The following is a 54,609-nucleotide window of genomic DNA, read 5'->3' on the forward strand; positions in this document are numbered from 1 at the left end:
GGTCGACGAAGCCGCCGCGCGGCAGCGGCTGCAGCGGCTCGCCGAGGATGTCGCCGAGCCCCTTGCCGCGGAGCGTGGCCAGTCGGCGGATCCGCCGCTGGTCGCGCACGATCCGGTCGTAGACCTCCTCGGCGGACAGGCCGCGCAGCGCGGGGTCGTGCAGCAGGCCCTCGGGCATCTCGCCGACGCCCATCTCCAGCAGCCAGCCGTTGATGACGTAGTCGGCGGCCACATTGAAGAGGAAGTGGTCGCGCGCCCCGGCGCGTCCGCCGTGGCGCAGCGCGGCGTGCAGCATCTCGTGGGCCAGGATGAAGCGCCACTCCTCGTCGCTGTGGTGGCGCAGCGGGTTGACGTAGATCTCCCCTGCCTCGGCGTTGACCGCCGCGACCGAGATGCCGTGGGCGCGGGTCAGTTCGGCGTCGGCCACCAGCGTCATCCCGGCGGCGATGCCGCCGAGCAGCGGGTACGAGGAGACGAACCAGCTGAGCGCCCGCTCCCAGGGACGCTGCGGCTTCCGCTCACCGGTGAGCTCCTCGCGTCGGCCGCCGGCCACGTCCATGGCGGCGGACATGGTGCGGGTCAGCGCATGGGCGAAGGCGACGGTCCAGTCCTCCGGGGGCCGGCCGAACTGCGTCCAGGGCCGCAGCACCTGGTCGGAGTGCCTGCCCGCCACCCCGGCGGCGGCGTGGTCGGCGGGGATTCCGTCCCGGCGCCAGCGGGCGGCCAACTGCTCCTCGTCGTCGCCCGGGTAGCTCGCGGGCAGGGTGATCGGCGCGCGGCCGACCGCGAAGGTGGCGAGGAACCGGTTGACCACGGTGCAGCGGGCGGCCTGCTCGCACGGCTCGGGCTGGACCCGCGGCCCCCTGGCAGCCGGCAGGTGGCCGAAGCCCAGGTGCAGCGCGCAGTGGGCGAGCACCCAGGCCCACTCCTCGGGCTCCGCCCGACGGCTCCGGTTGGCGTGGACGGTGCCGTTGGAACTGACCGACGCCCAGCCGTCGGCGGGCCGGTGCTCGCACTCCTGGCCGGTGCAGACCGAGAAGGGGACGGCGGCGAGCGCGGGGTTGCGCTTCAGCAGCGCGATCCCGGCGGCGAAGGCGGCGGCGGCCGCGTTCTCGGGGGTCGCTGCCCCGGCCGCCTTCGCGCCCTTCGCCGGCCGGCCGCCGCTCACCGGCGGGCCTCGACCAGCCGGGGCAGGTCGCGCGCGGCCTCGATCAGGAACCAGGAGGGCAGCACCGGGTTGCCGTCCTCGGCATCCGCGATCACGGTCTGCGCGACCTCGACCGAGATCTCGGCGAGCTGCACCAGCAGCGACTTCGCCCGGTAGGCGGTCTGCCGGACGCCGGCCGAGGCGTGCTCCTTGCTCGCGGGCAGCTCCTTGACCAGTCGGCCGCGGAAGGCGTCGGCGAGGTAGTAGAGCAGGTCGCGGTCCTCGATCCGGTTCGGCCAGGAGGCGTCCCCCTTGAGGATCGCCTCCAGCCCGAAGGAGTGCCGGACGATCTTCGCGTAGCCGCAGAAGGACACCGCGTGCGCCGGGGTGAGCATCGCGTACGCAAGCACCTTCAGCGTCTCCTCCTCCAGCGTCGGGCCGAAGGAGTGCAGCGCGTCGGAGAGCATGTGCCAGGCGCGCGGGGTCGAGAACGGCTCCTCCGACTTCGGCGGGGCGGACCACAGGTGGTCCGGCCGCTCGGCCAGGTAGTCGGTGATCCAGCGGTGGATGCCGTTCCCCGCCGCCCAGACCAGCCAGTCGGCCGAGCTGGCCCGCAGATGGATGTGAGCGAGCCGGTTGACCAGCGCGGACGCCATCGGCCTGGCCAGCGCGCCGTCGGTGGCCCGGTTGCCCGCGCCGATGACGATGCTGCCGGGCGGCAGCTCGTAGCTGCCGATCCGGCGGTCCAGGATCAGCGAGTAGAAGGCCTTCTGGACGTCGGGCGTGGCGGCGTTCAGCTCGTCGAGGAAGAGGCAGTAGGGCTCGTCCCGGGCGATGGTCTCCGGCGGGCAGAAGCGCGAGCGGCCCTCCGGAGTGATCTGCGGGACCCCGATCAGGTCCTCGGGGGCGAGCTGGGTCCCGATCAGGCTCACGCACTCCAGGCCGAGGGAGTCGGCGAACTGCCGCACCAGCGAGGACTTGCCGATGCCGGGCGCACCCCAGAGGAAGACGGGACGGACCGTCGCCAGGCCGAGCAGCAGCTCGGGCACCTGGACGGGCGACACGGTAACGGCTCCCTGCACGAGGGCGGACTCCTTCGAACGGTCGGGGCGGGCGGCAGCCCCAGTGTCCGGGGCGGGATGTCCCGGCGCATCCCAATTTCGGCCCGGCCGACGCCCCCACCGGCGTTTGTACGCAGTCGGTAACGAATCCATCAGATTTGCCACAGAACTGCCCCGTGCGCACGTCCGGGCCGGTCGACCGGACACACTGAGGGACATGAACCAGTGGCCCGAAGACCGGACCGGGGACGGCAGGCAGTACGACGGAGCTCGCCCGACGCCGCAGTACCGGCGTCCCCCCGGCGGCTCCGCCCAGGCAATGAGCGGCCAGTCGGCCGGCGGCCGAGCACCGCAGCAGGGCCCGGCGGCCGAACCGCCGCTGCCGCCGGAGCTCTCGCCGCGCCAGAGCGCGCCCCGGCGCGGCGGCGGCCGGCAGGCCGGCCCCGGCCAGGGCGGACCGGGGCCGGGCGGACCGGGCCGGACCGGCAGCCCCGCCGGCTCGGGCTCGTCCGGACGCTCCTGGAAGTTCCGCCGGCCGCGGAGCTGGAAGCGGCTGATCGGCTGGACCGCGCTCACTGTGGTCGTGCTGCTGATCGCCACCTCGATCGGAACCTACTTCTGGGCCGACAACAAGCTCCACCGCACGGTCAACCTGACCGCGCTGCCGGCCCAGCCGCCGCTCGGCAAGGGCACCAACTACCTGATCGCCGGCTCGGACAACCGGGGCAACCTGACCGCGGCGCAGCAGAAGGCGCTGCACACCGGCAGTGACGACGAGGGCCAGTACGGCAACAGCGACTCGATGATGATCCTGCACATCGGCGCGAACGGGGACACGCTGCTCAGCCTCCCCCGCGACAGCTATGTGACGATCCCGGCGTTCACCGGCGCCTCGGGCACCAAGTACCCGGCCAGCACCCACAAGCTGAACACCGCCTTCTCCTGGGGCGGCGGCGCGCTGCTGGCGCAGACGGTCGAGTACAACACCGGTATCCACATCGACCACTACGCGGAGATCGGCTTCGGCGGCTTCGTCAACCTGGTCGACGCCCTCGGCGGCGTCCAGATGTGCCTGGACAAGCCGATCGTGGACCCGGCCTCCGGTGCGAACTTCAAGGCCGGCTGCCAGACCTTCAACGGCGCGCAGTCGCTGGCCTTCGTCCGGGAGCGGCACCAGGAGGCCCAGCAGGACCTCACCCGGATGGCGAACCAGCAGAAGTTCCTCGCCGCCGTGGCCCACCAGGCGGCCACCCCGTCGACCGTGCTCAACCCGTTCAAGCTGTACCCGGTGCTGAGCGCGGGCATCGACACCCTGAGCGTCGACACCCAGATGAGCCCCTACGACCTGGCCCAGATGTTCCTCGGCATGAAGGACATCACCAGCGGCAGCGGCCACTCGCTGACCGTCCCGATCGCCAACGCCAACTACTACACCCCCACCGACGGCGACGCCCTGCTCTGGAACATGAGTCAGGCCAAGACGCTCTTCGGCGAGCTGCAGAACGACCAGCCGATCACCGTCACCGGCACCGACGCCGGCTCGGACGTCGCCGGCAACTGACCGTCCGCCCGCACGGAAGTGCCCCGGCCCGATCGGGCCGGGGGCACTTCCGTGCTCAGCACACCGGGGTCAGCACACCGGGATCAGGCCAGCGGGGCGTCGGCCGGCAGGACGGTGACGGTGAAGGTCGTGGTGATCACCAGCGAACCCTTGCCGCGGCCGTTGGTCACCGTGCTGGTCGCCTGGTAGACGCCGGGCTTGGTGCCCTGGGCGACCTCGAAGCCGAGGATCTCCTCCTCCACGGCGGTGCGGATCGGCGCGACCTCGGGGGCGTGCAGCGCCCGGTCGGCCTGGGCGCCCCCCTGGAACACGGAGTCGATCTCCTGCGCGTTGACCAGCGTCTGCTGGTCCACCCCGTTCGGCTGGGTGACGCTGCACCCGTTCTGCTGGCCGAAGCTGCCGAAGTTCCCGTAGCAGCCGAGCAGTCGGCCGATGGCCGGGATGTGGGTGCTGTGGTTGAGCGCACCGACGTTGAGGGTGGGGCTGACGAAGTGGTAGACCGGGTCGCCGAACCAGTTGACCGTGTCCTTCATCGGGTTCATGTCCCCCGCCCGCTGCCCGTCCCCGGCACCGGGCTCGGGCAGCCGCACCACCAGGTTCTGCACCGCGGCGATGGCCCGGGGCGAGCTGGCCGCGTCGGCCGGGGCCACCGCGCAGGAGCCGTTCGCGGCCTCGACCGCGTCCTGGCCGGCCTGGTGCGCCGCCTGGGCGTCGGGCAGCGCGGGCGCGCAGGGCTGCAGCACGATCCCCCAGATCCGCTGCACCGAGCCGGCGCCGGTGCCCAGTACCAGCTTGCCGTCATCGGTCTGGCCGATGGCGGCGTTGTTCTGGGCCCAGACCGGGATGGTCACCGCGCGGGCCGTGTTCTTGGCCAGGCCGTGCACCGTGCAGGAGACCGCTCCGGCCCGGTGCGCACACTCCCGGGGCAGGTTGCCGACGGCGAACCCGGACGGCGCGCGGTAGCTGAAGGTCAGCGCGCCGATGTCGTGCCCCGTGCCGTTGCTCAGCACCACCCGCTGCTGCGCCGCTCCGCCCGGCGCGGCCATGGGCTGGTCGGTGAGGATGCGCAGCCCGGCCTCGGGCCCCTGGACCGGACCGGACGGCAGGGGTCCGGCACCGGCGGGAGCCGCCACTGCGAGCAGCAGGGCGCCGGCCAGGGGGACGACGGTGGGAGAGAGACGCACGGGGACCTCCGGGGAAGGGATTGATCTTCACCCGGACAACTCCGCCCCTGGCCACGGGGTGACGGCCCGCGCCGCGAATACCCCCGCTCGGCCGAGCCCCGCCCTTCCCGGACAGGCTCCGTGCGGGTTCTCCACAGCTGTGGAGAACCCTGTGGACAAGTGTTCGATTACCGGCCCGCCCTCGTCACTTCGCCAGGCTGATCACGGCCTCGGAGTTGTTGCTGTTGCCGGTCTGCGTGACCGTCACTGTTCCGTGGACGCCCTGGTAGGCGCCCGTGCCACCGGTCACCGTGAAGACAGTGGTGGGACTGTTGCTCGCGAAGTCCTGGACGGAGTGGTCCGCGAAGAACATCGAGTCGCCGATCGCCACCTCGGCGGAGCAGAGCGCCGTCGCCGGAGCCGCAGTGACGAGGCAGAACAGATGGTCCGTGGCGGTGGGCGTCGCAGCGTGGTCGGCCTGCGTCCCGAGGTAGTCGTTGTCCGCGCTCACCACCCAGTCACCGACCGCCGGTGCGGTGTTGGGGTTGCTGACGACCTGACCGTTCGCGGTGTACAGCTGCGACTCGGTCGAGACGCTGTAGAAGTGGAAGGCCATCGGCACCGCAGGCGTCTGCGCAGGCGCCTGCGGTGGACTGGCCGGGACGGCGGCAGCGGCGAGACCGGTGCCGAACAGCAGCACCCCCGAGGCGCATGCCGCGGCTGCAAATCGTAGGTACCTTCTCATCGGATTCTCCCTGACTCGCAGGTGAATCCCCCGATCCGTCCCATTCTCCCACCGGTCTCCGGGCCGGGCACGGAGCGGAGCACCCCGTCGCCGACGCCGCGTCAGCGCACCGCCGGCCGCCGACACCGGTCACCAATACGCCTGTGGGCAGGCACGGTGAGTGATGATCAGCTCATCGAAACGGAGGACGCCATGGAGTCGACGCCCACAGTGGGAACACCCGCCGGCCCGCTCTCGGAGCTGGGTTCGATGCTGGCCGAGGCCAGGATGCGCTGCGGCTGGCGCGGCCGCGAGGCGGCCCGGCTGCTCGGCATCTCCCGCAGCCAGCTGGTCGGCCTGGAGGCCGGCCTCCGCAGCCCCGACCCCACCCTCGCCGAGCGCCTCGCCGAAGGTCTGGCGCTGACCCCGCACGAGTCCTCCCTGCTGCTCGCCGCCGCCACCGCGAACGGGGCCGCGGCCGAGGCAGCCGCCACAGCGGCGCGGCCCCGCGCCTGAAAGCGCTCGACGCCGCTCCGACGACGTTCCCAGGCAGCGTTCGGCCCCGGCGGAGGGACAATGGTGCGGAAGACACCTCCGCGCCACCGTCCCCGTCAACCCGGCCGGGAACCGGCCCGCCGAGGACCGTGGCGCCGCTGGGCCGGGAGGCCATCATGCGCAAAGTCTCCGACTGCCGCGACCACGCCACCGCGACCGGCTGCACCCTCACCATCTCGGGCGAGGAGGACGCCGTCGTCCGGGCCGCCGCCGAGCACGCCGTGTCGGCGCACGACCAGAAGGACACCCTGGAACTGCGGCAGCGGATCCGCGAATCACTGAAGATCGAACAGGTCCCGCTGCACGCCTGAGCAGCGCGAGCCCCCGGCGCGACCTACGCGGGGACCGGGTCGAAGTACGCGCTCGGGGCGGTGCCCAGGGTGCGGCGGAACATCGCGGTGAACGCACTCGGGGTGGCGTAGCCGAGCCGTGTGGCGACCGAGGTGACCGGCACCGCCGCCGCGAGCAGCGTCACCGCGTGGACGAGCCGGCACTGCTGGACCCAGGCCGCGAGGGTCATCCCGGTGGCGGCCGGGAGCCTGCGTTGGAGGCTGCGCGGACTCAGGTGGGCGTGGGCGGCGGCGGCCGAGGTCGTCCAGTGGGCGCCCGGCTCGGCGTGGATCGCCGCGCAGAGTGCCGCGAGCACCGGGTCGGCCGGGGTCGGCAGGTGCAGGGCCGGGACCGGGTGCGGCGTTAGCTCGTGCAGCAGCAGCTCCACCAGCGTGGCGTCACGGCCGACCGGTTCGTACTCCAGCGGGAGGCGGGTGGCCGCCTCGACCAGTTCGCGCAGCAGCGGGGAGACCGAGACGACGGTCGGGCCGCCCCGCAGGCCCGGCGCGGCCGACGGCTCGACGTACAGGGTCCGCATCCGCACCGCGCCGATGCAGTCCATCGCATGGGTGGCCCCGGCGGGGATCCACACCGCCCGGGTCGCCGGGACCACCCACGTGCCCTGCTCGGTGACGACGGCGATGGCCCCGGTGGTGCCGTAGATCAACTGTGCGCGGCGGTGGCGGTGGGCGGGGATCCGGTGGCCGTCGGGCAGGTCCCGCGCCATCGCCGCCAGCGGTCGCGGGACGTCCTGGTAGTCGTCCCGCTGCTCGCTCTTCCCGTACATTGGCGCGCTCTCGATAGTCCGTGTCGTCCACTCGAAAGCATGCCAGGCCCGGGGTGCCTAACGTCGAATCACGTGACCAGAACCGAACGCACCCGCCGTACCGCCGCGCTGCTGGCCGTGACCAGCGCGGTCACCGCCGCCAACGTCTACCTGAACCAGCCGCTGCTCACCGTCGCCGCCCGCTCCCTGCACACCGCGCCCGACCTGCTGGGCGCGGTGCCGACCGCCACCCAGCTGGGCTACGCGGGAGGCATCGCGCTGCTGGTCCCGGCCGGCGACGGCCGCCACCGGCGACGGTTGATCCTGATCCTCTGCGCCGGCTCGGTCCTGGCGCTGGCCGCCTGCGCGCTCGCCCCCACCGCCGCCTGGCTGATCGCCGCGAGCTTCGCCCTCGGGCTGCTCTCGCCGGTCCCGCAGCTGGTCGCGCCGCTCGCGGTGGCCCTGTCCGACGGCAGGCGCGGGCGCGCGGTGGGAACGGTCCAGGCCGGACTGCTGCTCGGGGTCCTCGCCGCCCGCACCTACTCCGGAGCGCTGGCGCAGCTCTGCGGCTGGCGCGGCGTGTACGCGACCTCGGCCGTGCTCACCCTGCTGCTGACCCTGGTCCTGACCCGCGCCCTGCCGGCCACCGGCCCTTCGGCCGCCCTACCCGCCGCCACGGCCCGCTACCGGGACACCCTCGCCTCCCTCCCGCAGCTGTTCGCCACCCACCCGCAGGTACGGCGGGTGACCCTGTCCGGGGCACTGGTCGGGGTCTCCTTCGGCGCCTTCTGGACTGCCCTGACGTTCCTGCTCCAGCAGCACTACCACTACGACTCCGCGACAGTGGGGCTGTTCGGGATCGTCGCCGCTGCGGGCGCACTCGTCTCCCCCGGTGTCGGCAGGCTCACCGACCGCCTCGGCGGTCGCGGCGCGACGGCGGCGCTGATCGCCGTCGTACTGGTCGGCTGGGCGCTGCTGCTGCCCGGCGACGGCCGGCTCGGCCTGCTGATCGCGGGCGTGATCGTCCTGGACGTCGGCACCTGGGGCAACCAAGTCACGTGCCAGACCAGCCTGTTCGCCTTCGACCAGGCCGCCCACAGCCGGCTGAACGCGCTCTACTTCACCCTGCGCTTCCTCGGTATCGCCATCGGCTCCCTGGCCGGCTCGCTGGCCTGGAGCCACGGCGGCTGGCCGGCCGTGGCCGCCGTGGGCGCCACCGCCGCGACAGCCGGTCTGCTCACCGTCCTGCTCCCGGTCCGGGGCAGCGGTTCGCACGTCCGCCCGGGCGATGCGGCGTCAGTCGCTCACGGCGCCGTCGGAACAGCGTCCGGCTCCGACGTGCTCGCCAGCAGGAGCCGCAGTCTGTCGAGTCCTTCGGTCGAAGTGAGCGCATCGGTCACGGCTGCGTTGACGTCGACGGAGGTTCCGTCCGGGGCGGTCAGGTCTTCGGGGTGCAGCACATCGAGGTACGCGTAGCCACGCGAGCGCAGCGCGAAGCTGAGCGCGGCAGCACCCGCCACCCCCGGCCGCAGCGGCTCCTCGGGCGTGCCTTCGACGCCGACCCCGGCTCCCGACTGCCCGTCCTGCTTGACGAGTTCTTCGGCCAGGGAGGACCTGCCCGGACCTGCCAGCAGCTCCATGACATCGACGGCCGTCGCCGAACGCCCCAGGACCGCAGCGGCGGCCTTGGTGATCGGATCGAACAGGGCGGGAGGGCCGAACACCTGCTCCGGGTCGATCTCCTCCCACGCCAGGCCCTTCACCGTCCTGTTGTTGCCCCCGAGCCTGGACTTGCCGAGGGCGCAGGCGAGCGAGCGCTCGGCCTTGGGGTCGATCGCCGAGAGGAACGGACGCGCACCGAGGTCGCTCAGCAACCCGCTGTCCGGGTCGAAGGCCTCGGCCAGGTCGGGGTGGTCGCCCCTGCTCCGGACCGTGGCCGAGGAGACCAGGGACCGGCGGTCCTCGGGCAGGAAGTACGTGCTGTCACTGCTCGGGCGCCAACCCGAGTACAGCCCGGCGGGAATGCGCCGACTCCTCTCGACGAGGTGGTCGAAGGCCGAGGCGTACTGGGCGAAGGAGATCACCGCCAGGTCCTGCATGAGCAGCGCCCTGGCCGCGAGCTCCCGCGAGCCGGCGCTCCTGACTGCGGCCTTGTCGGCACGGGACTCCAGGTCGCCGGCGAACCCGGCGGTGTACTCGACGAACTTGGCGGCACGCACCAGGAACCCGCCTTGCTTGCCTGCGGCAAGGGCCTCGGGCGCGCCCGAGACCCTGCGCCGGCCGGCGGCGACGGCGACGGCGGGACCGGGGTGGGGCTCCGCCGTCGCCGCCAACTCGTGCGCGATCACCGTGCGCAGCTCGTCGCCGGACAGGGCCAGCAACAGCGGCAGGCCCACCTCCAGCACCACCCGACGACGCGGAAAGGAGTGCACGGTGACCTTCACCACCGGGTGGCTGTGGATGCCCACGGTGGTGGGCGCGCGCACACCGCACTTCTTGGCCGCCGCGGCAGCGATCCCGACCAATTGCGGGCAGTACTTCGACGCTCGGGGGCGGGCCGCACCAGCGCGGCCCAGTCCCCAGGCGAACAAATACAACGCGGCGGTTCCGGAAAGCATGAAGACCAGCGAGGCGGAACTCCAGTGGGCCCGCTGCTCGCCCAACGCAATACGCAGGACGCCAAGCAGGACTACGGCGGCGAGGCAGCCGATCATCCTGATGTTCCAGAGACTGAGTCGCGCCTTCACAAGATCGAAACGGGACAGGCCGCCCGCAGGCCGGGATATCTGCACGCCGCCTGTCTACACCACGTCTCCGCTGGTCAGAACGCCGGGTCGGCGGTAGGCCGCAGAACTCGACCCGCTTCGATCCATTTCTCACTCCGGGCGAAATATCCCGACCTGCACCTCGGGCACACGGAACGGCGCATGACCCTCTGCGTGAACCAACTTCCGGGGAACCGGAGTTGTCCTTCGACTCCGGGACATGGCTCCGATTTTCCCGCCATCGGCACCGGCACGACAGAACAGGGCAATTCGATCCGCCTGAAAGTCGGCTCACGCCGGTCGGCGCGTTTGCCCGTTGCGGGATTCCACTCTCCGCAGAGCAGGCACAGCAGCGTGAGCCGGGGGCCGCCCAGCCCGAGGCCGGCCAGGAACAGCAGGGTCAGCACCGTACGAAGGGTGCCCCGGCCCGCTTCGACGAGGACCGCTCGCACCGGGTTGGCGGGAAGGTAGCGCAGTTGCACCCGAGCGCCCATGGGCCGTCGAAGGTCGGCTTCGGTGTCGAGCCGGTACGCGCGCCCGTCGGCCGCGCGGAAACCCACGATGGCGTGCTGCAGACCCGCTCGGCCCTGGTCCCCCGGTAGCACGTAGGTGGCCAGCACTCTGCCCTCGACCGGCAGCCCTTCGTCGAACGTCTCCCCGATGAGCAACCAGCGGCTGCAGGTCCGCACCGCGAGTGCGACGGCGGCCGAGACGACGAGGAGCCCGGCAGATCCCGGGCGGCACTTCAACGCCGGGCACTCCAACATCGTCGGATCGGGCGACGAGGGCGCCGCCGTGCCCAGCCTGGGTGCGGTCGCCCCGGCGGCCGGTTGGGCGGCTCGGATCCAGACCAGGTTCGACGAGGTCACGCTGGTCTCGCACACCGGAGACGCCGGCTTCCCCGAGCGCCTGCCGTTCAGCTGGTCCGCGATCGTTCGGTACTCCGACAACTCGACCGCCGAATACCGAGGCCGGGACTCGGACTACCTCGTGCGCCTGTCCGACAACGGCTACGAAGCGTCGTGCACCCACGGCCCCCCAGGGGCACTGCGAGGTGGAGCACAACGGACCCACCCCTGTGGTGACCATGGGGTAGATGCAACCGAAGGTCGACCGGCGCCGAACGGTTCGCGATCCGGGTGTGGTCGGTGTGCTCTCCACTACGATGCCGCTCCTGTGATCAACACCGTCTTGGGGGCATCTTGCTGTCACGTATCCGCCGCACCGCTGTTCTGGCCACAGCGGCCGGACTCCTCGCGCTGGTGCCGGGGGCTTCCACCGCAGCCGCGGCGAGCAGCTCGCGGTCGCAGGCCCCCGCGATCACCCTCTCGGTCGGCGCGCACGGAGTGCCCCGTTCACTGAAGCAGGGCCAGACCATCGCCATGGTGGTGTGGTACCGCCAGAACTCCGGACTTCCCATGCTGGCCGACGACTTCGCTGTCTCGATGTGGAACTCCGCCGCACCTGGCAACAAGCCGAACAAGGGGGTCACGGTCTCCTGGCAGAGCCCGGTGACCGGCGCGTGGCAGAAGCCGACGTCGGTGGACGACAACGGCACGTGGAACTGGTACCCGCCCCTGGGGGGCCGTCAGGTGGTGGTCCCCTCCAATTACTGGGCGCACATCAATGTCCGCATCACCTTCAGCGGCTCCGCCTACAAGGGCAGGTGGTACATCAATCCGGAGCCTGCCTGCGCCTATGCCTTGATCGCCAAGGACGGCTCGCAGATCGCCCCGCCCATTCACGTCTCCTGGCCGCTGTACACCTTCACGCTCAATCGCTGACCCTCCGCGCACCCGGCCGCCACCACCTCGGGCGGCCGGACCGGCATCGTCCCGCGGCACGTCAACGGGAACGGGAACGGCAGGCGGGGCGGGCATCACAGCCGTTCTGGTGTGGTGCAGCAGTCGGGGGTCCTGCTCGACCTCGGCCAGGACCCCCGGGGTTAGCTTACGGGGACGGGCGTGGTCGAGTCGACGCCTTCGGTGGCCGGCTCGGCGGTCTCGACCGCCCTCGCCAGGGCCCTGGCTGCCGACTGCGAGCGGGGCTCGAACCCGGTCCGTGCCCGCTAGGCTGCCCTCCCAATGATCGACGCCCAGGGCGGAACCTTGAGAACACGCATACACCGCAGTACCGTTCTGGCCACTGCGGCCACGCTCATGGCACTGCTCCCATTGGCCAGCGCCAGCGCTGGACCCGCTCACCAACCGCTGGCGGCCGAGCAACTGGGGATACGACCACGGCGCCTACCAGTCCCTCATGCTGCCGGAAAGCCCCCACCTCGAATACGGCTCGGGCTACTGGGCACACATCGACGTTCGGATCACCTTCAGCTCCACCGTTGCCTTGGGAACATGGCATATCCAACCGGATGCCCCTGAGGGCTATACGTTGCTGACTCCTCAGGGGCATGGTGTGTTCGGTTTCCTGGCGTTCAGCAAGCAGCCAACCGACTTCGCGGTGAGTGTCCGCCACTGAGCGGCTGCGCTACAAGTGCCTCCACATCCAGTCGGCGCCATGGCAGCGCCCCGTCGACCCGCACGCCCCGCCCGTCCAGCCGCCGCGAAGCCCCAGGCCGCGCCGACTGCTGCACCGCGCCCGGCGACGGACGAGGAGTTCCAGCGCCTGCTGGCCACCATCGCCGAGAACACGGCCCGCTACCAGCACGTCATCACCGAGGCCGGGCCGGAGCAGCTCGTGAAGCCGCTGCACGAGATGAGCAACACCGAGTTCCGGGCCCACGCCGCCGAGACGTGGAACCAGGTCGCCGCAGCGCACGAGTCGCCGGCGCGGGTCCGGCGCCCGCCGATGACGACCAGCGACTACATCGCGGGCGGCGCCGCCCGCTGACTCCAAATCTCCGGCCGGCAGCCCCCATTCTCCCAGGTCTCGGGGTCGCCGACCGGACCGGCGCCCGACCCGAACGTCGCCAGGCCGGGCACCCCACCACCAGCACGAGTAGCAGAAACGGAGCGGCTCGTGATGTCACATCCGATGGGCGACCGGCAGGCGCTGGCCGGGGAGACACGAGAGCTTGGCAATGACTTGGAGCTGCCGGGGTGTGTAGTGGATCAGCACGGTGGCGTTGGTGGTCATGGAGGTGGCTGTCATGTCTGTCGACGGTCCGGAGACCGTTCCGGTCCAGGGGCCGAACGTCAAGCCGTCGGCCTTGAGGACAGTTTCAACCTGCGGCGCCGGATTCGTGTGCTTAAGGTCGGTGGCCGCGTAGAGGTACGTCTGCACGACGTAGTCGCGCACCTGTCCCGCTGGGCAGGGGAGCGGGGTCGTTCCGCCCACTGTGGCCTGGTAGCCCGTGTTTTGAAGGACAGGTACCGCCTCGACGGCCCCCTTGACCAGCTTCACGAACTGCGGGAGAAGGACGTCCGCGACGCCTGGGGCGGCCGTGCTGGCCGTTGGGGCCAAGGCGCTGTGCGTCGCGGATGGATCGTGGGTCGCCGGTGCGCCGCTGCAGCCGGCGAGTACAGCGAACGCGGCTATGCACACCAGCGACGCGGAGCGAGCAGACACAGGATTCTCCCAGGAAAGATCGACAAGCGGCACAGCGTAGCGACACAGCCGCTGCTTGGTGGCATGAAAGCAAGGAGCATCGAATGGAGCAGCACACGACAGTGAGGCAGCGGCGGACGATGCCGGCCGAGGTCGGCCGGATGCCGGCCGAGGCGAGGATACGGACCGGGCTTCGGGGGAACGAGGCCGCGCGTCTGCTGGGGATCTCGGCCGGCTACCTCGTCGATCTGCAGACCGGCCGCCGCTGCCCGTCGGTGACGATCGCCGAGCGGCTCGCCGAGGTCCTCGCCCTGGAGCCGGAGGAGCGCGAGCAGCTGCTCGCCGCAGCAGTCGACGACACCGGGCGCGACAACCCGCTTCGCAAGTCCGCGTAAAGCACTCGCTGTTGCCACGGTCGGCAAGGCAGGATGACCGGGTTCCGCGCACGGGCGGGCATGAGTGAGGAGCGCGGCAAGTCGATGGCGATGACGTTGGTGTTCGGGACCCTGCAGGGCTTGGCGCAAGCGGAGCGGTTCTCCGAGGAGCACTTCGGGACCTCGGGAGGGCTTCGGGTGGCGCGGCGAGCGAAGATCAAGGACTCCGCCAGAGGTACCAGCGGCAGGCTCTACCCCCGCTATCTGGCCGGAGAGCTGGAGCCGAAGGTCTTCGACGGCCATGCCGTCGCCATCGACTATCGCTCCGAGTACGACGGTGAGGACGTGGATCTCGACCTCGCGCGCGACGGCCTGGTCGACTCCTTCGGGGTCGGGGAATACCTGGGTTACTACGCGCTCGGGGCGCGGGTTGCCGTCCGATGGCTGCAGGAGCCGGGCAACCTGGAGAGGCATTACATCGAGGTGTGGGCGGATCTCAATGAGCACGAGTTTCCGATGGTGACCAACCCGAGCCCGCGCCAGGAGAGGCACGTGCAGCTTCCGAACTGGCGGCCCGGAACCTGACGCTCCGGACCTTCGCCTAGGCGAACCCCCTGACCATCGATAAGCCAACTTATCGCTGGTCAGAACGACTATCCTGAAAGGATGGCATCAGCGTTAGTTCCCGTCGCTGAACCCGCCGACTATGTACCGGCCAACCCCGACACGGTCCTGTCCGAAGGCACCCGGGAGCGTCTGGAGCGCTCGGTGCCGGCGAACACGAAACGTGCCTACGGACGGCAGTGGAGCCAGTTCACCGACTGGTGCGACGAGACCGGGCGCTCACCGCTCCCGGCGACACCGCAGACCCTCGCCGAGTACGTCTCCCATCTCGCCGACCTCGACCGGGCGCCGTCCACGATCGAGCAGGCAACCGCCGCGATCCGCACCGCCCACCGGGTAGCCGGACACCGCGGCCAGCCCGAGACGGATGGCGCCCTGGCCGTCCTCAAGGTCCACCGCCGGGACCGAGCCGAGGCCGGTAAGCGCAAGCGCAAGGCGCCTCCAGTCACTCTGACGCCGCTGCGCGCAATGATCGACGCCACGGACCCGGAGGCACTGGCCGGGAAGCGCAACCGGGCGCTACTCGTCCTCGGCTTCGCCCTGATGGCGCGCCGCTCCGAGCTGGCGGCTCTGCGTGTCGGCGACGTCCGGTTCACCGACGACGGGCTGACGGTCCTGATCCGCAGCAGCAAGACCGATCAGGACGCCATCGGCGCCAAGGTCAACATCCCCGTCGGTGTCCACCCCGCCACCGACCCCATCCGCGTCGTCCGGGCCTGGCTGGACGCCCTCGCCCAGCGGCAGGTGACGACAGGTCCGCTGCTGCGCAGGATCAACCGGTGGGGCCATCTACAGGAAGGCGGCATGTCCGGCGCTGCCGTCAACGAAGCCGTGCAGCGGCTCGCCGCCGCCGCGGGCCTGGACGGCGCCGAGGACTTCACCGCGCACGGCCTGCGCGCCGGCGGACCGACCGAGGCTGCGAAGGCCGGGCACCCGACGAGCTTCATCGCCGAGCACGGCCGCTGGTCCAAGAGCAGCCCGCAGGTTCTGGAGTACATCCGGCCGGTCGAGAAGTGGCGGGACAACCCGATGCGGGGCATCGGGCTCTGAAGGGCCCTTGGGCGGACCTGAGCCGCGTCAGGACGCGGCTCCCCTGGCGCGGGTCACCTGTCATCGGTGACGCGGGCCCAGTATGCGTGCACGGTCTCCAAGTTCTGGTCGAACTTCTTGCTGCCGAACGGGCCCGCGGTGAACCCGGGGATGCTGACCGGACGCCCCTTCATCCGGATGATGCGGGCAGTAAACCTGGACCCGCCTCGGCCGATACGTTCTTTCTCCTCAATCCCGGCGACCTGGTCCCAGGGGATCGAGCGGCGTGTGACCAGGGTACGGAGTTCGATACGGTCTTCCGTGAGCAGCGTCTCCGCGAAGGCAACATCGACCACAGAGAACGTGCAGGCCAACCAGAATGCGGCGTAGCCGCCGATCCAAAACCACCGATCCGTTGCCGACGGTCCGTGTGGTTGCGATGGGACCATGTAGGTGTACACGGCGCCGGCCACGACCAGCAGGGTGACGAACAGCAGCCACCCGTAGCTCTGCCACCGTCTGCGGTCGAAGGGAACGATCCGTGTCTCTTCCACCGGGTGATCGTAGGGCGACCTCTTGGCGGGAGGTAGCCGTCCGCGTCACCAGTCGGCCCGGGACCGGGCCCGCCGCAAGGAGGAGACGAAGCGCACCCGGGCACAGAAGGTACTCGGGAGCATCGGATGAGCTCGGCGTGTGGAGACGCTCGCCCATTGCGCCGGTCCAAGGTGGGCCGTCATCCTCCGCTGCTCGCCTGCCATAGATCCAATATCACGTTGTCCAATGCCTTGGTCCGCTGCCGATACTTCTTCGCTGCAGGCTCCGGGTCACGGCCGCAGCGTACGGCCCATAGCCGGTCCAATGCCGTGATGGCATCCAACTCAAGCAAGGCAGCAGCGCCGAGTTCGAACCGGTTGGGGGCGATGGCGGGGGTGCCGTCCTCGGCTTCGCCGACCATGGCGCCGGCCAGCGCCCACGGCCTGCTGTGCGAGATGCTCGACAGCGAGTTGTAGTAGGCAGGCCGGTTGGGAAGGAGACGCTTGGCCATGTCGGTCAGGGCAGGCCGGATCGTCTCGCGGTCACCAGCCTTGGACTCCACGACATCCTTCGTCACGGTGAAGCCACAGTCGCGCAGGCGCTGTGCGAAGTGGTCGCAATCGGATTCCAGGCTGGCCAGGAATCCGGCCCGGCCCATGGCGGATCCTGCCGGGAATTCCTTTGCGGCTCTGGCGCGATCCTTGTGGTCGTTGAGGATGGTCACCCCGTACCGAAGGAGCCGCCGCTCAATGCTGAGCTCGGGTTCCATCAGGTAATTGGCCAGGGCAGCAGCCTCACAGGCGGCGCGGGACAAGAGGGATGCCGCGTAGAGGGGGATCCGTGAGCCTTCGAGCAGGGTGATGGTGCTGAGGATGTAGTCGCGAGCGCCAGCGGCCGTGTATCCGGCAACACTGTTCCCGGCGCGCCATAGGAAGCGGCGCGCCTTGGCTCGGTCGTCGCTACCGCGGTTGATGGCCGTCTGCTCGGTCTTCTGCGGGCTGGTGGCCCCGGGCTTCTGCCCGTAGTCGTCGGCGTTGGCGTCGAACTCCGCGATGGAGTCGTCGAGGACCTTGCGGGAGAGAGTAATGATGCGGGAGGAGGCGATGGCATCGGTGGTCATGCGAGGGACTGTAAAGACTCTGTGGCGCCATCTGCCATGGGTTTCCGTGCGGGTCGTCCAGGATGCAGGTCCTTCTGGCGCTGGGGTCCTGCTCGACCTCGGCCAGGACCCAATGCCGCGAAGCTTAAGTTGATCAAGGAGTGGTTCGCCGGGGAGCTGCCCGGTGCGCTGCTCAACGTCCCGTCAGTCGTGCGGCTAGGGTTGCCGCATGGTTCAGGGGTCCGTCGAATCGGATGGTCCGGTCGCGCGACCGGACCAGGTGTCGTTGGGAGTCTTGGTTGCGGCGGTGCCGCGATTCAAGGTCGATGAGGCCGCAGCGGTGTGCGGGGTGGCCGAGCAGCGTCGAGGGGGCAAACTCCCTCCGCACGTGACCGCCTATCTGACGATGGCGCTGTGCCTGTTCTCTGACGACGCGGCCGAGGAGGTCGCGCAGAAGGTCACCGGATCGCTGTCGCAGTTCGGCGTGTGGGACGCCGCGTGGGAACCGCCGACGTCGTCGGGGATCACCCAGGCGCGCAAGCGGCTGGGCCGGGATGTGCTGCGCGAGACGTTCTACCGGGTGGCAGAGCCGGTGGCCACCAGTGAGACCCGGGGCGCGTGGCTGCGCGGATGGCGCCTGATGGCCATCGACGGTTTCGACCTCGACCTTCCCGACTCGGCCGAGAACGCAGCCGAGTTCGGTTACGCCGGCAACGACCAGTCCCGCTCCGCGTTCCCCAAGGCCCGGGTGGTGGCCGTCGTCGAGTGTGGTTCGCACGCCTTCGTCGACGCCGAGGTCGGCCCGTGGAACCGCAGCGAGAAGGCGATGGCGGCGTCGCTACTGCCCTCGATCTCCACTGACTGGCTGCTGCTGGCCGATCGGGGCTTCTACAGCTTCGCCGCGTTCAGCGCCGCTGCCCAGACCGGGGCGGCGCTGTGCTGGCGGGCACCGACGCAGCTGTCGCTGCCGGTCCTGAAGGTCCTGTCCGATGGTACGTATCTGTCGGCCCTGGTTGATCCGCGCCTGCGCGGCCGGCAGCGGGAGGAACTGCTGCAGGAGGCGAAATCCGGTGCGAAGCCGGACCCGGCCGCCGCCCACGTGGTGCGGATCGTGGAGTACGACGTCCCCGACCGCGACGGCGGGGAGCTGATCTGTCTGATCACTACGGTCACCGAGCCGGAGGACGCGACCGCCGCTGAACTGGCGGCTGCCTATCACCAGCGGTGGGAGGAGGAAGCCGCGAACGGCCAGCTGAAGACGGTTCTGCGCGGCCCTGGGAAGGTACTTCGGTCCAAGAGCCCGGACCTGGTCCACCAGGAGATCTGGGCCTACCTGCTGGTCCACTACGCGATCAACTCCCTGATCTGCCAAGCCGCGACCGGTGCCGACATCGACCCGGACCGGATCAGCTTCCTCAGGACCCTCAACATCGTCCGCCGCACCGCCACCGGGACGGCGGCCTTTCCCCCCTGAACGCTGGGAAGCGGTCAAGGCGGATGTTCTCGCCACGCTTGCCGCGCGCCGAAACTGCAACCCAGCGCGCCGCCACCGCTCCTACCCACGTGTGGTCAAGCGCGCCCGCCACAACTCCTACCGGGTGAAGAGGACTTCGGATGCAGGCACCCGACACGCGGGGCCACCGAGCCTGAAGTTCGCCTCACTCGGGACCGCACCGCCCGCCACTCCAAGATCAACTTAAGCTTCGTGGCATTGGGCCAGGACCCCCGGGAGCAGTCACCCGAAACCACACTGGCGCGCTCACCGATCACGGGCACCGGGGCCGTTCTCTGTCCGGGCCTACTGCTGAGGCGGTACGCCCCAGGTGGCCGCGCCGACCGCGCCGGAGGGCTGCTGCGGCATGGCGGGCGGTGTGGCCATCTGCTGCTGCGCTGACGTCATCGCGACCTGCGGCACCGCGCGCCGGAACAGGCCTGTAATAGTCATGTTGTCCTTCCACGGTACCGAGGTGAACTGGTCCAGATGCCAGCCCTCCCTTTCGACGGCCTCGATCATCTCGGCAATGTCAGCGATCGGCCGGGACAGAACCGGCGAGTGGGAGACGGCGCCACGGAACTGGGCGATGAAGATGGAGCGGCCTTCTGCGGCTGCTCGGCGGGCGTGGTCGGACATTTTGTCGGCCTTGGCGGCCTTGATGAATCCCACGTTGTGCTCCGCTTCGCCTGGGTTGGTGAGAGGAGGCCAGGTTTCCACCGTTGTGCGGGTTCCGTGACGGCGGTTGCCATTTCGTGACTCGCTGTCTGCTCCGTGCTGTCGGTGCTCGGCGTTACGTGATCTTCGTGGATCGCGGTCCTCCGTTCCGCTTCACCCGCAATGGAGGAGACGAAGCACACCCGGGCGGAGAAGGCCCCGGGAGCACGCCGAGTTGCGTAACTTGTTCAGGGCGACCTCGCGGCTGCCCGCTCGGGCCGCGGAATCCAACGCGAGACTGGGGGATCCATGAGCGTCAGCATTCAGATATCGGCCCTCGCTGGCGTCATCGTAGGTTCCGCCGCCTCGTACGTGACTAGCTCTCTGGCCGAGCGTGCCCGCTGGCGCCGCCAACAGGACGTGCGCTGGGACGAGAGAAGGCTTGCTGCTTACGCGGACTACATCAGCGCCGTCAAGGACATCATCGCCATTGCACAGAGGATGGCCTCTCAGCGCGGTCTCTCGGAAGACCGCGCCACACCAGTGGAGCCGACGGCCGCAGAACTTGAGCGACTCCATGAGGCTGAGGTGCGTCGCGCCGCTCTGATCGAGACCGTCAGGCTGTTGACGGACACGGACACGATCACCGCAACCCGGGAGCTGAACCACACCGTGTGGCATCTTGCGGAGCTTGCACGCGGTCAGGTCCCCGGAGATCAGCAGACATGGAATACGGCCTTCGCGGAGTACAGGCAGGCTCGTGATGCGTACCACCGTTGTGCCCGGGCGACCCTCGGAATCTCGGGCGTAGCCATTTCACGAGACCAGACATGGCCACCTCGATGGAAGCCTGTCGCAGGGGAAGGCCCCGATGGCGGAAGTGGTCTACCGCCTGCCTGAACATCACCGTTGTCTGACGCCGAGTTGACGCCCTCTTCTGATTCTCGGCGTGCCGGCGCTACGGTGCGCAGCATCCCGGTACGGTCCGGGGGAGCGAAAGGTGATCGCCATGAAGCTCAAGTTCATCGGCACCACGTCTGACGGCGGCCAGTGCCCAACGCTGTACGAGATCGAGGGCGACCCCGAGCGGGTGGTCGTCCAGGGCGACATCCTCGACGACCCCGAAGCCCTCTCGCAGCTCCGGGACGTCCTGCCCAAGGAGACTTTCGTCATCGTGCCGAAGGCGCTGCTGGCCCGTTTCGGCCCCAAGGAGTAGCCGCGTGGCTGAGCGCATCCCCGGCGACAAGATCCTTGAGTTCTTCCACGACGGGTTCCGCCACACCGCCTGGCGACTGGAGACGCGCCGTTCCTACGCCGCCGACCAGCGCAGCGAGGCGTACCAGCGCTTCCTGAGAGGCGAGCCGCGCCAAGCGGCTCCCGACAACCCGTGGTCGGCCATGGTGCGGGAGCAGACCGGCAAGGGGAAGCGAATCGAGCGGGTACGTCTCCTCGACGACCCGCTCACACAGAACCAGCAGTACAGCCTGACGAGCGTCTCCGAGAACCTGGAGGCGGGCGAAGACGTCCGCTACCTGCGGCGCGCCGACGCCGCCGAGCAGCACCTCCCTGATGAGGACTTCTGGCTGTTCGACGCCCAGCGTGCGGCCCGGTTCCACTGGGACGAGTCAGGATGGGCGACGCATCTGGAACTGGTCGACGACCCGGCGGTGGTACTGACGTACTGCCAGGCCCGCGATGCGGCCTGGCACTACGCGATCCGCTACGAGGAGCTCACGGCGCAGGTACCTTCGGCTGTGTGAGCACCGATTTTCAGCAGGCCCGAGGTGCCCTCGGTGCGCGGTTGCACGAACTGCGCGCCGAGGCCGGCCTCACCGGCCGCGGACTCGCGGAGCGCCTGGGCTGGCCGCAGTCGAAGATCTCGAAGCTGGAGAACGGCAAGCAGACTCCGACGTCGACCGATCTGACGGCGTGGGCGCAGGCCGTCGGAAAGCCCGAGGCAGCCGGGGAGCTCGTCGGCCGCCTGCGCGGGCTGGAGACCCGATTCAGGTCGTGGAAGCGGCAGCTCGCCGCCGGCCACAAAGTCCGACAGGAAGCGTCCGGAACGGAGGAGAGCAACGCGGAAACGGTCCGCGCCTTCGAGCCCTCGATCATTCCCGGGATCTTCCAGACGGCCGCCTACGCCCGGCACGTGCTGACCAACTTCAGCGAGCTGCAGCAGACGGCCTTCGACGTCGAGGACGGTGTCCGCGCGCGCTTGAAGCGCCAGGCCACCCTGTACGAGCCAGGCCATCTGTTCCGCGTCGTGGTCTGGGAGGCGGCACTCCAGACGCCCTACTGCCCAGCGAACGTGATGGTGGAGCAGCTCGACCGACTCAATGGCCTCATCGGTCTGGACACCGTCCAGCTTGGTGTTCTACCGCTGCGAGTGCCTCTCAAGGCGTCGCCCAAGCACGGGTTCTGGATCTTCGATGAACGGCTAGTGATCGCTGAAACGGTGAGTGCCGAGATGTGGCTCGACGATGCCGCCGACGTGGCGCTGTACAGCAGACTCTGGGAGGAGTTCCACGCTGCCGCGGTCTACAACCGGCAGGCGCGACGCCTGATCAGTCTGGCGCAGGCTGCTTTTGAGACTTCGTGAGAATCTCTGCGAAGCGCTCGGAGCGGCGATCGAATACTTGAGAATCATCGGCTGTTTCGTGAATCACGGGGCCTTACCGTCGATGGCATGGCAGATCCCGCAGTCTCCACGCTGCAGCCGCTGGCCTCACCTGTGCCCGTACGCCAGCCCCTGTCGCCGTCGCAAGAGTTCCGTGTCCGAGTCGCCCGCAACGACCTTGATCGTGTGCGCGGCCGTGACCTGTCCGCCGTCCCGGCATCCGAGCTGCAGTTGGAGATCGGGGCAATCGTGTCCTCGCTCTACAACGTCCTGCAGGTCGTCGAGGACCTCGCCGTGACCAGCGGGGAGGAGACGTGATCCCCTTCGCCGAGCACCGGCCCGAGACGGTCCCCGTGGACGTCTGGACCGAGTACGTGCAGTTGATGTCCGCCGCCACCTACGGGAAGGTCCGGCCGTCCGGGTGCGCGCGGATCAACGAGATATACGCCCTGGTGCCCGAGATCCGCGACGCCGGACGCGACCTGGAATTCGGGCAGAGGTGCATCGCATGACCGAGCACCCGGTGGTGGCCGCCGACGCCCTGCCGTCGATGAGCACGCCGGAGATAGCGCCGGGCTTGTGCTGCGAGTGCGGTGACCACACCGACCACAGCCGGATCCTCGGCAGCGTCGACCAGGCCTCCGGGCCCGGCTGGACCGTGCTGATCTGCCCGTCCTGCGACTTGAAGCCGAGGCCGCGGCCCGGCCGGGGGCAGAACCGGTCGCTCTGAAGACTGCCGTCCGGGCAGACCAAGCCCCCACGGCGGCTGCTCGGACGGCACTTGGCCGGCCCTCCCGTCTCCTGCGTGGAGGCAGCGACGGGACGGCCATCGACGGCCCCGGCCGGCGTCCAAGCATCCGCTGGCCCGGGCCGGCACCGACAAGGGAGAACAGATGGTGATCGACTATCTCGGGCGACCCTGTCCGGCCTGGTGCTCGGGGCGACACGAGAGTGAGCGTCCCTGGCACGGAGTGACATACCACGAGTCCGAGCCGGTGAAGCTGGAGGTGCTGGCGGATCCGGTCGAGGTCCAGTGCATCGCGGGCATGGTCCAGCACCCGGACGACGCCGACCCGCGCAAGCGCAACGTCTTCGCCTGGTCCTGGGCGGCGATCTCGGTGACGATGCACCAGCCGGCGGACGTGATCGCGTACGCGGACATGCTCAGCGACTTCGCGGACCAGCCCGGGAGCTCGCCGGCGTACTGGCCACCGCCCAGGCCGAGGACCACGCCGCCCGCTCCGACCGGACGTGAAACCTTGGGCAACTTGCCCACGGGTTTCCCCGATCCGATTCGGAGGTGGCACTTGAGGCTGGCCTCAGCAATGCAGGTGGGGACAGGTGAGCTCTCGGTGCTTGTTGCGATAGCTACTGGGGTGATTCACCCCAGTTGTTGGAGGTCACGCGTCGGCTGGGTCTGCATCGCGGTTCGGTGCAGCTGGAGAAGTCCGCAGCTGCCCGCGGTTAGCACGAGCCCGAAGAGGGTGAAGAAGCCGTCTTCCCGGACGAACCTCGCCTGCCAGTGGTTGTACTGGCTGGCTGAGATCGGCGTCCATGCGGCTTGGTTGAGGTCGAGCGTCGAGATCTCGTAGCGCGGGCCCGGCAGGACCTGGGTTGAGCCCTTGGCTATTCCCATGGCGATGCCGCCGATCACGACGGCGGCGCACAGGAGGGCGAGAAGACCGAGCGCCAGGCGTACGCGCAGACCAGGGAACATGGCCCTCCGGAGCATCCGATCGACGGCACGGTCGGTGGCCTTCTGCTGGGCGTCGGGGCGTGAGCGCCGTCCCGGCGTTATCAGCATGAAGGCTAGGGGCAGCCAGAGCCAGCCGGGGATGAGGACGACTGCTGCGACCTGGGACAGGTCGTTGTGGTCCAGGAGAACCCGGTCGGAGGGCCACGATGTGATGCTGTCGACTGCCGCCAGGATGAGCAGTGCCGCGCCGGCGGTGGCGGCGACGGCGTCCGCCACGGCGCAGGCGCGTGACCGTATGCGCCACTGCGCTAGTCGCGTCCGCGAACCCAGGTAGGCGACGAAGTCCTCGCCTGATGTGGCCTGATGCGAGAGTCCAAGATCGTCCGATGTCGACACGCCGCGAGGGTACTCGGCCCTGGGGACCGGGGGGACCGGTTTCCGGGGGGTTGCTGCGCCCGTTTGACAAGCTGCCGAACCAATTCGGCGCGGCTGCCCCTGGGGCGCGGGCGCTGTCCCGCTTGGTTGGCTACCAGATCTTGCGGGTGACCAGCTCGACCCATTCGCGGTCGCGGTCGCCGGGCACCATGCGGCCGAACGCCGCCCAATCGGCAGCGAGGGCCTCGTACATGGGCGTCTCGCACCGGCGCCGTCGGCGAGATGGGTGCGGAGCGGCAGGGCGGGCGAGGTCGACGGGCGGGGCGATAGTGGTCACGCCTGGTTCAACGGGGCAGCCGTTCGGCCGGGCACGGCGGACGGGGTCAACCGATCCGGTGAACGAGGCGGCCAGTCCTGTCGGCTCCGGGTTACTGTGCGCCGGCCTGGATGGCGAGGAAGAGGGTTCCTACGGCCGCCAGCTGCGTGGTTCCGGCGATGATGTCGGCGATGCCCTTGCCGGCCTCAGTAGCGTTCAGCTTCGCGGCGCCGTCGTAGCACAGTGAGGTACCAGTGGTGTAGTCGGCGAGGGTCTTCGCCCAGTGCGACTGTGCCTGCGGGTCGGGGATGGGGCCGTAGTCCACAGCACTGGTCGTGGCGCTGGCGAGGATGGCGCAGTCGCCGCCCACGGCCGAGACGTTCTCGGCGCTGGCGTCCGATTGGAGCCGGGTGAAGTCGGTTCCAAACGTGCTGATGTCGGCCTTGCCGCCACCGTTGAACCAGGCGGCGACCTTCTGCGCCATGGAGTCGCCGGTGCCGCTGTCGGGCGTGGCCGACGCCGCGGTGGCTGCTGGCCCGGTGGCGGTTGCCGTAGCGGTCGGCTTGGCGGTGCCGCTGCTGCAGGCGCCCGCTCCCAATGTCACGACGCCAAGCAGTACTGCCGCACCCAGAGCCCTGGACGTGGTCATGTTGCTGTTCCCCCAGTGATCCGCGAGGGCACAGACGGCCCTCTCCTGTTCCCCGTGCGCTTGAGCGCTGCGCGGAACATGATCGCACGCAGGTACGACGAGATCCGGTTGGGAGCGTCAACTGAGCTTCGGTCCTGGAGTTCGAGCGCGATTGATTGTCGCAGCGCGGCCGGCGACCGTTGCCGGGGGCGGCTTGCCCTCTCGCATACGCGACAGCACGAAGATCATGGTTCGCGACTCCGGCGGGCGGAGTCGCAAATTTGTGGTGGCCACGACGGCCAGCGCAACCACGGTCGTGATGAACGTGGTTGCCGCCTGCGAGCGGGCCTCGGGCCTGGCCCGGGCCCGCTAGGCTGCCCTCCCAGTGATCAACACCCATGGGGGGAACCTTGCGGACACGCATACGCCGCACCGCCGTTCTGGCTGCTGCGGCCGGACTTCTTGCCGTGCTGCCGGGCAGCGTCGGCACCGCACAGGCAAGCGGTACGGCCTACGTCGGCAGCTTCGACGTCGTCACCTACGGCATCCCTGCCACCATCCACCCAGGCCAGGTGGTGTACGCCCACACCTTCTTCATAGACCGGTCCAAGTACCGGCTGAAGAGCGACGGCTACGGACTGCTGATCGTCCCGCCGAAGGGGTACGCGACCCCGACCGTGCAGGTGGAGTGGCGCGACCCGTCTACGGGCGTGTGGCACGACGGCAACGGGACCGAGGACATGGGCTCCTATCAGCTCGACGAGCCCATGGACTTGTGGCGGACCTACGCACCCAACAAGTGGTATCGAGTCGACTTCGAGATCAAGTTTGGAACGAAGACCCCTGTCGGGAAGTGGCAGGTCTACGGCGAGGGCCTGGACACTACATACCTGATCGATTCGTCAGGCCATGGGGCCGGCTTCCTGGACGAGGAACTCCCAGTCAATCCGATCCGGGTAGTGCACTGACGCGGCGTGATTTTGCGAGCGTACGGGCAGTCGCCGACAGAGCGCTTCGCATCGGTTGTCCCCACTGTGGATAAACCTTGTCGGCGCATGTTCGAATAGCTGTCGAATGGCGACCGGGCAGTGCCGGGCGGGTCAGCCGAAGACGTGGGTGTACAGCAGGTAGGCCGGGCCGGCGAGCATGGACAGCGCCCAGGTCGGTGGGCTCGGCGGCGGGGGCCGGGACACGGAACTCGGCGAAGGCTATGGTCCCGTGTACACAGCGAGCGACCAGCAGGAGAGCGCCCGTGGCCCGGCCGCGAACAGGCGAGATGCCCATCCAGCACGTCCGCGCCGCCGACGACGACTGGGCGGACCTGGACACCGCTTCAGACGGTCGGCGCCCCGAGGTCGTCCGTGAGCTCATCCGCTGGTATCTACGCCGGCCTGGCTCCCGGCTTCCGGACCGGCCGCCGGCTGCCGACTGGTCGGCAGAACGAGTGACCGCAGCTCTGGAGTGGTTCGCATCGCTCGGCCACGAGGTCGATCCGGGGGCGTCGGAACTCGGCGAGGACGGCCGTCCGCTGTGGCGCTGCCAGAGGTGTGGCAGTCACGTCTCTATGAGCACCAAGGGCAAGGCACAGTCACCGAGCGGGAATGCCCGGTGCGTCCACGAGTTGGCTCGCGATGATCCGTCAGCAGGGCAGCAGACCTAGATCTTTAGCCATTCGAGCGAGCAGGGAACGAGCAGCGTCCCTTGAACCCCTCGCCGGGATTGCATGTCCACCGGCGGGATGCGCGGGAAGTCCATCCCCGTGCAGCGCGCCGCCCGCCCCCCGGGGTTGGCGGCGCGTCGTGCCTAGTGCTGTGACCGCGAAGGTTCGCCGGGTTCGTGGTCCATGCCAGGTCGGCGAGGGGGCATCCGCTGAAGCGAACGACTGTTGGCAGCCGCCGAAGGTTTCCCGCCACACTCGGCCATCTCCTCGGGAGAGAAGCGAGTGATCTTCCTTCCCGCTTCGGTCTCCACCAGGGTCAACGCGCCAATCCAGTCCCCGTCTTCGGGATACTCCCAGTTGGCCGCCTCCTCAAGAATCGCCGGAAGCTGTTCACGAGGCACCAGCTCGCCGGGCTGGAGTCCGTTCCCCCCGGAGGGGGACGTCCACGGCGCGATTCGGTGGACCTCGATCCACCCACGATCGATGAGAGAGAGCAGGATCCCCGCCAGCTCGCTGACCGGTCGGGACTGGTCGACCTCGTCGAGGTCGCCCCAGACCCCAGGCAGGATATCGATCTCATAGGAATTGACCATGAAGGCATCCTCAGCCTTGGTCAACGCGTCCCGCTCTTGCTTGCTCACTCAGCAATCGTCGCAGAGGCCGCGGACACGACAGGCCTCGGGAGCACTGACCAGGACATCCCAACTCGGAGCCACCCCGGCGGTCCGGGCCCGGCGAACCCTCCCGGTCATAGCACTAGCGAGAAGGAGCAGCGCCGTGGAGCAGCAGGCGACAGTGAGGCAGCGGCGGACGATGCCGGCCGAGGTCGGGCGGATGCTGGCCGAGGCGAGGATGCGGGCCGGGCTGCGAGGGAACGAGGCCGCGCGTCTGCTGGGGCTCTCGGCCGGCTACCTCGTCGATCTGCACGACTTGGGGAATGGCCCCCATCTCTCAGTAGCGACGACGATCGGCTTTGTCCCAACTGCGTAGGCAACATCGGGCTGAGCTGATCAGACTGCGGATCCAGCAAGCCTTGTCCCTGAGCGCCACCGTCGAACCGTTCTGGTGCGGTGCGGTGCGGTGGTCGGGGGTCCTGCTCGACCTCGGCCAGGATCACCGGGAGCAGCCTACGGGCCGGGTGAGGCCGAGTTGACGCCCGGACTGCCCGGCGCTTGGTGCATGCGAGCCCGATTCCTCAGGTTGGCGCCGCAAGTTCCGCATACTCGTAGCGCAGTCGACAGCGGAGCGTGCAAGCTCAGTCACACCGCACTTCCGACTGAGAGGTGACCGTCATGGCACTGCACAAGCTCGGCCAGGACCCCGACTCGCCCGAGGGCAAGTCCCCGACCGTGTACTACGACGACGAGACCGACAACTACCTGCTGCAGGGCTGGAAGGTCCCCGACGCCGAGCGGCTCGCCCAGATGGACATCCCCGACCACGAGACCGTGATCGAATTCCCCCGGCGGATGATGCAGTTCTTCCCGGAGGTCAACGGTGGCGGCACCGACGCTTGAGTACCTGCTGAGTACCTGCGAGCACTCAGCAGTTCACCTGGAAATGCGTGACGGCTACATGCTCGACGATCCGCTCTACGCCGCCTGGAAGGCCGGGCACCGGAACGATCCGGCGGACCGGGCGTCATGGTGGCGGCCCTGGCAGCAGACCATCACGGACACCGTGTCGCGCGGGGTTGCGGTGCGCCGCGCGCGTATCGTCTCCGAGCCCGTCAGCGAATACATCCGCTTCGAGTACGACGTCACGTTCACCAACCTCGCCGCCGGCGAGGACGTCCGATGGCTTCCCCGAGCCAGAGCCACCGACATCGCTCTGCCGGGAAACGACTTCTGGCTGATCGACGGCAGCGTGGCCATGGTCCATCACTTCAGCGGCAACGGTGACTTCGTCACTGAAGAGGTCACAGCCGACGCCGCCGTGGTGAAGCTCTGCGCCTCGGCTTTCGAAGCGGTCTGGGAACGAGCGATCCCGCACGGCGACTACCGGCCCGCCTAAGCCGACAGTTGGGGGACTGTGTCACCGACATCAGCAGCGTCCACAGTTGAACAGGCCAGGCAGGCCCTGGGCCAGCGCCTCCGCGAGATCCGGCTCGATGCCGGTCTGACCGCGCGGGCGCTGGCCGCGTTGTGCGGATGGCACGAGGCGAAGTGCTCCCGGATCGAGCACGGCAAGGTGACGCCGTCCGACGTCGCACTGCGTGCATGGACGCTCCACTGCGGCGTACCCGAGCATCTTCCCGACCTCGTCGCCACAGCCCGGGGCATCGACGGCATGTACGTCGAGTGGAGACGGATGGAGCGGGCCGGCCTCAAGCAGGCGCAGGAGAGCGTGAAACCGCTGTTCGACCGCACCCGCCGGTTCCGCATGTACCAGTCGTGGGTTGTCCCCGGCCTTCTGCAGACCGAGGCGTACAGCACGGCTGTTCTGAACACGATTGTCTCACTGCGGGGTGTTCACGACGATGTCGCCGAGGCGGTGGCCGTGCGTATGGCGCGGCAGGCCATCCTGCGCTCACCCGACCACCGCTTCGCTGTCCTGGTCGAGGAATGGGTTCTGCGTACGGTGATCGGCGACGTGGACACGATGGCTGCCCAGCTCGGCCATCTGATCCAGGTGGCGTTGTTGCCGTCGGTGAGCCTGGGCATCATTCCCATGGGGACGCGCCGCGGCGCAGGATGGCCGGTCGAGTCGTTCACGCTGTACGACGACGAGCAGGTGAACGTGGAGCTGGTATCCGCGCACCTGACGGTGACGCAGCCGCACGAGGTGTCGATGTACGCGCAGGCATTCTCGGATCTGTCGGCCCTGGCCATGTACGGCGGGCAGGCTCGGCGACTGATCGGTGCGGCGATTCAGTCCCTCGGGTGACCTCCTGCAAGTAGTCGCATGTTCATTGTGGCCGGTTTCCGGCTGTCCCTAACGTCGAGTCATGGCAGATCCCGCAGTCTCCACGCTGCAGCCGCTGGCCTCGCCTGTGCCCGTACGCCAGCCCCTGTCGCCGTCGCAAGAGTTCCGTGTCCGAGTCGCCCGCAACGACCTTGATCGTGTGCGCAGCCGTGACCTGTCCGCCATCCCCGCATCCGAGCTGCAATTGGAGATCGGGGCGCTCGTGTCCTCGCTCTACAACGTTCTCCAAGTTGTCGAGGACCTGGCCACCGAGGGGGAGACATGATCCCCTACGCAGAGCACCGGCCGGAGACGGTCCTCGTGGCCGTCTGGGTCGAGTACGTGAAGCTGATGACCGCCGCCGGCTACGGCAAACTGACCCCGCCCGGGGTGGCACGCCTGGACGCGATCTACGCGGCCTCGCCGGAGATCCTCGTCGCCGGCCGGGATCTGGAGTTCGGGCCGAGGTGCATCGGATGACCGAGCACCCGGTGGTGGCCGCCGACGCCCTGCCGGCGATGAGCACACCGGAGATAGCGCCGGGCTTGTGCTGCGAGTGCGGTGACCACACCGATCACGGCCGGATCCTCGGCAGCGTCGACCAAGCTTCCGGGCCCGGCTGGACCGTGCTGATCTGCCCGTCCTGCGACTTGAAGCCGAGGCCGCGTCCCGGCCGGGGACAGAACCGGTCGCTCTGAAGACTGCCGTCCGGGCAGACCAAGCCCCCCACGGCGGCTGCCCGGACGGCACTTGGCCGGCCGTCCCGTCTCCCTGCGTGGAGGCAGTGACGGGACGCCCCCCATGGCCCGGCGCCGACTGGAGGAGAGACGAGCATGGCGGACCACCTCGGTCGACCGTGCCCCCGGTGGTGCACGGTCTACCACTCCGGCCAGGAGGGCTGGAAGGGCGACCAGTTCCACGTCTCGGCACCGGTCGAGCTGGACCTGACGGACTCGGTCGGCGTGCGCATTGCGATCGACATGTACCAGTACCCGCTGGCGACCCGGCACACCCGGCGCCAGGTGTACGCGTCGCTGGTGACTGAACACGGCGGCGACGAACTGACCGCGCCGGACATCCTCACGCTCGCCGACGGCCTGGTCGTCTACACGGAGCGGCTGCGGCGGTTCGCCGCAGACCTCGTCCAGGCCCAGGCCGAGGACCACGCCGCCCGCTCCGACCGGACGTGATCGTCAGCCGTTCAAGCGAGCAGCGCCCGACATGTCCGGTTCCCTGACGCACGAAAAGCCCAGGTCATGGGCTCTGACCTGGGCTCAAGGATGTGGGCCGCGTGGGGCTCGAACCCACAACCTACGGATTAAAAGTCCGCAGCTCTGCCAATTGAGCTAGCGGCCCGGCGGCCGACGGACGCGTCCTGGAGGGACAGTTCACCAGCCGTTGTGATCCTACCCGGAGAAGCCCGGCGCTTGGCCACCGGCATTCCGATTGCGGCTATGCGGACTTGAACACCTGGCGGTCGTGCCAGGCGATGTGCGGCGTGGCCACCGCCTTCCCGCGGTGGCGCGGGAGGGACAGCCGGACACCGTCCAGGGCGGCCACCGCCGCGCCGGCCGGTCCGGCCGAGGCGTAGAGGCCGGAGACCCGGATGGTCCGGTCCTCCGTCAGGCCCAGGGCCCCCAGGTCGAACAGGCGGTGGTGGAGCGCGCACAGGGCGAGCGCGTTCGAGACCTCGTCCGGGCCGTTCTGGCTGTGCCAGCGGACGTGGGCGGCCTCGATGCCGGCCGGGTAGCCGCGCAGCGCGCCGTCGTAGCCGCACATGGAGCAGGCGTGGCCGTAGGCGGCCAGCACCTCCTCGGCGAAGCCCGAGCGCCGGGTCCTCGGCCGGAGGCGGTAGCCGCGCGGGTCGGCCAGGGCGCCGCTGAGCGCCGACTCCAGCAGCGACACCTCCAGCCCCCGCAGGTCCAGGCCCGCCTGCTCGCAGATCGCCGCCTCCAGCGAGCCGGTGAAGTGCTGCTCCAGCAGCAGCCGGACGGCCACCGCCATCGTCCCCGCGTCGCTCAGCAACCGCTCCGCCTCGGGACGCAACCGACCGACCGCCCCCAACTGCCGCAGCAGCGGCCCGCTCTCCCGGAGGTCGGGGGTGATCGGCCTGCCGTCCGCGTCGGTGATGTCCCAGAGTTCGCGCTCCAGGTGGACGAACGGCATGGCCGCCCGGTCCCGTGCGGAGCCCTTCCGGGGCGGGCCGTACTCGTTGATGAGCCGGCTCACCGGCTCCTCGGCGTCGAGGTACGCCGCGTGGCTGCTGCCGTGCGCGGCCAGGCGTCCCAGCAGCCACAGCAGGAGCAGGGGCTTGTGCGGGGCCCGGCGTCCGCCGATGTTGGCCTTGCGCAGTCCGGCGAGCGCGCTCAGCAGTTCGTCCCTGGTCACGGGGAACAGCCTGCCACCGACGCCGAAGGGCCGTTGCCCGCTCCCGGAGATCCGGGAGCGGGCAACGGCCCTCAGCTCAGTTCTTCAGACCTGCAAGGAGGTCAGCTCTTCCAGCGGGGCTTGCGGTCGGCCGAGGCCGAGCCGCCGTTGTAGCTGCCGCTGCCGCGGTCGTCACGGCGCTGGAAGCCACCGGTCGGACGGCTGCCGCCGGCAGCCGGACGGTGGTCGTCGCGACGGCCGAAGGCCGGACGGCTGCCACCGGACGAGGGGCGGTCGCTGAAGGAGCGGCTGCCGCCGCTGCGGTCGTCACGGCTCTGGTACGGGCTGGACGGGCGGCCACTGCGCTCGCCGTAGCTGCCGCCACCGCCACTGCTGCTGCGGCCCTGGTAGCCACCGGAGGAGCGGCTCTCGCCGCCGCCGAAGGAACGGCCGCCGGCGCTGCCGCCGCGGTCGTCACGACGCTGGAAGCCACCGGTCCGGCTGTCCCGGTCGCCGAACGACGGACGGCTGCTGCCGCGGTCGTCACGACGCTCGAAGCCGCCGCGCTCGCTGCCGCGGTCGTCACGGCGCTGGAAACCGCCGCGCTCGCCACCGCGGTCGTCACGACGCTGGAAGCCACCGGAGGAGCGGCCGTCCCGGTCCCGGTCACCGAACGACGGACGGCTGCTGCCGCGGTCGTCACGGCGCTGGAAACCGCCACGGTCGCCACCGCGGTCGTCACGGCGCTCGCCGCCACGGTCGTCACGGCGCTGGAAGCCACCACGGTCGCCACCGCGGTCGTCACGACGCTCGAAGTTGCCGCGCTCGTCCCGCACCGACGAGGTGCGCGCCGGGCGGGCCGGCTCCTCCTCGACGATCGCGCCGGCCTGGGCCGGGACGACCACCTCGGGCGTGCCCTCGGCCGCCTCGGCCGCGTCCGCCACCGGCTCGTCCTCGATGCCGAGGGCGACCCGCTCGCGGGCGGCGCGGGCCGCCAGGCGGTCGGCGTCCTGACGCAGGTCGGCAGCGTGCTTGGTGGCGCGCTCCAGCTCGCGGGTCAGCTCCTGGACGTCGCGCTCGGCCTGCTTGGCCTGGGTCGCGACGGACTCGGCCTGGACCTCGCTGAGCGAACGGGCACCGGTGATCTTCACCATGTCGGCGTCGAAGGAGCCGTCCACGATGTGGCGGGTGGCCTCGACCCCGGCGTCCTCCAGCAGGCGGAAGACCGAACGGCGCTGGTGCGGCAGGATCAGCGTGACGACCGTGCCGGAGCGGCCGGCCCGCGCGGTGCGGCCGGAGCGGTGCAGGTAGTCCTTGTGGTCACCGGCCGGGTCGACGTTCAGGACCAGGTCGACGTCGTCGACGTGGATGCCGCGGGCCGCGACGTCCGTGGCGACGAGGACGTTGACGTAGCCCTCCTTGAAGTCGGCCAGCGTCCGGGTGCGGGCGCCCTGGGTCATGCCGCCGTGCAGGGCGTCGGCCAGCACGCCGGCGTCGCGCAGCTGCTCGGCGACGCGGTCGCAGCCCATCTGGGTGCGGACGAAGATGATCGTCTTGCCCTTGCGGGCCGAGATGGCGTTGGTGACCGGGGCCTTGTCCTTGGGCTTCACGACCAGGACGTGGTGGGTCATGGTGGTGACCGCGCCGGCCGAGGGGTCGACCTCGTGCGTGACCGGGTTCTTCAGGTAGCGCTTGACCAGGGTGTCGATCTCGTTCTCCAGCGTGGCGGAGAACAGCATCCGCTGGCCGCCGGCCGGGACCTGGTCGAGGATCTCGGTGACCTCGGGCATGAAGCCCATGTCGGCCATCTGGTCGGCCTCGTCCAGGACGATGACCTCGGTCTCGTTCAGCGAGCAGGCGCCGCGGTCGAGCAGGTCGCGCAGTCGGCCGGGGGTGGCGACGAGGATGTCGACGCCGCGCTCCAGCGCGTAGATCTGGTTGGACATCGAGGTACCGCCGCACACGACCTTGAGCCGCAGGCCGAGCACCGAGCCGTAGGGCTCCAGGGCGTCGGCGACCTGCATGGCCAGCTCGCGGGTCGGGACCAGGATCAGACCGCGGGGGCGCTTGGCCTGGCTGCGGCTGCCGCCGAGGCGGGTGAGCAGCGGCAGGCCGAAGCTCAGGGTCTTGCCGGAGCCGGTGCGGCCACGGCCGAGGACGTCCTTGCCGGCCAGCGCGTCCGGGATGGTCGCGGCCTGGATCGGGAACGGCTCGGTGACGCCCTTCTTCGCGAGGGTGCGGACCAGGTCCTGGTGGAGGCCGAGGTCACCGAAGGTCACCTTGGGCTCGGTCGGCTCGGCGGCGGTGTCCGCGTCGGACTCGACAGCAGCGTCGAGGACGTCGGTGGTGGTGTCTGCAGGGGTGGAGTCGGTGGTGCTGACCGTGGCGGCGGCAGAGGCTTCGGAGCCGTTTTCGGGCATGACGAAGCGGTCGTCGTCAACGAGAGACATGAAGAACCTTCCGGGTGTCGGCACGCGCCTAGTCCGCGGGGTTCACCTACAACCGCCTCAATGCGGTCAGCCACGGAGTGCACGGTACGCGCCAGGGCGCCTGATGGGAGTAACGGCGGCGCCGGGCAAATGAAACAAACAACGATCTACCAAGATAGCCTAGGGGGGACCTGGTGCGCAAATCACCCGTTCGGGGCATTGCACGTCACAAGAGGTCCTGACCATCGACAGACACACGCAGCTGCGCCCGGCAGTGCCTTGCCCTCGTGACAACAGCGCTGTGGCAGCGGGCATTCCCGCTGCCACAGAACTTTCTCACGCCGGGCGGGCGCGGACCGGCGGGCCTTCGCCGCCGTCACCGGCCACCACGCACCGCCACCCGCCGCCGTCACCGGCCACCACCCGCCGTCGGCTCAACTCACCGGGGCGGCCGGGGCGGACTCGCTGGGTCGCGCGGATGCGGACGCAACGGGCGTGGCACTGGCGGATACTGAGGGCGCCACGGTCGCACTCGGGCTGGGGGTGCTCCCCCCGGGCCCACCACCGGCGGCGCCACCGGCCGGGGCCGAGGGCGTCGCCGAACTCCCGCCCGCCGTACCGCCCTTGCCGCCCTGCGTGCCGCCGTCGCCGCCGTCGCCCGGCGCCCCGCCCGGGGTGGGGGTGACCGTGGACCCGGGGGTGGGTCTGGCGCCCGGCGAGCCGGCCGCTCCCCCGGCCGTCCCGGGGCCGGCCGTGGACCCGCCGAGTGCCAAGCCGTCGTCGCCGTGGTGCCGGCCGCCGCCACGCCCCTGGACGATGCCCTCCTGCGACCGGTTCAGCAGCGACCCGTCGCCCGAAGCCGACGCACCCGGCGCGGCCGGCTTGTCGGCGCCCGCGACATCCGCGCATCCGCAGAGCGAGAGCAGGGCCAAGGCCCCGAGCGCGACGCCCCCGACTACCCGGCCGAACCGGAAATCTCCTGTGTCCACCCCTGCGACCCCGCCTTCCTTCGCCCGGGACCGCCACCGGCCGGCCCCGCTCGTTCAACGGCGGCGCCGTCGCAAAGGACACGGCAGGCGGCGGACCGGGGCTCAGCCGTAGCCCAGCTCGTGCAGCCGGGCGTCGTCGATCCCGAAGTGATGGCCGATCTCGTGCGCCACCGTCACCCCCACCTGCCGGACGACCTGTTCGGCGGTGCCGCAGATCCGCAGGGTCGGCAACCGGTAGACGGTGATCCGGTCCGGCAGCACCCCGGCGTACCACTCGCCGCGCTCGGTGAGCGGTGTGCCCTCGTAGAGGCCGAGCAGTTCCGAGCCGACCGCGACACCTCCGGCGACACGCCCGGACACGTCCGGCTCGGGTTCGTCCTCGACCAGGATCACCACGTTGTCCATCAGCCTTGTCAGTTCGGACGGCACCCGGTCCAGCGCCTCGCCGACCAGTTCCTCGAAACGCTCCCGGTCCATCTCCAGCACGTCGCTCCTCGGGGTCGATCGACCCCGGGCTCCGGGGCCGGTGGAAACCATTTTGGCGATACCCGGCTCCATCCCATATGCTTCTGAACGTCCCCGACGGCCGCAAGGAAGCCGGGAGGGCCACCCGCCCTCATCGTCTAGTGGCCCAGGACGCCGCCCTTTCAAGGCGGTAGCACGGGTTCGAATCCCGTTGGGGGTACGCATTAAACCGCGTGCAGGTTCGCCTGTACGAGGCCTCGTGGAGCAGTTGGTTAGCTCGCCACCCTGTCAAGGTGGAGGTCGCGGGTTCAAGTCCCGTCGAGGTCGCAGTGCTCTCCCTTTCGAGGGTGATCACGGCCAGGTAGCTCAGTTGGTACGAGCGACCGCCTGAAAAGCGGTAGGTCGGCGGTTCGACCCCGCCCCTGGCCACAGTGCAGTGGAGAAGGCCCCGGCGAGGAGACTCGCCGGGGCCTTTCTGTTGGGACGGGCGGAATTCCCGTGCCGTTCGACTTCGCACCGGCCGTCCCCTCCCTGGCCGTCCCGGCCCTGAGCGGCTACGCCTGACCGGTGGCCGCACCCGGGCCGGCCCGGGCCCGGCGGATCCAGCGGAGGACGAAGACGCTGCTCACCGCCGCCAGCGCGCACCAGGTGGAGACGAAGGCGGCGTCCCAGAGGGTCAGGCAGACCGCAGCACCCAGGCCGCAGACCGCGCCGAGCGCAATGATGTCCCGCTGCCCGGCGGCGAGCAACGCGCCCACCGTGGCGAGCAGGTAGCCGGCCGCGACCAGCCGGGAGGCGGGGACGCCGACGCCGTAGCGGACGGTGTGGCCCACCGCGTCGGCGGTGACCGGGCCGGAGGCGACCGCCAGGGCCAGCACCGCCGAGGTGGCCAGCCCCACCGCGACCAGGCCGAGCAGCAGCAGCCGACGGGCGGGGGCTGCCACCAGCAGCACCGCGATCGGGACCAGGGCCGGGAGCAGCGGGTAGGCGATGACCGCCCAGAGCGTACGGGCGAGCGCGGCCTCACCCGGGCCGACCCGGCCCTGCTGTCCCAGCCAGACCACCGACTCGATCAGCTGGTGCGTGCCGAGCACCAGCGGCAGCGCGGCCAGCGGCAGCTGCCGGAGCCGGCGGACGTGCACCAGGCAGACGACGCCCACGGCAGCGACCGCGCTGCCGGCGACCAGGTCGGCGGTCGGGCTCCAGCACACAGCTTCCCGCCTCCTCGACTCCCGCGAGGGCGCCCCCTCGCGGGCTCCGCCCACCGCGTCCGCTCACCGCGTCCGCTCACAGCGTCCACTCGCGGGCTCCGCTCACAGGTCCTCTCGCAGGATAGGGGGCGGCGCCGACGGATCACGGAGACACGGCCCGGCCGCCTCTGGACGCCCGCCGACCGGGCCGGGTGGTCACCTCGGCCGCTCCGGCAGCCGGAGGGTGACCTCCAGGCCGCCGTCCGGGCGGGCCCGGGCGAGCACCTGGCCGCCGTGGGCGAGGGCGACCGCCCTGACGATGGACAGCCCGAGGCCGACTCCGTCGTGGGTCTGGTCCCGTCCGCTGCGGCGAGTGTTGCGGCCCCGGTGGAACGGTTCGAAGAGCTCGTCCAACTGCTCCGGCGGGACCGGAGCGCCGTCGTTGGCGACGGCCAGCTCCACCCAGCCGGGCTCGGACGGCCGGGTGACCACCCGCAGCAGCCCGCCCTCGCGGTTGTACGCCACCGCGTTCTCCAGCAGGTTGGTCACCGCGATGCCCAGCAGCGCGACATTGCCCGCCAGCGGGACGGGGTCGAGCTGCGCCTCCAGCCGCAGGGCGCGCGCGCCGCTGCGGGCGGCGACCCGGTCCAGGGCCTCCGCCGCGACGTCCGCCAGGTCGTCCTGGACGATGTCGCCGACGCCCTGCTCGGAGCGGGCCAGCACCAGCAGGGCCTCGATCAGGCGCTGGGCGTTGCGGGTGGACTCGGCGACGTCCTGGGCCATGGTCCGCCACTGCTCGTCGGTGGCCGCCGGCTTGGCCAGGGTGACCTCGACCGCCGCCCGGGTCACCGACAGCGGGGTGCGCAGTTCGTGGCTGGCATTGGCGACGAAGCGGCGCTGGGCGGCGAAGGCGGCGTCCAGGCGTTCCAGCATCTCGTCGAAGGTGTCGCCGAGTTCCTTGAGCTCGTCGTGCGGTCCGGGCAGGTTGAGCCGCTCGTGCAGGGTGGTGTCGGTGGCGCGCCGGGCCGCCGCGGTGATGGCCGCGATCGGCCGCAGCATCCGGCCGGCGATCCACCAGCCGACCAGCGCGGACATCGCCACCACGACGAGCAGCAGCAGCAGCGCGACCCGCAGCAGGTGCGAGGCGGCGGCGTCGCGGATCTGGTCGCTGAGGCCGACGATGTGGTCGTGGTCGGGGTCGAGCCGGCTGGGGATCGCGTCGGCGGGCAGCGGCCGGAAGATGAACCGGTAGAACGCCGTGGTCAGGGCCAGCACCAGGATGCTGCCGCCGACGGTGAACAGGGCGGTGTAGGTGAGGGTGAGCCTGGCCCGGACGGTCATCGCCGGAAGCCGGAGCCGGCTGCCGCTCACAGGGCGATCCGGTAGCCGGCCCCGACCAGGGTCTCGACCAGGTCGGGCGGGCCCAGCTTGCGCCGCAGCCGGTTGACGGTGACTCGGACGGTGTTGGTGAACGGGTCCGCGTGCTCGTCCCAGGCGCGTTCGAGCAGCTGCTCGTGGCTGAGCACCGCGCCGTCCGCACTGAGCAGCACCTGCAGGACGGTGAACTCCTTGGCGGTCAGCGGGACCGGTCGTCCGGCCCGGTGGACGGTGCGCCGCAGGGTGTCCATGGTGAGGTCGCCCCTGGTCAGCAGCGCCGCATGGGAGCGGCCCCGGCGTCCCAGCGACTGGACCCGCAGGGTCAGCTCGGCGAAGGAGAAGGGCTTGCCGAGGTAGTCGTCGGCGCCCAGGGTCAGCCCGTCCACCCGGTCGTCGGTGCCGGAGAGCGCGGTGAGCATCAGGATCATCGGGGCGTCGGCCTGGCCGGCCAGCGCCTGGCAGACCTCGTCGCCGGATAGCCCGGGCAGGTCCCGGTCGAGCACGAGGACGTCGTAGACGTCGCCGTTCACCTCGGTCTTCTCCAGCGCCTCGGTGCCGTCGTGGCAGACGTCCACGGCCATCCCCTGGTCGCGCAGGCCCTCGGCAATGCGTGCGGCCAGGCGTTCTTCGTCCTCGACGACCAGGATGCGCATCCCGTCATTCTCCCTCGGACGGTCGGACTCCGGCCGGAGCAGCGGCCCGGGCCGAGGGTCGCGGGGCGGCCGACCGGGAGGCGGACGGCGCGGTGCGGGCGGCCTGGGCCGCCTTGTCGAGGGCGGCCTGGAGCGACTGGGCGTAGCCGTCGGAGGTGTAGGTCGCACCGGAGACCACGTCGATGTCCGCGCCCTGGGCCTTCAGCGCCTCGGCGGTGAGGAGCGGCAGCGCATAGGAGTCGATCTCGCTGCTGCGCCCGCCGGAGGTCTGCTGCAGGACGGCCACACCGGTCAGCTTCCCGGCCTTCAGCACTGCCTGGACCTGCATGGTCCCGTAGCGGGTGGGGACGGAGCTGCCGGTGTAGCTGCCGCTCGCGGTGGCGGGCGGCGCGGCGGCGGCGCCGGTGGAGCTGTTCACCGCCGGGGCGGACCCGCCCAGCGCCGGCCGGAGGGCGCCCCCGGTCCCGGCCTTCACCCCGATGATCAGAGCGACGCCGGTCGTGGTCGCGGCCAGCGCCATGGTGGTCCTGCGCATGCAGCCTCTCCCTTCCTGGTCAGAACTGGAACGCCTCGATGTGGATCCGGTGGCGGGGGACGCCCGAGCGGCGCAGCTCGGCCCGCACCGACTCGGTCATCCCGACCGGTCCGCAGAGGTAGACCTCGCGCTGGGCGAGGTCGGGGACCATCCGCCGGAGCTCGGCGCCGCGCAGCGGGTCGTCGTGGGCGCCGCCGCGCGGGCCGGTCCGGGCGAAGAGGCCGAAGCCCCGCCTGCGGGCGATGGACTCCAGTTCCCCGTAGAGCGCCAGGTCCTCCGGCTGCGAGGCCCGGTAGACCAGGACGACATCGGCGCCCTGCCCCGGCAGGGTCTCGTAGAGGGCCCGGAGCGGGGTGATCCCCGCGCCGCCGCCGATCAGCAGCGTCCGTCGGCGCCGCCTGCCCCAGCGTGCGCTCCGGCGCGCGGTGAAGGCTCCGTAGGGGCCCTCGAACCACACCCGGGTGCCGGGCCGCAGCCGGCCGAGGCCGGCGCTGGAGTCCCCGAGGTCCTTGACCGTGATCCGCAGGCCGTCGGCCCGGGGCGCGGCCGAGAGCGAGTAGGGGTGGGACTGCCACCACTGGCCCCGGGCCAGGAAGCGCCAGCGCAGGAACTGCCCGGCCTCGGCCCCGAGCCGGTCGAGCCGGCGGCCGCGGAGGTGGACGGAGACCACGCCGGGGCCTTCGACGACCACCCGCTCGACCCGTACCCGGTGCCGCAGCGAGCGGGCGAGCGGCAGCGCCACCCGGAAGAGCAGTACCGCGGCGGCCACGGCGATGTGGGCGGCGGACCAGAGCACCCGGTTGCGCAGCGAGGCGGAGAACTCGGTGCCGACCGCGAACTCGTGGGCGAAGGCCAGCCCGATGGCCAGGTACACCAGCAGGTGGACGTGGTACCAGGACTCGTAGGAGAGCTTGCGCCGCACGGCGCGGGCGGAGACCACGCCGACCAGGACCAGCAGTCCGAGCGAGATCGCGGAGAGCCAGACGTCCGGGTAGTCGAAGATCACGCTGACGCCCTCGGCCACCGGGTTCCGCCCGGACTGCCAGGCGTAGCCGAGCACGATCAGCACCGCGTGGGCGCAGGCCAGGCCGACGGTGTACTCGCCGAGCGCGCGGTGGTGGCGGGCGACGGTGTCCGAGCCGACCCGGTTCTCCAGCCAGGGCACCCGCGCCATCAGCGCGACCAGGACCAGCAGCAGGTAGGCGGCCAGCAGCCCGGCGATCCGGCCGGCCGCGGTGAGGCAGGCCGCGCCGTTGTCGAGCGAGCCGGGGATGGTGTTCTGCCACCAGACGAAGAGGACCGGCGGCACTCCGGCCGCGATGGCCAGCAGCAGCGCCCAGGAGCGGAGCCGGTGCGGTGCGACCAGTCCGTCGATACCGCCCGGAGTGCCCGCGCGGCCCCGGTGTCGGGCCTGCTGCGAGGGGGGTGTGCCCACGGCGGTCATGAGCGGCTCCGGTCGGTGCGGCTGCGGGTGCTGTTCGGTGCGTCGCGGCACCGGCTCCGGTCGGCCGGTGCGACAGGGTGTCGCCCGGCACCTCCGCCAGGTACCACCAGCACTCTCGCCGCAGCGGCCTAACACTGCGGTAACAGCCGCCGCCCGGGCTACCGCAGGGCCGGGGCCACCGCCGGGGCGGCCGAGGAGGCGTTCGAGTCGTGGTCGGAACTCCCGCCGGACTCCCCGCCGGTGGTGCCGCCGGCGACCAGCCCCACCACCAGGAACAGCACCAGCAGCGCCTTCGCCGCACCGCTGAGCACCAGCGGCCGGGTGGCCGAGACCACCGGCCCGGTCGGCCGGTCGCCGTCGCCGAACAGCCGCTTGGGGTAGGCGGAGGAGAGCAGCAGGCTGTACGCGCCGAACCGCATGGAGAAGCGGAGGACCGCCGCCGTGGCCTCGAACAGCGGCCTCGGCATCCGGCCGAGGACCAGCACGACCAGCCAGACGAAGAAGGAGAGCACGGTCCAGCCGCCGACGGCCAGCGCCTGGACGATCGCGGCCGGGATCATCAGCAGCAGCCGGAAGAAGACCGCGAGCCGGTTCAGCGTCCCGGGCCGCACCTCCACCTGGACCAGGTGGTCGACCGGCAGGAACAGCGCGAACGGCGGGTAGCTGTCGACCAGCAGCATCGAACTGGAGGCCACCCGGGTCTCGTAGGCGAGGTAGCCCGCGAGGTAGCGGGCGGTCGGGGCCGGCATCCGGCCCAGCACCAGCGCGCCGAACCAGGCCGCGACCACCACGAAGAAGGCGACGACGGACAGCGCCCAGACCACCACGTACTGCGGGATCAGCAGCAGGTGGCGCAGCAGCACGGTGAGCCGGCGCTGGCGGCCGGGCTCCGGGACGTCCAGGGCCGGCAGCCATTCACCGGCCCCGTGCTCCCGGGGTGGTTCCGGTGCTGCCCAGGTGGCGTTCGCCATGTCCGCGCTCCTTCGGCCGGGCCGCCCGTCGCCCCGGTGCGTCCACGCTCGCAGCTGGGGCGTGGCCGGGCACCCCGGCGGACCCGTCCGGTCGACCCGCGCCGGCCGCGGACCGCGGGCCTGCACCGCTCGCCGCTCGCGGATCGCGGTTCGCGGTTCGCGGTCCGCACTGCCGTCCTCCCGGCGAACTCCCGGTGTCGGCCGGGTGAATGCTTGGACCGGCGGACCAAGGGAGCCCGGGCGCGGAGGGCCCCGGGCGGGCCGGGGCCGCGGCGCCGGTGGGTAGGGTGCCGCCAACCCCCCTTCCCCCGAACGAACGGAAGAACAGCTGTGTCCAGTACCTGGCCCGCCGGCCCCCGCCGCGTCCTGGTCGTCGGCATCGACGGCGTCCGACTCGACCTGCTCCCGGAGCTGGACACCCCGCACCTGGACTCCGTGGCCGCGGCCGGCTTCCTGGCGCCGGTCGAGGTCGACGAGGCCACGCCGACCATGTCCGGGCCGTGCTGGGCCACCATCGCCACCGGTGTCGGCGTCGCCAAGCACGGCGTCTTCGGCAACCACTTCGGCGGCAACCGGCTGGACGTCTTCCCGGACTTCACCACCCGGCTGGCCTCGGCCCACCGGCGGCGCACCTTCGCGGCCGGCGGCTGGGAGCCGCTGTTCCTGGCCCGTGAGGGCGGCCCGCTGTTCGCCGCCCCCGGCCGGCTCTCCTACGTGGCACCGCTGGAGGACTCCCCGGAGGCCTGGGAGGTCTGCGACGAGCGGGTGACCGCCGAGGCCGTGTACGTGCTGGGCGGCGCGGACGACCCGCAGGCGTCCTTCGTCTACCTGGGCGCGGTCGACGAGACCGCCCACTTCCTGGGCTGCGGGGCGGAGTACCGCCGCTCGATCGCCCTGGCCGACCAGCGGCTGGGCCGGCTGCTGGCGGCGGTCCGCGGCCGCTCGACCCATGCCGAGGAGGAGTGGACGGTGATCGTGGTGACCGACCACGGCCATGTCGACGCGGGCGGCCACGGCGGGCGCAGCACCGTGGAGCGGACGGCCTGGGTGGCCGCCTCCGGCCCCGGCATCGCGGCCGGCGGGCCGGTCCTGCCGGTCCGCCACGTCGACGTCGCGGCGCAGGTCTACGCCGCCCTGGAGATAGCCCCCGACCCGCACTGGACCCTGGAGGGCCGCCCGTTCACTCCGGCCGCCGAACCGGCGCCGGTCGGCTGAGCCCCCGGCGTACTCCTGGCAGCGGCGCGCGCCCGCCCCGGTCCCGACGACCGGCGGCGGGCGCGCCGTTGGGTACCGGGGGTCTGTGTACGCAGAGGGCCTGTTGCCGTGCACCCGTTCGGCGCTATGTTGACACAAAGTCTCATAAGCGGCCCGCACCTCGCCTCCGGCGGCAGACCTCCACCGAAGGCCGGTACGGACCGCATTCGCCGTACTACGCTCTGCCAGGGCCGAGCCGGAGCCGCAGGAGGACGTCATGCCCGCCGTTTCCACCGAACACGCGCAGCTGCGCCCGCGCCGGGTCGCCTTCGACTGGAGCGACACCCCGCTGCACTGGGTGCCGGGCGACCCCTTCTCCACTCACATGATCAATGTGCTGCACCTGCTGCTGCCGGCCGGTGAGCGCTGGTTCGTCCACGTCTACAAGCAGATCCTGCCGCTGGTCCGCGACCCCGCCCTGCGCGAGGACGTGATCGGCTTCATCGGCCAGGAGGCGATGCACGCCCAGGCCCACTCCACCGTGCTGGACCACCTGCGGGCCCAGGGGCTCGACCCCACCCCGTACACCGAGCAGATGGACTGGTTCTTCGAGCACCTGCTCGGCGACACCACCGCGCCGCCGCTGGGCCGGCGCTGGTGGCTGATGGAGCGGGTCGCGATCATCGCCGCGATCGAGCACTACACCGCCGTCCTCGGCAAGTGGGTGCTGGACGCGGAGGGCTTCGAGCGGTACGGCGCCGACCCGATGATGCTGGACCTGCTGCGCTGGCACGGCGCGGAGGAGGTCGAGCACCGCTCCGTCGCCTTCGACGTCTTCCAGCACCTGGACGGCGGCTACGGGCGGCGGCAGCGGACCATGGCCATCGTCTTCCCGACCATGGCCTGGCTGTGGGTGCGCGGGGTGAAGTTCTTCCTGGCGAACGACCCCGAACTCACCCCCGCCCAGCGGCGGGCGGCCGAACCGCACCTGCGCGACTGGGTCAGGGCCGGACGGGCCGACCTGGTCCCCGCGCCGAAGATGCTCCTCGCCGCCGTGCCGCGCTACCTGCGCCGCCGCTACCACCCCTCACAGGAGGGCTCGACCGCGAAGGCCCTGGCCTATCTGGCGAGCTCCCCGGCCGCGCGGGCGGCCGAGGCAGCCGCCGCGCCGCCCGTGCTGGAACTGGTCGTGGCCGGGCGCGGCCGTCCGGCCGAGGACGTCGCCGAGCTGCGGCTCGCGGCGGCCGACGGGGGCGAGCTGCCGGCCTGGGAGCCCGGCGCCCACCTGGACCTGCTGCTGCCCTCCGGCCTGGTCCGGCAGTACTCCCTCTGCGGCGACCCGGCCGACCGCTCGGCCTACCGGATCGCGGTCCGGCTCACCGAGGACAGCCGGGGCGGCTCCCGCGAGGTCCACCAGGCACTCACGCCCGGCGCGCGGATCGACGCGCACCCGCCGCGCAACCGCTTCGCCTCCGGCGACGACCCCGAGCGCCCGCAGTTCTTCGTCGCCGGCGGCATCGGCATCACCCCGATCCTGCCGAAGGTCCGCGCGGCCGCCGCCCGGGGCGCCGACTGGCAGCTGCTCTACCTCGGCCGTTCGCGCCCGACCATGCCCTACCTCGACGAAGTCGAGGCTCTGGACGGGCTCGGGGCCGTCGAGGGGTCGGTCGGACGGGTCCGCGTCGTCGCCACCGGGACCGAGGGCCGGCCCGACCTCGCCGCCGCGCTGGCCGGGGCCCCGGCCGACGCCGAGGTCCAGGTCTGCGGCCCGGAAGGGCTGACCGACGCCGTGGTCGCCGCCCTGGCCGAGCTGCGCCCCGGAGCCGAGGCCCGGCTGGAGCGCTTCCACCCCGCCGGGGGCGCGGCGGACCAGGCCGACGCCGAGGTCGAGGTCGAGCTCGCCCGCAGCGGCCGGACGGTCACCGTCCCGGCCGCGCGCAGTGTGCTCGGCGCCCTCCGCGAGGAACTGCCCGACCTGCCCTACTCCTGCGAGCAGGGCTTCTGCGGCACCTGCCGGGCCACCGTGCTGGCCGGGACGCCGGACCACCGCGGCGAGGCGCTGACCGAGGCGGAGCAGGAGGACTCGATGCTGCTCTGCGTCTCCCGCAGCCGGGACGGCCGACTGGTGCTGGACCTCTGACCGCACCCCTCTCCATGGCCACCGCCTCTCCATGGCCACCGGCCACGGCCGCGACCCCGGGCCGCCAGGGTCGCGGCCGGACCGGTGCCCGGGGAGACTGATGCCGTGACAGCTGACGAGGCGGACGCCGCGCGCCCCCCGGACGGGCCGGACGGCCAGGCGCACGAGGGCGAGGCGCACCAGAACGGCATCGGCGGCCGGCTGAACTGGCTCCGGGCCGCCGTGCTCGGCGCGAACGACGGGGTGGTGTCCACGGCCGGCCTGGTGGTCGGCGTGGCCGGGGCGACCAGTTCCGCGGACGCCCTGCTCACCGCCGGCCTGGCCGGACTGCTGGCCGGCTCGCTGTCGATGGCGGCCGGCGAGTACGTGTCGGTCAGCACCCAGCGGGACTCCGAGCAGGCCGCCCTGGACCAGGAGCGCCAGGAGCTCCGGACCACGCCCGAGGCCGAGCTGGCCGAACTGGCCGGGCTCTACCGGGCCAAGGGCCTGGACGCGGAGCTGGCCCAGGCAGTGGCGGTCCAGCTGACCCGCCACGACGCGCTGGCCGCGCACGCCGAGACCGAGCTGGGCATCGACCCCGACGGGCTGGCCAACCCCTGGCACGCCGCCTTCGCCAGCTTCCTGGCCTTCACCGTGGGGGCGCTGCTGCCGCTGCTGGCGATGGTGCTGCCGCCCGCGTCGGTCCGGCTGCCGATCACCGTGGTGTCGGTGCTGGCGGCGCTCACCGGCTGCGGCTGGATCAGCGCCCTGCTGGGGAGGGCCCCGGTCCGCCCGGCGGTGCTGCGCAACGTGGCCGGCGGCGCCCTCGCCATGGCGATCACCTACGGCGTCGGCGAGCTGCTGGGCGCCTCCGGCGCCTGAGCCCGGGCCTGCGGGCCCGGTGCCCACCTGCGGTTCGACCAGGGGGCTGCGGATGGAGTACAGTTCCGTTGTCGCACAGCAAGCGGGTGCGTCGCTCAAGGCCTCGTGGAGCAGTTGGTTAGCTCGCCACCCTGTCAAGGTGGAGGTCGCGGGTTCAAGTCCCGTCGAGGTCGCATGATGCAGAAGGCCCGGATCCGAATGGATCCGGGCCTTCTGCATTTCCGCAGGCCATCCAGGGAATGTGACCTGGATCACTTAAGTATTCTTTACCTTCTCATACCTTTTCCCGCGCCACCAGGAACAACAGCAGCAGAGGTAATTTAATATATACAATTGCACACAAAAACCAGTGGCCCCGCAGGTCCCGAACGGAACGCAGGACTGGCCGAAAACATACTTGACGGGTCCCCCGGCCGGAGAAAAACAAAGCCGTACCGAACCCGGCGGAGTTCGGTACGGCTCTGCTTTTCAAGATCCTCGGCCTACTGCGTGCCGAACGGATGCGCCCGTCGCTGGGACATCCGACGCGGAAGGACGAGGGCAAGACTCGGGTCCGCCCGGCCTCAGACTTCGCCACGCTGCTGCGGGATACCCGCAAGCAGCGCACGAACCTCGGCCTCACGGTAACGACGATGCCCACCGAGCGTACGGATCGACGTGAGCTTGCCGGCCTTGGCCCAGCGAGTGACCGTCTTAGGGTCAACGCGGAACATGGTGGCAACCTCAGCCGGCGTCAGCAGCGGTTCGGCATCAGGGGTGCGAGCGGTCATGAGCGGCCTCCTCGGGAGAACCGAACCAACACGGTTCTTTCCTTCAAATTCTGCACCTTGGACCGGGATGCCCGAAATGGCGCACACCGACCAAGTCGGTAATAGGACGAACGGCTTGTCCTCGGCACTACAACTACACCATCCGTCCAGTTCCATCGGCCAAACCGTCGGAATTGACCCCTGCGGGGCCAAGTCTCGACGGATGCAGATGGACCATCCCATAGCGGACAGTCACGAGATGGTGACGATCGGTCATGGTCTGGACCAGTCCCCCCGCTCCCCCGCGAAGACGTTCAGATCCCCCGTGGTGCGGGCCGCCGTTTCCGCGTCTTTGCGGAAGAAGGTCGGCACAGTCCACAGTGAGGCTGGTTGTCCTATTTTGGCACGGTGAGAGTACTTCGAGTCAACGGTGAGTCACATCACGTTTGTAACACCTTGACCCGATCCAGGACGTTGGTCCTATGTGGGTGGGGGATAAGTGACTCTGTGATGCATGAGGGAAGGATGCCACGCGTGTCCGACAGCTCCCGTGTTCGAACGTGGCGCGATCCGTCGTGGCGGAACCCCGCCAGGGCCTGCCAGGACTGCTCCGTGAACGATGACCCCAGGTCAGCGGCGTTCAGTTCGCGTACTGCAGTTCCTGGATGCGCCGCCAGCGCTCGGTGATCGCCCGGTAGGACAGGCCCGCCAGCACCCCGTCCCCGGCCCGCAGCGCGGCCACTCCGGCCGCGACCTGGCGGGCCGTGTGATCGTCCGCCAGCGAGGCCTCGGGGACGGCGTGGACCAGGCCGCCGTAGTCCAGCTCCACCAGCGAGCGGGGGTGGAACTCCTCCAGCCAGCGGCCGACCTCCTCCACCGCGTCCACCAGCGGCCCGTCGTCCAGGTTCTCCCGCAGCACCCGGAAGCCCCGGGCGAACCGGCGCCGGGCCTGGGCCATCGGCGTCCGGTAGCGCAGCACCGGCGCGGGGGGCTCCTCCGCGCCGCCGGACGTCTCGCCCGCCGCGGTCCCGCCGGTGCCACCGGTCCCGGCCGCGTCCTCCTCCGGCTCCGCCGACTCGGCCGGGCCGCCCGGCCCGGTCGGCCGGGCCGGCAGCGAGGGCAGGGCCGGCCGCGAGGGCACGAACTCCCGCTCGCCGTCGTCGAACAGCAGGAACCACGAGACCGGGACGTTCCAGGTGCTGGTCAGGATCCACGGACGGCCGTCCGGGTGCTCCTCGCGCCAGCGCTCCCAGTCCGCCTCGGCCTGCTCCCGGACGACCGGCGGCAGCAGCGCGTCCAGCAGCGGTTCGGGCAGTGCGCCCTGCAGCTCCTCCAGCGCGATCCAGCTGCGCAGCCGGGTCCACCAGGGGCAGAGGTAGACCACGCCGTCCAGCTCCTGGACGAAGGCGTCCCGGCTCTCCCGCTCGGGCACCGCCACCGGCGGGACGGCGATCAGGTCGGCCAGCCGGCGGCGGCCCTCCTCCAGGGCCGTGGCGGGGGCGCTGCCCGGGTCGCGGCGCTCGTCGGCGTAGACCTGCCAGTACGACCGCTCCGGCTCGGGAAAGGCCGTCAGCGGCTCGTAGACGCGCAAGTAGGCGGCGTAGGGGGGCCGCACCGAGGTCCGCAACGTAGGCACGTCTCGCATCGTCGCACGGCGGCGGGCTCCTGTGGCCCGGAAGCGCGTGCTCCGGCACGAACACCGGGAAACCGGCGGCCTGCGGCGAGGAGAACGGATCCAGTACCCGGACCGGTCCCCACAGCCCGCCCCGGGGGATCTACGCTGCTGCCATCCCACCGGTGCCGCCCCACCGGTGCCGCCCAACCTGCGGCAGCGACGGCGGTACTCACCGCGTCCGCACCACCGTCGCGGACGCCGTCCGACATGGAGTCACCACCGTGACCGACCAACAGCACCGCTCCGGAGTCCTGCACCGGATCTTCGCATCCGAGTCCGCCGCCGCCCCCGGCGACAGCCACGAGCAGGTCGTCCTCTGCCACGACCGCGACAGCGGCCTCAAGGCCGTCATCGCGATCCACTCCACCGCCCTGGGCCCGGCCCTCGGCGGCACCCGCTTCCACGCGTACGCCAGCGAGGAGGAGGCCGTGCAGGACGCGCTGAACCTGGCGCGCGGCATGTCCTACAAGAACGCCCTGGCCGGGCTCGACCTCGGCGGCGGCAAGGCTGTGATCATCGGCGACCCGACGAAGGTCAAGACCGAGGCGCTGCTCCGCGCCTACGGCCGCTTCGTCCAGTCCCTGGGCGGGCGCTACGTCACCGCCTGCGACGTCGGCACCTACGTGGCCGACATGGACGTGATCGCTCGCGAGTGCGACTACGTGACCGGCCGCTCGCCCGAGTACGGCGGCGCCGGGGACTCCTCGGTGCTGACCGCCTTCGGCGTGTTCCAGGCCATGCGGGCCTGCGCCCAGCGGCGCTGGGGCGCCCCCACACTGGCCGGACGCCGGGTCGGCGTGGCCGGTGTCGGCAAGGTCGGCCACTACCTGGTCGAGCACCTGCTGGAGGACGGCGCCACGGTCGTGGTCACCGACGTGAACCAGGCCGCGCTGGACCGGGTCAGGACCGCCCACCCGGGCATCGAGGTGGCGGCGGACGCCGCGGCGCTGATCCGGGCCGACCTGGACGTCTACGCCCCCTGCGCGCTCGGCGGCGCCCTGGACGACGCCACCGTGGCCGCGCTGACCGCCTCCGTGGTCTGCGGGGCGGCCAACAACCAGCTGGCCCACCCCGGCGTCGAGAAGGACCTCGCCGACCGCGGGGTGCTGTACGCCCCGGACTACCTGGTGAACGCCGGCGGGGTGATCCAGGTCGCGGACGAGATCGAGGGCTTCGTCTTCGAGCGGGCCAAGGCCAAGGCCGCCAAGATCTTCGACACCACCCTGGAGATCTTCGCCCGGGCCGAGGCCGACGGCGTGCCCCCGGCCGTCGCCGCCGACCGGCTCGCCGAGAAGCGGATGGCCGACATCGGCCGGCTCCGCTCGATCCTGCTCCCGGGCGACCGTCGGCGCTGACCCGGCCGCCGCCGCTCGCTCGGCCGCCCGGCCGGCCGAGCGGCGGTCCGGACAGGAACGCCGTTCTCACCTGATGCCCCCGAACGGGGGATGCCGACTGCTCGTACGGGGGATAATCGTCCCGGAGCGGTCACGCCGACCGCCCCGGGAAGTGTCCGGCAAAACCCGCCCGCTACGCTTGTGACCTGCACCGACACGGTCACTTGGAGGGGCAGCGTGCGCAACGTCGCACGGGCGGCGTACCGTACGGCGCTGTAAGCAGGTACCGTTATTGCTCAAAGGACCGACCCTCTCACTCCGCGAGGGGTCGTTTCTCATCATGAACGCGTGTCAAGACTCGGGGCCATGAGCCCCGTCGTTGAGGGGGTCGAGCCATGGGGCGCGGCCGGGCCAAGGCCAAGCAGACAAAGGTCGCCCGCCAGCTGAAGTACGGCGACGTGGGTTTCGACCCGTCACGCCTGGCCAACGAGCTGGGTGCATCGCCTTCGAACGTGTCGGTCAATCCGGAACCGTTCGAGGATGACGACGAGGACGATGATCCGTACGCCTCGTACGCACAGCTGTACAACGGCGAGGACGACGACGAGGACGACGAGGGCGCGGGCCCGTACCGCAAACAGGCCTGAGCTCGTCCAGCCAGTCGAACAGCCGATCCGGTGGCAACCGGGTCGGCCATTCGGCGTTCCCGGGGCGGTTGCGCGCCGGTCCTGTGCCGAGCGGCGGCGGCCGGACGGCCGGGCCGGGCCCCGGAACGGCTGGAGGGGGCGCAGCCGACGGCCGCGCCCCCTCCAGGTGTTCCGGGTGCCCAGGGGCGCCGATCAGGCCTCGTACGCCCCGTAGAGGGCCGCGCCGCCGTTGTCCCACTCGCCGCCGCGGTCGACGACGTCGCCGAGCAGCCAGGCCTCGACGTCCCGGTCCGCCAGCACGGCCAGCACGGTGTCCACGGACTCCGGCGGGACGACCGCGACCATGCCGACGCCCATGTTCAGGGTCTTCTCGATCTCCAGCGTCTCCATCCGGCCGACCTCGGCCACGGTGTGGAAGACCGGCAGCGGGTTCCAGGTGCCCCGGTCGAGCCGCGCGTGCAGCCCCTCGGGGATGACCCGGGCCAGGTTGGCGGCCAGGCCGCCACCGGTGACGTGGGAGAAGGCGTGGATCTCGGTGGACCGGGCCAGGGCCAGGCAGTCCAGCGAGTAGATCCGGGTCGGCTCCAGCAGCTCCTCGCCGAGGGTCCGGCCGAACTCCTCGACCTGCCGGTCGAGCTTCCAGCCGGCCTCGTTCAGCAGCACGTGCCGGACCAGCGAGTAGCCGTTGGAGTGCAGTCCGGAGGCGGCCATGGCGATCACCACGTCCCCGGCGCGCACCCGGTGCGCGCCGAGCAGGGCGTCCGCCTCGACCACGCCGGTGCCGGCGCCCGCGACGTCGTACTCGTCCGGGCCGAGCAGCCCGGGGTGCTCGGCGGTCTCGCCGCCGACCAGGGCGCAGCCGGCCAGCACGCAGCCCTCGGCGATGCCCTTGACGATCTGCGCGACCCGCTCCGGGTGGACCTTGCCGACGCAGATGTAGTCGGTCATGAACAGCGGCTCGGCGCCGCAGACGACCAGGTCGTCCACGACCATGCCGACCAGGTCGTGGCCGATGGTGTCGTGCTTGTCCAGGGCGGCGGCCAGGGCGACCTTGGTGCCGACGCCGTCGGTGGCCGAGGCCAGCAGCGGGCGCTGGTAGCGCTTGAGGGCGCTGGCGTCGAACAGCCCGGCGAAGCCGCCGATGCCGCCGACGACCTCGGGCCGGGTGGCCTTGCCGACCCACTGCTTCATCAGTTCGACGGCGAGGTCGCCGGCCTCGATGGAGACGCCGGCGGCGGCGTAGGTCGCGCCGGTGCTGGTGGTCTGGTCGCTCACGGGAACGGCCCTTCCGGGTCGGGGTGGATCGGGGAACCGCAGCGGCGGGACTGCGAACGGCGCAGCGATTTTCCGAGTCGGGGGTGGGTCTGAGGAACGCTGGGCCGGGCTAGGGGCGGCGCAGCGCGTCGGCGCCGCCGATTCCGCCGAGCATGGACTGCACGCCGTCGGCGTCCGAGCGGAGCTTGCCGCCGCCGCGCACGCCCGGGGCCTTGGCCGCCGAGGCGATCTCGGCCTCCAGCAGGTGCTTGCCGAGCAGCTGCGGGTCGGGCAGCTCCATCGGGTACTCGCCGTCGAAGCAGGCCCGGCAGAGCCGGTCCTTGGGCTGGTCCGTGGCCTCGACCATGCCCTCGATGGAGATGAAGGAGAGCGAGTCCGCGCCCAGCGAGGAGCGGATCTCGTCGACCGTGAGGCCGTTGGCGATCAGCTCGGCCCGGGTCGCGAAGTCGATGCCGAAGAAGCAGGGCCACTTGATCGGCGGGGAGGAGATCCGGATGTGGACCTCGGCCGCGCCGGCCTCGCGGAGCATCCGGACCAGCGCGCGCTGGGTGTTGCCGCGGACGATCGAGTCGTCCACGACGACCAGGCGCTTGCCCCGGATGACGTCCTTGAGCGGGTTCAGCTTCAGCCGGATGCCGAGCTGCCGGATGGTCTGGTTGGGCTGGATGAAGGTCCGCCCGACATAGGCGTTCTTGACCAGGCCCGAGCCGTAGGGGATGCCGCTCTCCTCGGCGTAGCCGATGGCGGCGGGCGTCCCCGACTCCGGGGTCGCTATCACCAGGTCGGCCTCGGCCGGGGCCTCCCGGGCCAGCCGGCGCCCCATCTCGACGCGCGAGAGGTGGACGTTGCGCCCGGCGATGGTGGTGTCGGGACGGGCCAGGTAGACGTACTCGAAGACGCAGCCCTTGGGCTTGGCCTCGGCGAACCGGGAGGTCCGCAGCCCGTTCTCGTCCACGGCGATCAGCTCGCCCGGCTCGACCTCGCGGACGAAGGTCGCGCCGACGATGTCGAGTGCGGCGGTCTCCGAGGCGACCACCCAGCCGCGCTCCAGCCGGCCCAGCACCAGCGGGCGGATGCCCTGCGGGTCACGGGCGGCGTAGAGGGTCTGCTCGTCCATGAAGACCAGCGAGAAGGCGCCCTTGACCTTCGGGAGCACCTGCTGCGCGGTCTCCTCGATGGTCAGCTCGGGGTGGCCCGCCAGCAGCGCGGTGACCAGGTCGGTGTCGTTGGTGACGGCCGACCGGCCGGAGCGGGAGGTGTGCTGCTCACCGGGGAGCTCGGCGACCATCGTCGCCAGCTCCGCGGTGTTCACCAGGTTGCCGTTGTGGCCGAGCGCCAGCGAGCCCTGGGCGGTGGCCCGGAAGGTCGGCTGGGCGTTCTCCCACACGGAGGAGCCGGTGGTGGAGTAGCGGGCGTGGCCGACGGCGATATGGCCGAGCAGCGCGCCCAGGGAGGTCTCGTCGAAGACCTGCGAGACCAGACCCATGTCCTTGTAGACGAGGATCTGGGAGCCGTTGCTCACTGCGATACCGGCGGACTCCTGTCCGCGGTGTTGCAGGGCGTACAGCCCGAAGTAGGTGAGTTTGGCGACCTCTTCACCGGGGGCCCAGACACCGAAGACGCCGCAGGCGTCCTGGGGGCCCTTCTCGCCGGGAAGGAGGTCATGGCTGAGTCGTCCGTCACCGCGTGGCACGTGACCGAGTCTAGGGCAGTACCGGACCACCGGCCGAACGGGGATGAAGCCCAGGTCACCGGCGATCGCGGGAACACGCGTAGATCCGAGCCCAGGGAGCTCAGCCCATCACAGGGAGTAGCGCCGAGAGGTCGCTGCGTTCCCCGCCCGCCGTGAGTTGCGCCACTCCGCCCTCGGCTCCGGTGAGCTGCGCCCAGGTCGTCCGGCCGGTGGCGAGGCGGATCCACGGCAGCGGCGCGGTCTCGACCACATTGGGCGGCGTGCCGCGGGTGTGCCGGGGGCCGGCCACGCACTGGACCACCGCGAACGGGGGGATCCGCAGCTCCACGGAGCCGCCGGGGGCCTGGGCGGCGAGGGAGTCGGCGAGCAGCCGGGTGGCCGAGGCCAGGGCGTGCCGGTCGTGCGGGAAGGCCTCGGGCGCGGGGTAGCGGTCCGGCAGGGCGGCGGCGAGGTCGTCGGCGTGGACGACGGTCTCGACCAACCGGGTGACCAGGTAGTCGTCCAGCAGCATCGGGCCGAAGCGGATCGGCAGCCGGAGCGCGGGCGAGAGGTCCTCGGCGAGCAGCTTCAGCGCCCGGTCGACGGCGTGGTCGAGGGCGGCGGCGACCTCGGCCGGGCTGCCGCCGAACTCCGCCGCCCCGCGCTCCCGGGCGTGGTCGGCGATGGCCGGGGCACCGGTCCGGGTCGCGGCCACCCAGTCGGTGGGCGCCAGCGGGGCGGCGTCACCGGTCGACAACCCGAGGTTGTCGCTCAGCGAGTCGAAGACGCTGCCGAGGTGGGCGACCAGCTCCCGGACCCGCCAGTCGCCCAGCCGGGTCGGCCCGGCCAGCAGTCGCTCGGCCTCGGGGTCGGCGCAGAGCCGGGCGACGGCGCCGCGCAGCGCCTCGGCCTGGGCGGCCAGGGCGGCCCGGGACTTCAGCCGGTCGTAGCTGCGGGGACGGGGGGTACGGGCGGCGGGTGGCATGGCAGCGAGGGTAGAACCGATCACCGCCCGTCGCCAGGACCGGGGCGGGGCGGGATCGGAGCCCGGCCGGGAT

The 54,609-nt window shown here is 71.1% G+C and carries 60 protein-coding genes, 5 tRNA genes and 2 pseudogenes (1 of these 67 running past the window's edge); 38 read left to right on the plus strand and 29 right to left on the minus strand.

Annotated elements, in window-relative coordinates; genetic code table 11:
• Together BS75_RS19790 and BS75_RS19795 are read right to left on the minus strand one after the other, a co-directional pair.
• Window positions 1–1,168, minus strand: partial view of a vWA domain-containing protein gene (locus BS75_RS19790; protein WP_034089201.1) — the 5' portion only. It extends 659 nt beyond the left edge of the window; the window shows 1,168 of its 1,827 coding nt (coding positions 1–1,168); its start codon is at window positions 1,166–1,168; its stop codon lies off the left edge, out of view.
• Window positions 1,165–2,229: an AAA family ATPase gene (locus BS75_RS19795; RefSeq protein ID WP_034089202.1), complete on the minus strand. Its 1,065-nt coding sequence runs from the start codon at window positions 2,227–2,229 to the stop codon at window positions 1,165–1,167. Before BS75_RS19795 ends, BS75_RS19790 begins: the two co-directional genes overlap by 4 nt.
• 196 nt (window positions 2,230–2,425) lie before the next feature.
• Here BS75_RS19795 and BS75_RS19800 point away from each other — a divergent pair, with 196 nt between their 5' ends.
• On the plus strand, window positions 2,426–3,769 hold the full coding sequence (locus BS75_RS19800) for an LCP family protein (protein WP_034089203.1): 1,344 nt from the start codon (window positions 2,426–2,428) through the stop codon (window positions 3,767–3,769).
• 83 nt (window positions 3,770–3,852) lie between these two features.
• On the opposite strand, the gene BS75_RS19805 is transcribed toward BS75_RS19800, so the two are convergent.
• On the minus strand, window positions 3,853–4,953 hold the full coding sequence (locus BS75_RS19805) for a hypothetical protein (protein ID WP_034089204.1): 1,101 nt from the start codon (window positions 4,951–4,953) through the stop codon (window positions 3,853–3,855).
• A 184-nt stretch (window positions 4,954–5,137) separates the two neighbouring features.
• Window positions 5,138–5,677: a hypothetical protein gene (locus BS75_RS19810; RefSeq protein WP_152646382.1), complete on the minus strand. Its 540-nt coding sequence runs from the start codon at window positions 5,675–5,677 to the stop codon at window positions 5,138–5,140.
• A 192-nt stretch (window positions 5,678–5,869) separates the two neighbouring features.
• Between BS75_RS19810 and BS75_RS19815 the strand changes: the two genes are divergently transcribed.
• Entirely contained in the window at window positions 5,870–6,172 is a 303-nt protein-coding gene (locus BS75_RS19815) for a helix-turn-helix domain-containing protein (protein WP_034089206.1), read from the plus strand.
• A gap of 155 nt (window positions 6,173–6,327) precedes the next feature.
• The gene (locus BS75_RS19820; protein WP_034093389.1) at window positions 6,328–6,522 is read left to right on the plus strand and encodes a DUF1059 domain-containing protein; all 195 of its coding nucleotides are present in this window, start codon (window positions 6,328–6,330) and stop codon (window positions 6,520–6,522) included.
• Between the two features lie 23 nt (window positions 6,523–6,545).
• Here the strand turns inward: BS75_RS19820 and BS75_RS19825 are convergent, their stop codons facing one another.
• Entirely contained in the window at window positions 6,546–7,328 is a 783-nt protein-coding gene (locus BS75_RS19825) for an AraC family transcriptional regulator (protein WP_034089207.1), read from the minus strand.
• Between the two features lie 72 nt (window positions 7,329–7,400).
• On the opposite strand from BS75_RS19825, the gene BS75_RS19830 reads away from it, so the two are divergent.
• A complete protein-coding gene (locus BS75_RS19830; RefSeq protein ID WP_063771633.1) occupies window positions 7,401–8,783 on the plus strand; it encodes an MFS transporter in 1,383 nt (460 codons plus the stop codon).
• Window positions 8,784–10,128: 1,345 nt separating this feature from the next.
• Here the strand turns inward: BS75_RS19830 and BS75_RS19840 are convergent.
• Window positions 10,129–10,956, minus strand: coding sequence for a DUF3592 domain-containing protein (locus BS75_RS19840; RefSeq protein WP_156164271.1), 828 nt, complete (start codon window positions 10,954–10,956; stop codon window positions 10,129–10,131).
• 318 nt (window positions 10,957–11,274) lie between these two features.
• On the opposite strand from BS75_RS19840, the gene BS75_RS19845 reads away from it, so the two are divergent.
• From BS75_RS19845 to BS75_RS19855, 3 genes are all read left to right on the plus strand, one after another.
• A complete protein-coding gene (locus BS75_RS19845) occupies window positions 11,275–11,856 on the plus strand; it encodes a hypothetical protein (protein ID WP_152646384.1) in 582 nt (193 codons plus the stop codon).
• Between the two features lie 475 nt (window positions 11,857–12,331).
• Window positions 12,332–12,550, plus strand: a complete 219-nt coding sequence (locus BS75_RS19850) for a hypothetical protein (protein ID WP_034089211.1) — start codon at window positions 12,332–12,334, stop codon at window positions 12,548–12,550.
• A gap of 39 nt (window positions 12,551–12,589) precedes the next feature.
• On the plus strand, window positions 12,590–12,922 hold the full coding sequence (locus tag BS75_RS19855) for a hypothetical protein (protein WP_034089212.1): 333 nt from the start codon (window positions 12,590–12,592) through the stop codon (window positions 12,920–12,922).
• Between the two features lie 135 nt (window positions 12,923–13,057).
• Here the strand turns inward: BS75_RS19855 and BS75_RS19860 are convergent, their stop codons facing one another.
• Window positions 13,058–13,435, minus strand: coding sequence for a hypothetical protein (locus tag BS75_RS19860; protein WP_152646385.1), 378 nt, complete (start codon window positions 13,433–13,435; stop codon window positions 13,058–13,060).
• Window positions 13,436–13,683: 248 nt separating this feature from the next.
• Between BS75_RS19860 and BS75_RS48365 the strand changes: the two genes are divergently transcribed.
• From BS75_RS48365 to BS75_RS45615, 3 genes are all read left to right on the plus strand, one after another.
• Complete coding sequence (locus BS75_RS48365) at window positions 13,684–13,974, plus strand: helix-turn-helix domain-containing protein (protein WP_034089214.1); 291 nt, start codon at window positions 13,684–13,686, stop codon at window positions 13,972–13,974.
• A gap of 33 nt (window positions 13,975–14,007) precedes the next feature.
• The gene (locus tag BS75_RS19870; RefSeq protein WP_152646386.1) at window positions 14,008–14,538 is read left to right on the plus strand and encodes a hypothetical protein; all 531 of its coding nucleotides are present in this window, start codon (window positions 14,008–14,010) and stop codon (window positions 14,536–14,538) included.
• A gap of 81 nt (window positions 14,539–14,619) precedes the next feature.
• Entirely contained in the window at window positions 14,620–15,627 is a 1,008-nt protein-coding gene (locus BS75_RS45615; RefSeq protein WP_034089216.1) for a tyrosine-type recombinase/integrase, read from the plus strand.
• 53 nt (window positions 15,628–15,680) lie between these two features.
• On the opposite strand, the gene BS75_RS19880 is transcribed toward BS75_RS45615, so the two are convergent.
• Together BS75_RS19880 and BS75_RS19885 are read right to left on the minus strand one after the other, a co-directional pair.
• Window positions 15,681–16,160: a PH domain-containing protein gene (locus BS75_RS19880; RefSeq protein ID WP_034089217.1), complete on the minus strand. Its 480-nt coding sequence runs from the start codon at window positions 16,158–16,160 to the stop codon at window positions 15,681–15,683.
• 179 nt (window positions 16,161–16,339) lie between these two features.
• Complete coding sequence (locus BS75_RS19885; RefSeq protein WP_034089218.1) at window positions 16,340–17,260, minus strand: hypothetical protein; 921 nt, start codon at window positions 17,258–17,260, stop codon at window positions 16,340–16,342.
• 208 nt (window positions 17,261–17,468) lie between these two features.
• Here BS75_RS19885 and BS75_RS19890 point away from each other — a divergent pair, with 208 nt between their 5' ends.
• Window positions 17,469–18,713 (plus strand): IS4 family transposase, encoded by a 1,245-nt coding sequence (locus tag BS75_RS19890; protein ID WP_034088031.1) that lies wholly within the window; start codon window positions 17,469–17,471, stop codon window positions 18,711–18,713.
• 324 nt (window positions 18,714–19,037) lie between these two features.
• On the opposite strand, the gene BS75_RS19895 is transcribed toward BS75_RS19890, so the two are convergent.
• Window positions 19,038–19,403 carry a hypothetical protein gene (locus BS75_RS19895; RefSeq protein ID WP_034089219.1) on the minus strand — a complete coding sequence of 122 codons (366 nt, stop codon included), beginning with the start codon at window positions 19,401–19,403 and terminating at the stop codon, window positions 19,038–19,040.
• A gap of 294 nt (window positions 19,404–19,697) precedes the next feature.
• On the opposite strand from BS75_RS19895, the gene BS75_RS46745 reads away from it, so the two are divergent.
• The 8 genes and pseudogenes from BS75_RS46745 to BS75_RS52245 all read left to right on the plus strand — a co-directional run.
• Entirely contained in the window at window positions 19,698–20,288 is a 591-nt protein-coding gene (locus tag BS75_RS46745) for a hypothetical protein (protein WP_081982460.1), read from the plus strand.
• A gap of 109 nt (window positions 20,289–20,397) precedes the next feature.
• Window positions 20,398–20,604, plus strand: a complete 207-nt coding sequence (locus tag BS75_RS51935) for a hypothetical protein (protein ID WP_034093391.1) — start codon at window positions 20,398–20,400, stop codon at window positions 20,602–20,604.
• Window positions 20,605–20,608: 4 nt separating this feature from the next.
• Window positions 20,609–21,148 carry a DUF6879 family protein gene (locus BS75_RS19905; RefSeq protein WP_081982461.1) on the plus strand — a complete coding sequence of 180 codons (540 nt, stop codon included), beginning with the start codon at window positions 20,609–20,611 and terminating at the stop codon, window positions 21,146–21,148.
• Window positions 21,145–21,987: a helix-turn-helix domain-containing protein gene (locus tag BS75_RS19910; protein ID WP_034089220.1), complete on the plus strand. Its 843-nt coding sequence runs from the start codon at window positions 21,145–21,147 to the stop codon at window positions 21,985–21,987. Before BS75_RS19905 ends, BS75_RS19910 begins: the two co-directional genes overlap by 4 nt.
• An 87-nt stretch (window positions 21,988–22,074) precedes the next feature.
• On the plus strand, window positions 22,075–22,323 hold the full coding sequence (locus BS75_RS48370) for a hypothetical protein (protein WP_152645946.1): 249 nt from the start codon (window positions 22,075–22,077) through the stop codon (window positions 22,321–22,323).
• Window positions 22,320–22,517 (plus strand): hypothetical protein, encoded by a 198-nt coding sequence (locus BS75_RS19915; RefSeq protein WP_034089221.1) that lies wholly within the window; start codon window positions 22,320–22,322, stop codon window positions 22,515–22,517. Before BS75_RS48370 ends, BS75_RS19915 begins: the two co-directional genes overlap by 4 nt.
• Entirely contained in the window at window positions 22,514–22,735 is a 222-nt protein-coding gene (locus tag BS75_RS19920; protein ID WP_034089222.1) for a hypothetical protein, read from the plus strand. The genes BS75_RS19915 and BS75_RS19920 overlap by 4 nt, the downstream gene beginning before the upstream one ends.
• Before the next feature lie 163 nt (window positions 22,736–22,898).
• A pseudogene (locus BS75_RS52245) lies at window positions 22,899–23,129 on the plus strand (DUF6907 domain-containing protein); the annotation flags it as partial.
• Window positions 23,130–23,386: 257 nt separating this feature from the next.
• Here BS75_RS52245 and BS75_RS19930 read toward each other — a convergent pair.
• Window positions 23,387–24,097, minus strand: coding sequence for a hypothetical protein (locus BS75_RS19930; protein WP_152645944.1), 711 nt, complete (start codon window positions 24,095–24,097; stop codon window positions 23,387–23,389).
• Between the two features lie 407 nt (window positions 24,098–24,504).
• A complete protein-coding gene (locus BS75_RS44530) occupies window positions 24,505–25,041 on the minus strand; it encodes a hypothetical protein (RefSeq protein WP_152645943.1) in 537 nt (178 codons plus the stop codon).
• 389 nt (window positions 25,042–25,430) lie between these two features.
• On the opposite strand from BS75_RS44530, the gene BS75_RS19945 reads away from it, so the two are divergent.
• On the plus strand, window positions 25,431–25,988 hold the full coding sequence (locus tag BS75_RS19945; protein ID WP_152645942.1) for a hypothetical protein: 558 nt from the start codon (window positions 25,431–25,433) through the stop codon (window positions 25,986–25,988).
• An 835-nt stretch (window positions 25,989–26,823) separates the two neighbouring features.
• On the opposite strand, the gene BS75_RS19950 is transcribed toward BS75_RS19945, so the two are convergent.
• Window positions 26,824–27,321 (minus strand): hypothetical protein, encoded by a 498-nt coding sequence (locus BS75_RS19950; RefSeq protein ID WP_034089228.1) that lies wholly within the window; start codon window positions 27,319–27,321, stop codon window positions 26,824–26,826.
• A 136-nt stretch (window positions 27,322–27,457) separates the two neighbouring features.
• Here BS75_RS19950 and BS75_RS19955 point away from each other — a divergent pair, with 136 nt between their 5' ends.
• From BS75_RS19955 to BS75_RS19985, 8 genes are all read left to right on the plus strand, one after another.
• Complete coding sequence (locus tag BS75_RS19955) at window positions 27,458–27,670, plus strand: hypothetical protein (RefSeq protein WP_034089229.1); 213 nt, start codon at window positions 27,458–27,460, stop codon at window positions 27,668–27,670.
• 302 nt (window positions 27,671–27,972) lie between these two features.
• A complete protein-coding gene (locus BS75_RS19960; protein ID WP_034093393.1) occupies window positions 27,973–28,197 on the plus strand; it encodes a hypothetical protein in 225 nt (74 codons plus the stop codon).
• 43 nt (window positions 28,198–28,240) lie between these two features.
• Window positions 28,241–28,693 carry a DUF6879 family protein gene (locus tag BS75_RS19965; protein ID WP_042438536.1) on the plus strand — a complete coding sequence of 151 codons (453 nt, stop codon included), beginning with the start codon at window positions 28,241–28,243 and terminating at the stop codon, window positions 28,691–28,693.
• Window positions 28,694–28,711: 18 nt separating this feature from the next.
• On the plus strand, window positions 28,712–29,566 hold the full coding sequence (locus BS75_RS19970; RefSeq protein WP_034089231.1) for a helix-turn-helix domain-containing protein: 855 nt from the start codon (window positions 28,712–28,714) through the stop codon (window positions 29,564–29,566).
• 61 nt (window positions 29,567–29,627) lie between these two features.
• Window positions 29,628–29,870 (plus strand): hypothetical protein, encoded by a 243-nt coding sequence (locus BS75_RS48375; RefSeq protein WP_152645941.1) that lies wholly within the window; start codon window positions 29,628–29,630, stop codon window positions 29,868–29,870.
• Entirely contained in the window at window positions 29,867–30,064 is a 198-nt protein-coding gene (locus tag BS75_RS19975; protein ID WP_034089232.1) for a hypothetical protein, read from the plus strand. Before BS75_RS48375 ends, BS75_RS19975 begins: the two co-directional genes overlap by 4 nt.
• Window positions 30,061–30,282, plus strand: coding sequence for a hypothetical protein (locus tag BS75_RS19980; protein WP_034089233.1), 222 nt, complete (start codon window positions 30,061–30,063; stop codon window positions 30,280–30,282). Before BS75_RS19975 ends, BS75_RS19980 begins: the two co-directional genes overlap by 4 nt.
• A gap of 135 nt (window positions 30,283–30,417) precedes the next feature.
• Window positions 30,418–30,774 carry a DUF6907 domain-containing protein gene (locus BS75_RS19985; protein WP_034089234.1) on the plus strand — a complete coding sequence of 119 codons (357 nt, stop codon included), beginning with the start codon at window positions 30,418–30,420 and terminating at the stop codon, window positions 30,772–30,774.
• A 93-nt stretch (window positions 30,775–30,867) separates the two neighbouring features.
• On the opposite strand, the gene BS75_RS19990 is transcribed toward BS75_RS19985, so the two are convergent.
• The 5 genes from BS75_RS19990 to BS75_RS20010 all read right to left on the minus strand — a co-directional run bounded on the left by BS75_RS19990 (window position 30,868) and on the right by BS75_RS20010 (window position 35,855).
• Window positions 30,868–30,940, minus strand: a tRNA-Lys gene (locus BS75_RS19990).
• 96 nt (window positions 30,941–31,036) lie between these two features.
• The gene (locus BS75_RS19995; RefSeq protein ID WP_052069556.1) at window positions 31,037–31,972 is read right to left on the minus strand and encodes a phosphorothioated DNA-binding restriction endonuclease; all 936 of its coding nucleotides are present in this window, start codon (window positions 31,970–31,972) and stop codon (window positions 31,037–31,039) included.
• A gap of 101 nt (window positions 31,973–32,073) precedes the next feature.
• Window positions 32,074–34,401 carry a DEAD/DEAH box helicase gene (locus BS75_RS20000; protein ID WP_034089235.1) on the minus strand — a complete coding sequence of 776 codons (2,328 nt, stop codon included), beginning with the start codon at window positions 34,399–34,401 and terminating at the stop codon, window positions 32,074–32,076.
• A gap of 413 nt (window positions 34,402–34,814) precedes the next feature.
• The gene (locus BS75_RS44535; RefSeq protein ID WP_052069557.1) at window positions 34,815–35,369 is read right to left on the minus strand and encodes a hypothetical protein; all 555 of its coding nucleotides are present in this window, start codon (window positions 35,367–35,369) and stop codon (window positions 34,815–34,817) included.
• Between the two features lie 102 nt (window positions 35,370–35,471).
• Complete coding sequence (locus BS75_RS20010; protein ID WP_034089236.1) at window positions 35,472–35,855, minus strand: metallopeptidase family protein; 384 nt, start codon at window positions 35,853–35,855, stop codon at window positions 35,472–35,474.
• A gap of 126 nt (window positions 35,856–35,981) precedes the next feature.
• Between BS75_RS20010 and BS75_RS20015 the strand changes: the two genes are divergently transcribed.
• The 3 genes from BS75_RS20015 to BS75_RS20025 all read left to right on the plus strand — a co-directional run bounded on the left by BS75_RS20015 (window position 35,982) and on the right by BS75_RS20025 (window position 36,263).
• Window positions 35,982–36,054, plus strand: a tRNA-Glu gene (locus BS75_RS20015).
• A gap of 33 nt (window positions 36,055–36,087) precedes the next feature.
• Window positions 36,088–36,161 (plus strand) — tRNA-Asp (locus tag BS75_RS20020).
• 28 nt (window positions 36,162–36,189) lie between these two features.
• Window positions 36,190–36,263, plus strand: a tRNA-Phe gene (locus tag BS75_RS20025).
• A 125-nt stretch (window positions 36,264–36,388) separates the two neighbouring features.
• Here the strand turns inward: BS75_RS20025 and BS75_RS20030 are convergent.
• From BS75_RS20030 to BS75_RS20055, 6 genes are all read right to left on the minus strand, one after another.
• The gene (locus BS75_RS20030; protein ID WP_034089237.1) at window positions 36,389–37,045 is read right to left on the minus strand and encodes a DUF6629 family protein; all 657 of its coding nucleotides are present in this window, start codon (window positions 37,043–37,045) and stop codon (window positions 36,389–36,391) included.
• Window positions 37,046–37,240: 195 nt separating this feature from the next.
• Complete coding sequence (locus BS75_RS20035; RefSeq protein ID WP_034089238.1) at window positions 37,241–38,395, minus strand: sensor histidine kinase; 1,155 nt, start codon at window positions 38,393–38,395, stop codon at window positions 37,241–37,243.
• Window positions 38,392–39,054, minus strand: coding sequence for a response regulator transcription factor (locus BS75_RS20040; protein ID WP_034089239.1), 663 nt, complete (start codon window positions 39,052–39,054; stop codon window positions 38,392–38,394). Before BS75_RS20040 ends, BS75_RS20035 begins: the two co-directional genes overlap by 4 nt.
• Before the next feature lie 4 nt (window positions 39,055–39,058).
• Complete coding sequence (locus tag BS75_RS20045; protein ID WP_063771515.1) at window positions 39,059–39,589, minus strand: FMN-binding protein; 531 nt, start codon at window positions 39,587–39,589, stop codon at window positions 39,059–39,061.
• Window positions 39,590–39,608: 19 nt separating this feature from the next.
• Window positions 39,609–41,033, minus strand: a complete 1,425-nt coding sequence (locus BS75_RS20050; RefSeq protein ID WP_081982463.1) for a ferredoxin reductase family protein — start codon at window positions 41,031–41,033, stop codon at window positions 39,609–39,611.
• A gap of 158 nt (window positions 41,034–41,191) precedes the next feature.
• Complete coding sequence (locus tag BS75_RS20055; protein ID WP_042438531.1) at window positions 41,192–42,004, minus strand: DUF4389 domain-containing protein; 813 nt, start codon at window positions 42,002–42,004, stop codon at window positions 41,192–41,194.
• A 330-nt stretch (window positions 42,005–42,334) separates the two neighbouring features.
• On the opposite strand from BS75_RS20055, the gene BS75_RS20060 reads away from it, so the two are divergent.
• From BS75_RS20060 to BS75_RS20075, 5 genes and pseudogenes are all read left to right on the plus strand, one after another.
• Window positions 42,335–43,219: an alkaline phosphatase family protein gene (locus BS75_RS20060; protein ID WP_034089240.1), complete on the plus strand. Its 885-nt coding sequence runs from the start codon at window positions 42,335–42,337 to the stop codon at window positions 43,217–43,219.
• A gap of 256 nt (window positions 43,220–43,475) precedes the next feature.
• A pseudogene (locus tag BS75_RS50405) lies at window positions 43,476–44,360 on the plus strand (metal-dependent hydrolase); the annotation flags it as partial.
• Window positions 44,361–44,807: 447 nt separating this feature from the next.
• Window positions 44,808–45,338, plus strand: a complete 531-nt coding sequence (locus BS75_RS52250; protein ID WP_408022595.1) for a flavin reductase family protein — start codon at window positions 44,808–44,810, stop codon at window positions 45,336–45,338.
• Window positions 45,339–45,527: 189 nt separating this feature from the next.
• Window positions 45,528–46,199: a VIT1/CCC1 transporter family protein gene (locus BS75_RS20070; RefSeq protein WP_042438605.1), complete on the plus strand. Its 672-nt coding sequence runs from the start codon at window positions 45,528–45,530 to the stop codon at window positions 46,197–46,199.
• Window positions 46,200–46,298: 99 nt separating this feature from the next.
• Window positions 46,299–46,372: transfer RNA gene (locus tag BS75_RS20075), tRNA-Asp, on the plus strand.
• 390 nt (window positions 46,373–46,762) lie between these two features.
• Here BS75_RS20075 and bldC read toward each other — a convergent pair.
• The gene (bldC, locus tag BS75_RS20080) at window positions 46,763–46,969 is read right to left on the minus strand and encodes a developmental transcriptional regulator BldC (protein WP_034089242.1); all 207 of its coding nucleotides are present in this window, start codon (window positions 46,967–46,969) and stop codon (window positions 46,763–46,765) included.
• 619 nt (window positions 46,970–47,588) lie between these two features.
• Window positions 47,589–48,584 (minus strand): hypothetical protein, encoded by a 996-nt coding sequence (locus BS75_RS20085; RefSeq protein ID WP_034089243.1) that lies wholly within the window; start codon window positions 48,582–48,584, stop codon window positions 47,589–47,591.
• A gap of 290 nt (window positions 48,585–48,874) precedes the next feature.
• On the opposite strand from BS75_RS20085, the gene BS75_RS20090 reads away from it, so the two are divergent.
• Together BS75_RS20090 and BS75_RS20095 are read left to right on the plus strand one after the other, a co-directional pair.
• Window positions 48,875–49,978, plus strand: a complete 1,104-nt coding sequence (locus BS75_RS20090) for a Glu/Leu/Phe/Val dehydrogenase dimerization domain-containing protein (RefSeq protein ID WP_269330736.1) — start codon at window positions 48,875–48,877, stop codon at window positions 49,976–49,978.
• Window positions 49,979–50,352: 374 nt separating this feature from the next.
• A complete protein-coding gene (locus tag BS75_RS20095) occupies window positions 50,353–50,604 on the plus strand; it encodes a DUF3073 domain-containing protein (protein WP_034089245.1) in 252 nt (83 codons plus the stop codon).
• Window positions 50,605–50,796: 192 nt separating this feature from the next.
• Here the strand turns inward: BS75_RS20095 and purM are convergent, their stop codons facing one another.
• The 3 genes from purM to BS75_RS20110 all read right to left on the minus strand — a co-directional run bounded on the left by purM (window position 50,797) and on the right by BS75_RS20110 (window position 54,536).
• Window positions 50,797–51,879: a phosphoribosylformylglycinamidine cyclo-ligase gene (gene purM, locus BS75_RS20100; protein WP_034089246.1), complete on the minus strand. Its 1,083-nt coding sequence runs from the start codon at window positions 51,877–51,879 to the stop codon at window positions 50,797–50,799.
• Window positions 51,880–51,988: 109 nt separating this feature from the next.
• Window positions 51,989–53,572, minus strand: a complete 1,584-nt coding sequence (gene purF, locus BS75_RS20105; RefSeq protein ID WP_034089247.1) for an amidophosphoribosyltransferase — start codon at window positions 53,570–53,572, stop codon at window positions 51,989–51,991.
• A gap of 100 nt (window positions 53,573–53,672) precedes the next feature.
• Window positions 53,673–54,536 (minus strand): sterol carrier family protein, encoded by an 864-nt coding sequence (locus tag BS75_RS20110; protein WP_034089248.1) that lies wholly within the window; start codon window positions 54,534–54,536, stop codon window positions 53,673–53,675.
• Between the last annotated feature and the right edge of the window lie 73 nt (window positions 54,537–54,609).

It is taken from the genome of Streptacidiphilus albus JL83 (assembly GCF_000744705.1).
Taxonomy (GTDB): Bacteria; Actinomycetota; Actinomycetes; order Streptomycetales; family Streptomycetaceae; genus Streptacidiphilus; species Streptacidiphilus albus.

Bases quoted from the DNA above. Each gene is read 5' to 3' on its own strand.
- BS75_RS44530 (WP_152645943.1), bottom strand. From the start codon at position 25,041: ATGACCACGTCCAGGGCTCTGGGTGCGGCAGTACTGCTTGGCGTCGTG.
- BS75_RS19850 (WP_034089211.1), top strand. From the start codon at position 12,332: ATGCTGCCGGAAAGCCCCCACCTCGAATACGGCTCGGGCTACTGGGCA.
- BS75_RS20055 (WP_042438531.1), bottom strand. From the start codon at position 42,004: ATGGCGAACGCCACCTGGGCAGCACCGGAACCACCCCGGGAGCACGGG.
- BS75_RS19975 (WP_034089232.1), top strand. From the start codon at position 29,867: ATGATCCCCTACGCAGAGCACCGGCCGGAGACGGTCCTCGTGGCCGTC.
- BS75_RS46745 (WP_081982460.1), top strand. From the start codon at position 19,698: ATGAGCGTCAGCATTCAGATATCGGCCCTCGCTGGCGTCATCGTAGGT.
- BS75_RS19825 (WP_034089207.1), bottom strand. From the start codon at position 7,328: ATGTACGGGAAGAGCGAGCAGCGGGACGACTACCAGGACGTCCCGCGA.
- BS75_RS19800 (WP_034089203.1), top strand. From the start codon at position 2,426: ATGAACCAGTGGCCCGAAGACCGGACCGGGGACGGCAGGCAGTACGAC.
- BS75_RS20040 (WP_034089239.1), bottom strand. From the start codon at position 39,054: ATGCGCATCCTGGTCGTCGAGGACGAAGAACGCCTGGCCGCACGCATT.
- BS75_RS19870 (WP_152646386.1), top strand. From the start codon at position 14,008: ATGACCGGGTTCCGCGCACGGGCGGGCATGAGTGAGGAGCGCGGCAAG.
- BS75_RS48370 (WP_152645946.1), top strand. From the start codon at position 22,075: ATGGCAGATCCCGCAGTCTCCACGCTGCAGCCGCTGGCCTCACCTGTG.
- BS75_RS20000 (WP_034089235.1), bottom strand. From the start codon at position 34,401: ATGTCTCTCGTTGACGACGACCGCTTCGTCATGCCCGAAAACGGCTCC.
- BS75_RS48375 (WP_152645941.1), top strand. From the start codon at position 29,628: ATGGCAGATCCCGCAGTCTCCACGCTGCAGCCGCTGGCCTCGCCTGTG.
- BS75_RS48365 (WP_034089214.1), top strand. From the start codon at position 13,684: ATGGAGCAGCACACGACAGTGAGGCAGCGGCGGACGATGCCGGCCGAG.
- BS75_RS20095 (WP_034089245.1), top strand. From the start codon at position 50,353: ATGGGGCGCGGCCGGGCCAAGGCCAAGCAGACAAAGGTCGCCCGCCAG.
- BS75_RS20050 (WP_081982463.1), bottom strand. From the start codon at position 41,033: ATGACCGCCGTGGGCACACCCCCCTCGCAGCAGGCCCGACACCGGGGC.
- BS75_RS19890 (WP_034088031.1), top strand. From the start codon at position 17,469: ATGGTTCAGGGGTCCGTCGAATCGGATGGTCCGGTCGCGCGACCGGAC.
- BS75_RS19920 (WP_034089222.1), top strand. From the start codon at position 22,514: ATGACCGAGCACCCGGTGGTGGCCGCCGACGCCCTGCCGTCGATGAGC.
- BS75_RS19820 (WP_034093389.1), top strand. From the start codon at position 6,328: ATGCGCAAAGTCTCCGACTGCCGCGACCACGCCACCGCGACCGGCTGC.
- BS75_RS19885 (WP_034089218.1), bottom strand. From the start codon at position 17,260: ATGACCACCGATGCCATCGCCTCCTCCCGCATCATTACTCTCTCCCGC.
- BS75_RS20045 (WP_063771515.1), bottom strand. From the start codon at position 39,589: ATGCGCAGGACCACCATGGCGCTGGCCGCGACCACGACCGGCGTCGCT.
- BS75_RS19855 (WP_034089212.1), top strand. From the start codon at position 12,590: ATGGCAGCGCCCCGTCGACCCGCACGCCCCGCCCGTCCAGCCGCCGCG.
- bldC (WP_034089242.1), bottom strand. From the start codon at position 46,969: ATGACCGCTCGCACCCCTGATGCCGAACCGCTGCTGACGCCGGCTGAG.
- BS75_RS19980 (WP_034089233.1), top strand. From the start codon at position 30,061: ATGACCGAGCACCCGGTGGTGGCCGCCGACGCCCTGCCGGCGATGAGC.
- BS75_RS51935 (WP_034093391.1), top strand. From the start codon at position 20,398: ATGAAGCTCAAGTTCATCGGCACCACGTCTGACGGCGGCCAGTGCCCA.
- BS75_RS19815 (WP_034089206.1), top strand. From the start codon at position 5,870: ATGGAGTCGACGCCCACAGTGGGAACACCCGCCGGCCCGCTCTCGGAG.
- BS75_RS20110 (WP_034089248.1), bottom strand. From the start codon at position 54,536: ATGCCACCCGCCGCCCGTACCCCCCGTCCCCGCAGCTACGACCGGCTG.
- BS75_RS19960 (WP_034093393.1), top strand. From the start codon at position 27,973: ATGGCACTGCACAAGCTCGGCCAGGACCCCGACTCGCCCGAGGGCAAG.
- BS75_RS19810 (WP_152646382.1), bottom strand. From the start codon at position 5,677: ATGAGAAGGTACCTACGATTTGCAGCCGCGGCATGCGCCTCGGGGGTG.
- BS75_RS45615 (WP_034089216.1), top strand. From the start codon at position 14,620: ATGGCATCAGCGTTAGTTCCCGTCGCTGAACCCGCCGACTATGTACCG.
- BS75_RS19985 (WP_034089234.1), top strand. From the start codon at position 30,418: ATGGCGGACCACCTCGGTCGACCGTGCCCCCGGTGGTGCACGGTCTAC.
- BS75_RS19965 (WP_042438536.1), top strand. From the start codon at position 28,241: ATGCGTGACGGCTACATGCTCGACGATCCGCTCTACGCCGCCTGGAAG.
- BS75_RS52250 (WP_408022595.1), top strand. From the start codon at position 44,808: ATGCCCTACCTCGACGAAGTCGAGGCTCTGGACGGGCTCGGGGCCGTC.